The organism is Bizionia saleffrena, from assembly GCF_008086175.1.
In the GTDB taxonomy this organism is placed as follows: domain Bacteria; phylum Bacteroidota; class Bacteroidia; order Flavobacteriales; family Flavobacteriaceae; genus Bizionia; species Bizionia saleffrena.
In genome coordinates, this window is sequence record NZ_VSKM01000009.1 from 1 (window position 1) to 57,671 (window position 57,671).

Below are 57,671 nucleotides of genomic sequence, written 5' to 3' on the forward strand. Positions count from 1 at the left end.
TAGCCTATGCTTAAAATAGTAGGTAGCTTCAATTGGTGTAAAGAGCAATTGTTGAGATGAACGTTGAACCGCCGTATACGAGACCCGTACGTACGGTGGTGTGAGAGGCGCACTGGCAATCATTCGAGTGGAAATTGGCTTATTCTCGGTTTACTTGCGTTTCTACTATTTATGCCTGCTCTATTATTTTAAGTGACTCGAAACTTCCTAAAACTTCTGTTTTTATTAAATCCCTTTATTTTTTTACCTTTTTAAGGTTGGCTTAAAAAACTCTTTAAATTCTTCTTCGTCCGCCACGTTTTAAAAATCTGAAATCGTAATTATTTCGTCAGTTTTAGATTATAATAGCAGTCATTTCCGCAATCTAATTCCCGCGCAATTCTTATAATTATATTTTGAGTTAACCATAGAAACAACTATGTTTATCTTCTCTGATAATGTCGATAATATTATCTAAATGTGTTGATTTAGGAAATGGTTCATAAAGCTCCCATTTTCCGCTTGCACGCATCCAATATAAATTCCATTCTTGTCTTGATTTATAAAATCTAATTTTTGCGAATTCAATATGTTGAATTTCTTTCGGGTTATTCCAAACAGGACGAATTTCATACAGCACAACGACTTTACCGTCATAAGAGTATCCAAAATCGAGTTTTGCACGAATTTCTGGATTTTCCGGTCGTAATGATTCCACGTACTTTTTTATAGTCGCTTCGTTTATATCAATTGTGGTATTTCTCATTCAGTTTCAATTTTTTTTGAGCTGGCGCAAATTTAATTATATCAGTTAAAATTGACCACTTAATTCCTATATTTAGAGCTATAGGAGTTGTTATTTTTTTATAGTTATTAAGGATGTCCTACAGCAATGTTGTTTATAAGCGTATCTTACTTAATAGCGCGTACAATATAGATAATACTTTTATCGTATGTTAAGGAAAACAGATCATTCTCAAAAGTTTTGTGTGAACTGAAATAAGATTAAGATTTTTATCACAAAAAAAACCTTGTAAACATAGAGTTTACAAGGTTTTTGCGGAGAATGAGGAACCAACCGCGCGTTTGTTTATTATTAGTAGATTAGGTGTTTTTAATAAGTAGGGTGAACCGAATAGTGAACCGATTACTTTGATTCTAAATGTATTTATTTACCATATCTTCCTCAATTCCAGCGTACTCTGAAAACTCTTTAATTGTAAGAACCTGATGATCCTTCTTGTCCAAATGTATTTTTATTTTTTTAAATAAAAGGCGACTAGAGCGCTCACTTCTTCCGGTGATGCGCATAATATCTTTTGGGTAAATACATAGTCTTTTGATGCTGCTCATACTTTATCCATACTTTATCTATAGTTGATAATGCTATCATCAATAGGTTTAAAATGGCAAAAAAGGCACTTTTCGGCATATGCGGAAAGCACTTTTGGGATTGCTTATTAAAGATACGGAGTTTTGATAAAACTAAAAAACTTAGAATTATGGCTAGACAAGTTGGTATTATCAAATTAAAGGGAACTCTGGATGATATTTCCTTTTACAAGTCAAGTGATGGACATTTGGCGCGTACTAAAGGGGGGATTGACGCCAATCGTATTGCTAATGACCCTGCGTTTCAAAGAACGCGTGAAAATGGCTCTGAATTTGGTCGCGCTGGCAAGGCCGGCAAACTAATTAGAAACTCCATTCGTGTGTTGTTGCAAAACGCCAAAGACAAACGAGTGGTTAGCAGATTGACCAAAGATCTGGTGGCTATTACTAAAACGGACCTTGTGAATGCAAGAGGTGAGCGTACGGTGGAGGATGGGAATTTTAATAGCCTTTTAGGCTTTGAATTCAACCTCAACGGGAAACTAGGTTCTACCTTGTTTGCACCTCTTACTGTAGCTTTCGATCGTGTGTCAGGGAATGCCGATGTTACTCTTGCGGCTTTTAGTCCGGCGGTGCGTATTGCGGCTCCTTCAGGAACTACTCATTTCAATATTGTAATGGGTGCTGCAGAAGAGGACTTCGTTAATGAGACGTTTGTTTTTGAAACGACGAGCTCAGGGATTCTTCCTTACACGGCTCCAGATACGGCTCCTATCGCATTGAATGTCGTGCTTACTGCTAACTCGGTATTACCAGTTATTGAGGTGGTGGGCATTGAGTTCTATCAGGAAGTTAATGGGCAAATGTATCCGTTGAAAAACGGTGCATTCAACGCGCTTTCTGTAGCACTTGTAGGCACGTTGTAAGATGGATTTATTACTCCAACGACACTATTTTAAAGAGGGTACTAATAGTGCCCTCTTTATTAATGGGCATTTTATCTGTTTTATGATTGAATTGCCCTGGCTGAATAATAAACGGCAAGTGTCCTGTATTCCGGAAGGTGTTTATGAAGTGAAACCTCGTTTTTCCAGTCGGTTTAGGGATCATTTGCAGGTTTTGGATGTGAGCCAGCGAAATTTGATACTGATTCATCCTGCGAATGATGCTTCTAAAGAACTGGAAGGTTGTTTGGCTCCGGTAAGTCAGTTGGCAGGGATAGGAGTAGGCTGGTCTTCACGATTGGCTATGCAAAAGGTACTTTCACTTTGTCATCAAGCTTTTGAGCGCAAAGAATTTATTTCATTAACCATTAACCATTAACCATTAAATCTTAAGATTATGAATTTAGTAGAACGTTATAAAAAACCAACACCGAAGTTTTTCAAATTATTACGAAACATCGGGATTGCACTAGCTACTGCAGGCGGTGCTATTATTGCTGCTCCGGTTAGTGTGCCAGCTATTGTTATTACCATTGCCACTTATATGACCGTGGCCGGAACTGTGGCTACAGCTGTAAGTCAGGCGGTAGTTATGGATGATGAACCAAAGCTGTCATCTCGTAAAAATAACTTATAGAAATCGTATAGATTAGGATGTCTCAAAGCGTATCACATATTAGGTTTTCAATTTTGGGTGGCACTGCTTCTTCGGTTTGGATGCGGATCTCTTCCGAAGACCTCATTAAAACAGCTATTATGGCCGCTTTTGGGGCTGTTGTTAGTTACCTTGTTTCGCTATTGGTAAAATGCATTCATAAGCGATTAAAACGTCTCAAATTAAAAGATTAACCGTATTTATTAAGAGCTTCCTATGGGAGCTCTTTTTTAATTTAAATACTCTTACTTATGGACATTTCTTTAGACATTATTGATAAACGTTTTCCGCACATAGCATCGCTTTTAGAGCCCTTAATTCAGGTTCCAATACAGAAAAGGCTTCATACACAGACCCTATTGAAATACTGTCAATTACCCAACGTGCCGCCTATCTTGACGCGCGTAAATCCTCTATTTATAAATTGACATCACGTTGCAACATTCCTTTTATAAAAATAGATCAGCCATTGTCTTTTCAACAGGCAGATATCGACGCCTGGTTACGGGAAGGAAAACGAATAAGTACTAAAAATATCGAGAATACAGCCCCGAAACATTATTATAAGAACTGTAGAGGCTATTCGTTTGCTTAGAGCCCTTCCTATTATTTTTAGAACGTAAAAAAAAGAAAACGCGTTTTTTGGTGGCGTGGTGATGCTGTCACGCTTTTTGTAAAAAATGGTGCTTATGGTATGCCGTTTGTAAAAAATAGAGCTGCCTTATGGGGCACTATTTTTTTCAAAACCTTTGGCTTGAGCTTTACAGCATTTTAGCGTTGGCCGATGGAAGCCAACTCTATTTGTGCCCTTTTTTATATCTTAAATTCTGTCCAAAGTGGATAGTGATCTGATATCAACCAGGATAAGCTATTATTGGTTAGCAAACGGTTTTTTAAAGCCACGTTTACAAAGTCATAATTACCTCCATTTACAAACTCCATAGATAATTTAGGTCCTTTATCATCACTATTAAACCAAGCAATTTGATCATAGTACTTTGTTTTATTGAAAATAGACCGCGTTACCTTGTCGTTTTGTAATTGCGCTGGCACATATAACCCCTCAGATAAAAATGTTTGATCTAATAAGTCGCCACGCTTATCAATATTGAAATCTCCTAACGCAATAAAGTCTTGATGATATGCATTTACATTATCTGCCCAATCCCTAAGCCACTTTGCAATGCCACGTAATTCTGGAATACGACTTTTCTTATTTTTACCGTAGAGAATGTGAAGCGTCACTAAAATAAATGTACGCTTGCCTGATTTGAAGCTTACCGCATAAGGTGATCTGACAAATTGATTTGACAATGCATTATCTTTAATTGAATCTTCCCATTCTTCAGGTACTACTAATTCACCTGCCAATCCTGAAAGTTGTACACGGCGCGTATCAAATATATATGCCATTCGTTCACCATTCCCAACTTTACCTTTGTTTACATCGGTTAGGATTAATGACCAATTTGCCCCTAATACTTTCAAAGTATCTCTTAAAGCACGTAGGTTATCTTTTACTTCTTGTACTGCTATAACATCAAAACGTTTTATGATTTCTGCAATACATAGAATTGAATGTAAATCTCTTTTAGGTGAATCGTCATCATCGGAATCCCATTTTCGTGTTAGGTTTCCAAATGCTCTTATGTTCCAGGTTGCAATTAGAAGGTTTCTATCTAATTGTTTAGTTGGTATTTTATTATCTAAGTCCGCTTTTAGAAGTTCTAGATTCTCTTTTACTTCTGCAGGCGGTTGTTTTAGGATTGAATTCATACCTCAATATAATACTATTTGTATGTATTTACAATTGTTTGTTAAGCAGGTAATCTAAAAGGCGCGAGCCGCCTGCGAGATGAACAAGGGTGTTGTGAGTGATAGTGTGAGGTACGAGCGCTCTCGCGACAATGTTTTACACTAGGTGGCGCTTTTTTTGATTGTTTATTGGGGAGTTTATTGGTTACGTTTTTAGGTAAGGGCTGTGTGTGAGAGGCGTGTTTGACTACTGGGAAACGTGGATGGAATACACAGCTCTTACATACATAGGAGGGAAGCGGTACCCTTTTTTCTATGGTACTGCTGGAGGACTTTTTAAGTTATGATACGGTTGCTTATTACGACTTCAAAAAACGTGACACCGTTAGACCTAAAACCTAAAGCAACGGTTGCTGCTTCTAAGCAAAACGTTTCGACTTGAAATGCGCTCTTATATCACTATATATTTGGTGAATTATGTAGGTCATTACTATTGATTGATTTCTGTTTTGATTTATCGACTTTATTGATTGCTTTGGGTTTTGGGTTGAGCCCGAAGTGACCCGCAGGCTCGCATCATATTAAATAGCAGTTTTACCCTAAACGATTAACATTGCGCTTTTAGCGCTTTCCTTATTGGGGTTTGGAGTAAAAAAGTAGCTATGGGTGAGAAAGGAGTGTAGTGTGTGCAGTAGTGCAAATACATACGACCGCGAGGACGTGTCGCCGCAGTGGTTGTATTTATGGTGTATGCAAGGCTTTAAGTTAGTAATGGATTGTAAAAGCCCTAAAGGTTGATTGTATGTTATTAGTTACTTGTAATGGTAATTTGGCTTGCAGATATGCGCTATGAAACTAAATGGAGGGACTGCCGAACACCTTATTACCTGCCACTAGAGTTTAAATTACCACTGAGTTTTCTATGGATACATGATTGTTACTATTTTTTGTTTTACCCTCTCTATTCAGTTTATAGTACTAAAAGGAAAGATCAAAAAACTAACGTTGATAAAGTGCTATAATAATCTACTAAAACAAGCTTTTGCCCATGCTAAACCAGAATTAATATAATAGGATATTTACAGAAGTGCTTTAGTGAAAAGTTAATGGGCTTTTACTTGTTTTTTTGCCACAGTACTTTGGTGGCAGTAGTGGTTTTATTTTTTTAGATACAATTTTATTCTTTTCCAAATCATTGACAAAATCTGAATGAAGGCTAAAAACAATGCAATAATGGCAAGGATGTAGCTTTGATTTGATTTGTCTAAATATTCCTCTATCGTACTATTTTTATTATTTAACTCTTCAGATATATTTAATAAATTTTCACTTATTAGATGGTACGAGTCGCCTGCATTTTCTCGTAAGGTTATAAAAAGTTCTTTTTGCGATTCATCTAACTTGTCGAAAGGGTGTTTGTCTTTGCTTTCTAGTAAATAATATTTAAGTTCAGTAACGTATAATGAATCCTTTTTGTTTGAGGTGTAATAGTCAGATTACATATCTTCTAAAACAAATGACAGGTCTGCATTAAAATCATAAAGGTCTTGATTTTTTATTGTATTATTTCTTATATCTAGTCTCTCCTTTTTGTCAAATATTAGTTTTAAATCAGAATAGTCGCCATCCAGTTTTATAGCTTTCTTTAAATCATATTTTATGTTTTTAGACAACCTCAATTTCGGTGTTGAAAATGATATTATGACTAGTTTAATCATAATTGTCATTGCAAAAATTAATAGTGGCATTATAATAAATGCCAATCTATTCATAAAAGCTAAATGTTCTTTATTGGAAAGTGTACTATCTATTTCTTTGGGAAAATATTTGTTGTTAAATTTGTCGAAATTTTTTTTAATCCCATTTATTTATTTCATAGATATTCTATTCTTGATTTAGAGTGCTGTTTGTCTTCATTACAGCCAAAGTTTTGTATAAGAATAGTTGCGGGTTTGAAGGCGAGCATTTTCTGAAGGAAAACCGGGTGTGGCAAATACGTATCTACCTTTGTTTGGGTGCTAAGTCTTAATTATTTTTATACGGTATTGGTAGTTGTTTATTTTACAATTTGTTCTATTTTCGTTCGAATGTCATCGTTATTCATATTATAATTTGATTCAAATAGAACTTTAAAGTTTTCATCAAGTATTATGATTTTTGATAGCCCTATGTATTTAGGGTTAAATTTTGTTCCTAATATATCAACTAAGAATTTATCGTATTTTTTAAATCGTCTAGACGATTCTTTGCTTTCAAGATTAAAAACGGGTAATTGGTAGTTTTTGTTCTTAAAAAAATCTAAATATACTGCTTGTCTTTTTGTTTTTGTTTCTATACCATAAACATAAATATTTGTATTACTCAATTTCTTTTGTAAGTTAATTATTGTTGGAATAAATTCAACACAAGGAGAACACCATGTTGCAAATGAATAAAGTATTTTGTATTTACCATTATTATGTTCGTACTTATGTAATAAATCTGTGTTTAAATCGTAAATTTTATTAATACTTAATTCCTCGTATTTTTTTATGTTTAAATATTCTTTATCCTGTGAAAATAGAAGTGTAGGAAAGAATATAAATATTATCAATACTTTCATATTTTTATTGTTATAATTTTAAGGTGTATTATGGGTTTAAGGCATAATACACCTTGAATTATTATTAGTTTAAATTAACTGGGATTTTATACAAGATATTATTGAGGTTTAACTGAATCATCTTTAATTAAATTTATGTATTTAATTGCTTTTGACCATTGACTATTTTCTCTCTCTGTAAGCCAAGTTATAGTTTTTTCACTTAAATCTATTGCTAAATTTGATTCATAATTATCATAATACATATGAGTTTTATTTTCTTCATCATAATGAGAATAGGTCCATTTTGCGTATATAAAGAGTAGCGCTGAAAATAAGCGATAACTATTTGGGTAAAACACAAGCCGAATTTTTAAATTTTACTATTTATTTTGTTTTTGGGAAATCGTCAAATTTAAAAATTTGGCGACTTCGCAAAAATGCCCGAACCTTTGTGTTAGCAACGACTCGCGCTATTTTTTATATACGTTATTAGTCAAGGTTATTTCTTCAGTTTCTTGATCTCGGGAACAATATATTCATTTAACAAAACTGTTGTTTGGTTATGAGAATTCATTCCGCCATTATAGAACGTGCTTGTCAAAACAACAACTAAATTTAATTCTGGGAAAATGGCAATTTTATTTCCGCCTGTTCCAGACATAAAACTTGCTTTTACCTTTTCTTCTTTTCCAAATTCCGATAACCACCATAAATATCCATATTCATAATCGAACATTCCAACTTCAGAATGTGGCTTGGTCGATTTAGAAACAAAATCAGCTGTAATTATTTGCTCATTATTCCATTTTCCATCGTTTAAGTATAACTGACCAATTTTAAGTAAATCCCTACTTCTTAATCCCAATCCGCCACCAGTCATTGGTAATCCTGTTGGTGTAATTTGCCAATGATAATCTGTAATTCCCAATTTAGAAAAAAGTGCTTTGTCAGCATAATTTTTTAATGAACCTGAAATGTTGTTGATTACATCGCCCAATACAACAACACCTGCTGTACAATAACTAAAACTTCGACCGTATTTTGTGTCTTTAGGTTTCGTTATCCATTCGGGAAACCCTTTAATTGGTAAATCCCAATAGAATTTAACCCAATCTTCGATTATATACATTTTTTCTTCTTGACCACGTGAATTTTGGTCCCAATCGTTACATTCCAAAATTGAAGACATCGTTAATAAATCTTCAATCGTTATATCATCTTTTCTACTATCTGGATTTTGTAAATTTTTGACCTTGGAATATTTGGATGCTTTTTCATCGACTGATTTTAATGAACCATCTTGAATTAAACTGCCAATAAGTGTTCCTGTTATAGTTTTGGTTGCAGAACGAGTATTATGTTTCGTGTCTATATTGTTATCGTTGTAATAATTTTCAAAGATGACCTTTCCGTTATGGGCAATTACAACGCTGGAAATTTCCTTAAAATCGCCTTTCGTTATTAGGCTGTCCATTTCTTGGATTTTTGAGCTGTTTTTCAAATGGTTTTCTGTTTTCCAGCCATCGTTGTTTTGGGTTGGCGTAAATTGATTATTCTGTGCGTTTAAATTGAAACAGATAAGCGCAATTAATCCGAGAAGTTTAATTTTTTTCATTTGTTGATTTGATTGATGAATTTATCTATCTGACGACAATGTTCAATTTTTGTTACGATTTTTTTTAATTGTGGCTAACGTCTCCGTATATGAAACGTAGCGTGTAAAAAGACGCTATCGTTTCGGATTATACACGAGCCGAATTTTTAAATTTTTCTTTTTATCTTTATTTTACTAAAAGCCAAATTTAAAAATTTGGCGGTCTTCGAAAATACACACAAACCTTTCGGAAAGCCTATATTAGCTATGTTTTATATACATTGTGTGTGCCCAGTATGGGCATCTTTAACTTACAGCAAAGTAAGTAATTAATCTATAGGGTGCAAGTCCCTTATGCGCTGGGGTAACGCCTAGAAGCATTAGTAAGTCGCAAGGGTGGTAACTGCAAAGTTACATCTGAAGAAAGCGAGACTACAAAACTCGGTACTGACGAACAGAAACCGTATACAGAGGCCTATTTATTCGGGTAAGCAACCACATCATTGCAACGCCCAAAGAGTATCAAAAGGGTAAGTAGGTAGATACGGCAGGGATTGAGTGAAAGAAGATGTCAATACCTGGGGAGATCTCCAAAGTTACGAGTTGGCCTATTGGAGAAGTCAGCAGAAGTCATAGTACTTAAGGGAAACGAGGTGGGAGAAAAAGCCCATAGGACTCACAATTAAGGAAGGACGGAACAACGTTCTCTATTAAATTCGCATAGGAGCAAATTTTTGTAGCCTATGCTTAAAATAGTAGGTAGCTTCAATTGGTGTAAAGAGCAATTGTTGAGATGAACGTTGAACCGCCGTATACGAGACCCGTACGTACGGTGGTGTGAGAGGCGCACTGGCAATCATTCGATTGTCAGCCGTCTACTCGATTGTGCAACGTACTTTTCGCGATTATTTTATTCTATCCGTATATTTTTTCATTACCCAACCAGTTTCTTGCAAGTTGTCATTCGGATTTAGGTAGCTTACGTAAATCCATTTGTGATTAACATTAAGAACCACAAATTCAAATCCTTCGTCAAAATTCGCAATAACATTAGATTTTGATTTTGGCTTTAAAAATACTTTACACTTTCGATTAGTAATTCTATATTCCTTTTGTTCTTTTAATTTATTCTCAAAATTTGAAATATGCTTGGTTAAAGTATTTTCTATATCTTCTTTAGTTGCATATTCTGGTTTTGGCGTCCAGTTTCTTATTTCAGCTGTTATTGCTAAAATTAGACCGACCAAAGTCATTAATTTCCAAAATATCACAGCAAATCCCTTATCCTGATTGTCAATTTTGATTTCAATCCGATTTAGAAAATTATTTAAAGTTTGAAAATTTTCATTAGATAAACCTTCTTCTTCAATTATTCTATCATTAATGGAAACAACCTCTTCTGTAATTTCATCGAAATCATCTATTAAATCCCATTTTTTATGATATGATGCTAATTCAGCCATCTGCGTCGAAAGTGAGTTCATAGCTTTACTCAAATTAGAAACGTGCGCTGAATTCCAAAGTTGACTTGAGAGTGCGATAGAACTATTTAATTGCTCAAATATTTGTTGATTTTGATTAGTAATTGATTTTATTGCATCAAAAGCTGTATTCGGAATTTGAAATTGATTTCTTGCAATTGCCATATTAGAAATGGCTTGAACTGAATTAAGTAAGTTTGAATTTTGTACAGCTCCTTTTAAAAGTGCTTGTGTCATATTCATAGCTGAACTTCGTGTAGCCCAATCGTATGATTTCATAATATTAGCAACTGAATTATACGCATCAAATTGCTTATTTATTTTATCAGCAAAATTTGCGGTTTTTAATATTTCATTCAGTCCATTCATAGTTCATTTTTGATGTTTTCGATGTTTTTCTCGTATGTTGCACAACTTAGTTTTATGAGCATAAAACCAATGTGTTACCTTCTTCATTGGTTTGATATCTGCTAGTTCATAACCCAAAAAGGCTATTACCAATACATCTTAAATGCGCACAATAAGTGGCAACTATGCTTCTTTATTAGCGCACGTAATATAGAAATAACTTCTTCTTTATTGTTGTGAAAAATCGGAAATGAGAGGTAGGGGAGCATTTTTTTTGAAACAGTATGTTATCTGTTAAAATATATGTTGATACTTAGCGGTAGATTGTTTGTTATTTTTATCTACCATTACTATTTCATTATACTTTTGAGTTTTTATGGCTTTTGACAAAAGTAGGTTTAGCTAATTCGTTGGCATTATTTATAATTTCTTTGTTAGTTAAAAATAATTCAATCAATAGAGGTATTTGGTTAAAAAACATTGATAAATCATTATTGGTTTCACCTTTTAAAAATGGCGCTTTAAATTTATGCTGATTGGTATCTGTTACGAGATCGCTTTTTAATTCAAATGTGTTTGGAATTTTTGCTTGGTTATATTTGAAGGAGTTTAAATACGTACTCTTCGTTGTTTAGAGAAGAATTGAGTAATAACTCTATTGTTCGGGGATTAATATGTGAAGTAAACTAATAAAGATTAGTACACAGTTTATAGATATTACTTATTCTTTATTATTGTAAAAATCGTAAATGAAGAGTAGGGGAATATTTATCCTTAATGACAGATTCTAAGCTTTGGAAATTAAATGAGTGAAGCTTTTTGCGAAACAAAGGAATGGGTAAGTGCTGGAAGTGTGGAAACTATAATTGTTGATATAACCTCCAGCACATTGTTTTTCTATACTTTAGACCACTTCATATTTAACGCCCATTTAGTATGTTGCCCAATGTCATATTTTTTATTCTTATTAATAGAATCATGACCTAATGAATCTATTAGATTTGAACTTGCCCATTTTATTTTTGCTGAATCACCTTTCTTAAATAACACCTTTAATTCTTGTCTTTGTTCTGGTGTTGGAACTAAATCTAAGATATCATATTGCAAAATTTCATAACAATCGTCCCATCCTGGGGTTCTTTTAATAGGTGTTAAAACTTTTCCTCTGTAATTATAATTAACATATGGAAAATTTTCTAGTGATAGAAAACTCTCTCCATCACCGACTATTAGTTCTTCATAAAACTCTCTCCAATGACTAACTTCTCTATCTATGCCTTTATTAAACCAGTTTAAAAATTTTATTGCATTTTTAGCAGGTATGAATAACGCAAAATCATCTTTCATAATACCACTATTTGGCAGCTTTGGATCATCCATCGCTCCAAAGTCTGTTTTTAATTTTGATCTTGTATCTTCCAGTATTTTATACTTACCACCTACTAATTGAAAATGTCCATAATTGTTATTTTTAACTAATAAATATTTACCTTCAACTTCAATTCTATATAAATAAGACATTGAAAATCTTATTTTTTTACCCCGTAGAGCCAAATATTTGCTAAAAATAGACACCCTTAACCTTTTTCTATTAGTATAGATGAATTCTAGTAGAAGTCCAATCAAGGTAAGTAAACCTGCTATACCGTACCATATTACTTCTTTCTGAAAAATTGCCCCTTCAAGTTTGGTATAGCCAATTATTATAAATCCTATAGCAATTAATGCTTGTATAATTTTTCTAATCATATTATTTCTGGGCTTGGTTGAACATTATTAATAACTTCTTTTAAAATTGAAAACGATATTGGTTTGTCTGGATAAGCAATAGCTACAGCTTCTGGAAGCACCTTTAATCTAACATCAGAAAAAGAATATCCTAACTTACCGTCTTTAAGAGATAGTTTCGCAAGTTCACTTAATTCTTCATCTGTTAAATCTAGACCTTTTAGGCTCTGAGTATATAATTCCTTATACTCTTCTTCGGTAGGGCGTTTAAACTCTAGAATGATAGCCGCTCTTCTTAATATAGCTTCATCAATGAAATGAAGTCTATTTGTAGACATAAAAATTATCGCTCTGCCTTCCATTTCTCTAACCTCATCAATTTTCTGAATCAGTGTATTTACAGCAGCTTTTTCTTCTTGATGCATTTGACCTGTAGCTCTTGTTGTAGCAATAGCATCAGCTTCATCTATTAATAAAAAAGCTAAACGACGTTTACCTGCTTGAGCTTTTAATTCTGAAAAAGCATCATTTACTAGTTTACCCATTTCACCGTGCATACCTTCACCACGTACACGAGTACTTAGTTTTAAAAAGTACCCTTCTTTACCTAATTCTCTCGTCATTTTATCTGCAATGCTAGTTGCGGATATCGTTTTTCCTGTACCAGCATCGCCTGCTAAAATTATCAATGGATACTTGTCTTTTAACTGAGCAATGATAGGTAAATCTACTTTATGATATTTCTTACTCCAATCAGACAAACTTCCTTGATCTAGTAAAAGTTTTAAATTATTATAAATTCTATCAAATTTTGTTTGAAACCCTACTAGACTCTCTGTTTGTTTTTGTACTTCCACACTAGGAAGTGTAATAATATTATCGAATATATCTGCCATTATTTAAAATTTGTTTTTTGTACTTCGTATGTTTTACTTCCATATAATTGTGCATTATCTGAACTTAAATGTGAAAACGACAAATCTTCTGATGTACTTGTCCATTTTATTTCAAAATCAGCAGAAAGTTTACTTTTCTGATCGGTTGACAAATTATGCCAAGAATCTGTATAACTTAAGATAACTGACAAGTAAGTGTCTGCGTCTGCAGGCCAATCATAATTTTTACCTGCTCTATCACCTTCATTTGTATTACCATTATCATTAACCTTGAATTTTGCAGCCCGCAGTTGATAATCGGTGTTATTCCTTTTTAGAATTATGGTAACACAAGACAGGTATTTGTTTTCTGCAAGTTTAAGTATGTCTTTGCCTAACCTGTCAACATAATCTATATCCCATTTGCCAGTTCTTCTAGCAATCATTCTTATATCGGCTATACAGTTTTCGAATGTCTTGCGAATATCAGTAACTGTATATGTACTGGTTCTTGTAGTCGTGTTATAACTCATATTATTTTATATTAAATATTGGACCGAATACAGATTTCCATTCATTAATGGTGTCACCTTCATTGTTTCTGTCTTGGGCTAGATTTAGAGTGTCAAATGCTTCCGCAGCTTTTTCTTTAATTTCATTCCATTTTAAATTGTTTATTTTCTTTCCCGCATTATTTTCATTATTGGTATCGTCAGCGATATAAATAGCAGTGTCGTAGTAAGGAATCTTATTTATGGAGTGCGAGAAGCTTATGTTTGGAAAGGTTGATTCGCTTATGAATTGGAAAAATCTAATTATTCCCTCCTCTATATTAGTTTCAACTCCTTTATTAGTATCTAAATAGCCTACTATTAATTCAATTGCATAAGATGAAATTCCTCCTTCATTTTCGAAAGGCTTTAATTCTTTATAATTCTTCCACCACTTTAATGCTCTTACAATTGATGTATAACTTGGATTAGCTTGTCTTAGACTTAATGAAAAATGAAGATGTTTTTCTACACTTGTTATATATTTACCACCACCTCCACGCTGCGGTTGCCAAACATATTTTTCTGGACTACTTAGAGGAACGACTGGAACAATATCGACCTCTAAACCAGATCCACTAAATCTTATTGTAATTGATTTTGTGTTTCCTTCAGCATCAACATCGTTATTTATATCTTTAGTAGGATATATTTCTTCAAGATATTTAACGATATAATCATGAACTTTTTTAAGATCATTCTGTAAATTGTTATCGCCTGTAACGAAAAGCACTAAATCTATATCTATTGGATTGTCGCCTGTAGCTTTTAAAATTGTTCGTTTTTTCCAAGAACCGGCAAGTAAATATTTAGATACTTTTATACCTGTACTTTCGTCATTTTTAATTTTGTCTTCTAATTTGGCTTTCAAGTTATTAATCTGATCACGGTATTTTGACATATTTTCATTCTGTAGTTTTATTTTATCTACAAAATGACCTAATTCGGTGTTATTTAACTTCATTTATAAGTTAGTTAGTTATTATACAGCATTTACAGCAGCTGATAGCACTACGAAAGAAAATAAGGATATTTTGTAGGGTGGAAGTAAGACACTATATTTGCGCCACAAAATATGAAGTAGTATTCTTTACATTTTACTACTCACTTACAATTTAAAAGCCCTTCCGGTCGAATGTTGGGGCTTTTTTTTATGCTTTGTTAAGAGCAATTATTATTCCGAAATAGTTAAAGGTTTCTTAATTTGACAAGGTGACGTTTTTGATAACTTATAAGTTATAAGTAGCAGATGAAAGGTTTTTTAATTCGTCGAATTACGTTTTGATATTTTGTGTCATACTGACATAATAGCATATATTTTGTTCAACCTTGTTGCTAGCAATGTAACTATCTATGTTTTTTTATAATTTCATAGATTTATTTCTGTGAAGAGCTACTAACTGAGTTAATTGTTTTTTAAGTAAATTCCTGAAAAAGAACAATTAAGACCGTGATGAGCGAAGCAATCATTTTCAATTATTTCAACACTAATATTTTCTGAAAAAATAAATTTTATGCTTTGACAATCCTCTCCACTATAAATTGCTATTTTGTCTGATATTAATTTGGCGGTACCAGAAAGTGAACCTGAACAGGGTCTATTGATATTCCAAGTTGTAATGTTGAATTTAAATAATTTAGTTTGAACTAATTCAATTGTTAAATTACCGGCGTTTTTATCTTGATACTGCCCCCCGTATTTTCTCTTAATTATATTATTATCAGATTTCTCAGATTTCTCAGTTTTATCTACACTTGGAATATTTTTCCTAGGCTCTGTTAAACACGATGTTAAAAGAATAAATAATACTAAACTACTTAAGTTTTTCATTTTATAAAATTTTAATTTTTACTTAATAAATATAAATCAGATGTAGATCTAGTATGAAAACTAACTCCTTAATTTACTCATTTTTTTTATTTTAATATATATTCTTTTATTTTTACTCTTAAAGCTTCGCCTCTAAGGTCTTTAGCTAAAATGTTTCCTGCTTTATCTAATAATAAATTACTTGGAATATGGCGTATGTTAAATGATTTTGCTATTGGTTCTTTCCATGACATTAAATTTGAAATATTATTCAATTCCATATTATCTGTTATAATAGCTCTTTTTCAATCGCTTTTTTCATCATCCAAAAAAAATACTTATTATACTAAATCCTGTATTTTTAAAATCTTTAAAGATACCTTCTAAATTTGAGTTATCAACACAAGAGGGTAGCCTTCAAGATGCTCAAAAATGTTTTAAGGTTACTCTATTTTTAACATCATATAAAGAAACTCTTTTGCCGTATGGGTTTAATGCTTCAAAATTTTCAATAGTAAATACTTTTGATTTCACTATTTATTTTTTACATAAGTTTTCTTTTTATAGCCACTTTTATTTTGGGTATTTTAAATAAAACATAGCTGTAATTATAAAAGTTTTATTTTGAAGTTTAAAAAAAATAAAATTACCAAAAACACCATTAAAGAAATATATAGGCCATATACATAGTCTTTAATTGTGGCTTGAGTATAATAGAAACTTTTACTGGGGTATTTTTTGAAAACCGAATATTCTGAATGCATATCACCAACAGTAAAGCCATTACCATTAGTGCGGATTTTTTTACCAAAATATGACTCGTAATAGATACTAGTTACGGGGTCTGAGAAACTTACAACGCCTGTCATACGTGACTTGCTACTTCCATTAAAGTTGCTGGATTCCGAACTTGCTAAATAACTGAAATTACCGAAATGTTCTAATCCATACAATATAACAAACCCAATTAGAAATGATAAAAAAAAGGTTGAAATATATTTTTTTCTAATTTTTATTTCTTTTTTCATAATTTAATTTTCAGGTAAGGGAGAAATTGCATAAAACTAATTTAAATAGACTTAAGCATATAAATTGGAATCTGCATTGATGGAATCTCTTATGGTTTTATATTTAAAAGTGTATTAAACAAACCCACCGTAAAAAAACGTTTAATTAATTAGCACACGTAATATAGAAATAACTTAGCCTTTATTATTGTAAAAAAACATAAATGTGGTGTAGGATCGTTTTTATTTTTTTTGAACAATACTCTTATGATTGGTGGTAGGTTACTTTCAATTTATATTGACCTTGTTTTATATAATTGAGTGAACGCTTTAAGCCAATAACACCTCCAGTTTATTTTTCCATTTCTTCCATTCTGGGAACTCTTTTTGTTGTAGGTCGAAAAAAGCTTTCGTATGGTCTCTATGTACTAGATGACAGAGTTCGTGTATGATTACATACTCTATACACGCTTTGGGTGCTTTGATTAGTTCTGGGTTTAATAAAATTCTTCCATTTGTAGAACAAGAACCCCAACGATGTGGCATTTTTCTTATTTCTAGTTTATTAGGCTCTACTTGATATTTTTTAAAATGTTCTATTAGAGGTTTTGCAATAGTATGAAACCAAGCTCTTGACTTCTCTAAGTACCAGGATTCTAATAATTTCTCTATTTTGCTCGTATCACTTGTTCTTATTTCAATATTTCGCCCAGTATGCTTTACGATTTCTTCATTGCTTTTTATTACTAAGAGTTGGTATTGTCGGCCTAGATATAAATGAGATTCTCCTGAAACATATTTGCGTACTGTATTCCTAGGCTCGAAGGATAGAAAATGGTCTTGTTGTTTTAATATCCAAGCCGCCCTTTTTCTGATTTTTTGTTCAATTTTTTCAATACTACTTCCTTCTGGAGCATTAACTTCCGTAGAGCGATCAGGATGCACAGTAATACCCAATGTTTTTCTTTTACGAAAGTTCAAGGTATATACTATTTCTTCAGAACCATATGTAAGTGAACGAAGCATTATTTATATCTAATTTTTGCAACTTCCACAATACGTTCTGCAATTTTGTCAATATCTTGGAAACTTAATTTGAGGTTATATTTATCTCGAATATGATCTATAATGTAATCACCTATAAGGAAAATCATTTTCTTTTGAATATCTGTACCGCTTTTACCAGACCAGTCTACTCGACGTAAATTTATAATAATATCATCTGCCTTGAGAGCCAGTTCTTCGGCTATTTTGAGAACCATAGCATTATCATTTGATAGACTGCTGAATTCTTCAATACCTATTCCAAAAAATGCTCTAGCGACTTCCTTGTCTTCCAATGATTCAGGTATACTAGAATCTGTTCTACTCAATACAGCGTCTTTAGCGTCTTTAATCCGTTGTAAATACACTGTTTCATCAATTCTCCCTTGTAGATAGTCTTCAATAGTTTCTTTAATTAATTGCGAAAAACGTTTATAGAATGCTGGATCTTCATCCATTTTTTCAGAGATATGCTTTGCTGTTCTAGATGCTATCATATCTGCCTTAGCAGCTTGTCCTGTTACTTTTTCAATTTCTTCTTCAAAAGCTTCTCTATCAAAAATATTTACTAATTCTGTAAGCGTTACTACATCTGACGTAGGTATATGGGTATCAATTAATTTCTGAATTTGTCCTTCATATTTTTTATAGTCTATCTTATCTGCGTATCTTGATGCTACAGCAGTTCGCAATTTCATAAAAAAGGATAAGTCCTCCTTGTATTTTGCAATGCGTTTTTCTTCCGTTTCTTTATGAAATACTATGGATGATAAGGCTAATTTTAATATGCGTGCATATTTTGCAAGTTGATCATAGAACTTATTACGCAATGCTTCGTCTCTTAATAATTGTTGATATCCTTCAGCATCTTTTTTATTTGATAGAGAAGAAAATATTTGCCAAAGGTCACTGTGTATTTGTGGTAGTTGTTCTGTTTCTTCACTAATATTGGTAAGTGCACCTTGTAGTTGCGCTTCATCAAAATCATCGAAAGTTGAGTATGTTTTTAGAGCTGAGTCCAATTCTTCAAGAACGCCATAATAATCTATAATATAGCCATAATCTTTATCTGGACTAACACGATTTACACGTGCTATAGCTTGTAAAAGCGTGTGGCCTAATAGTTTTCGTGTTAAGTACAGAGCTATGTTATTTGGTGCATCAAAGCCGGTAAGTAATTTATCTACTACAATGATTAGTTCTGGTTCATTATCGTTTTTAAAACGGTTTACTATATTTTTTTGGTATTTTTTTGGAGAACCGTGTTCGTCCATCATTTTATGCCAAAAGGTTTTTACTAAATCATTCGTTTTACCATAAGCGGTGTCTTCGCCCTCACGTTCATCTGGTGGCGAAATAACAAGAGCTGAAGTTACTTTTCCTATTTCATCTAAATAGTTTTTGTATTTAACTGCTGCTGCTTTAGACTGACATACAATTTGGCCTTTGAATTTTGTTTTTTGAAAATTCTTTACATAATGATTCGTGATATCCCAGGCTATTGCATAGATTTTTTGATCTGCTATATTGAGTTGATCTGCTCTTGAAAATTTCTTTTTAAGATCTGCTTTTTCATAATCATTTAATGGTTCTGATACCATATTAAAGAAATTATCTAAAGGTGCTGCATTTACATCTTGTATTGCGTGACGTCCTTCGTACAGTAAAGGTACTACTGCTTTATCTTTTACAGCTTGATCTACCGTGTAGCTATCTATTAATGTACCAAATTTAGACAAAGTGCTTTTGTCCTTTTTGAATAATGGTGTTCCTGTAAACGCAATGAAACAAGCGTTAGGTAAAGTTTTTTGCATTTCAATATTAAACGTACCGTGTTGAGTACGGTGTCCTTCATCTACCAATACAAATATATTATTGCTAGGCAATGGTGTTTTAATTTTCTTTACTGCAGTCTCAAATTTATTGATGATGGTCGTTACTACTGCATCACTTTCTGTATGTAGTAATTCTATTAGTTGTGAACCAGTTTTTGCATTATCTACATCCATTCCACATTTTCTAAACGTTCCTGTGATTTGTGTATCTAGATCTGTTCTGTCTGTAACAAGAATGATTTTAGGATTTAAAACGCTGGACTCCATTGCTATAGCTTGGGCAAGCATTACCATTGTAAGTGACTTTCCGCTTCCTTGTGTATGCCAAACTACACCACCAGTACGCTGACCATTATTCAATTTTTTAATTTGCTTCATTGCCTTTTTAATGGCAAAAAACTGTTGATAACGTGCTACTTTCTTAGATCCATTATCAAACAACGTAAAATTATATATGAGATCTAATAAGCGTTCTTTACTACATAGGCTATATAAATACTCATCTTGTGGTGTTGCTTTTATTTCTTCTTTTTCTAATGCGTCAAAATATTTGCGTACGTAATAGAAACGTTCCGTAAATAAGCGTTGCTTTACTGTATCTGGAATAGATGTGTTTTTTAATTTATAGATACTTTCACGAAAACGCGTTTCTTTTTCTATATTAATACCTCCATTTGGATTTTTAAAATCTTCTTGCCATTGTGCCCAAAATTTTTCTGGTGTCCCTGTGGTGGCATAACTACCTTCATTTACAGTTACAGCCATTATTAACTGCGCCATTGCATAGAGTGGACGTATACCATCTTCTTTTTGATTACGTAGATTTTGTGATATTGCTTGTGTTAAGGGCTCTTTTATATCTGGCCTTTTACATTCTATAACACATAGAGGAATACCGTTTACAAACAGCACTATATCTGGTCTGTAATGATCTTTTAATCCTGAACGAAGCACACTAAACTCTTCCGTAACGTGAAATATGTTTTTTTCTGGATATTCCCAATCTATATAGTGTAAATCAAAACTTTTACGATCTCCTTCAATGCTCTGGTCTAGGGATACACCTAAAGTAAGTAGCTCGTATATTTTCTCACTAGTAGACATATAACCATCGACCATAGGAATATCTCTTAATGCTATGATTGCATTTTCGATATTATTATCTGTAAATGGAACTGCTTTATTTGAAGATACACGCGCCTTATTAATATTATGTAATTGTTTACGCAAAATATCCTCTAATAAAATACTAGATGTTTTATTTCCTCTTGCTTTTAAGGCTTCTTCTTGGTTGAGGTAGTTGTAGCCCATATTAATTAATAACTGCAACGCAGGTATTTGCGAAATATGATCTTCTTTAAATGAAGGTGTTTCCATAATTTTACTTTTAAACTACTATTTTTTCCCGAGTAGTCATATGTATTAATTTTTGTAATTGTATAACGCAAATATTCCAGCCACAGGAATAGTGATGTAAGCAGCTACTGTAATCCAAACAGCTATTGTAAACAAGCTATACTTTCTTGTAGCCACATTTGCAAGTGAATGAATTTGAACAGCTATATCTTCATCAATTTCTGAAAATTCTCTTTTTACACCTTTACTTTTTAAAGACTCTAAAATCTTCCTAGGTGTACTTTTTCCTAAATGTTCAAAAAAGAAAATATTTTTTTTATCCTTAGAGTTAGAAATACTTATGAGAATAAACTTAAGACGTGGTACAAACGAAATTAAACACACAACTGCTGATGCTATTAATAAAATCATCACGATTGAAAAATAGACGCTTAAATAACTTGTGTCTTCAGTTTTATCTAGAAAAGGTAATTTAGCTACTCCATAAATTGAAGCAGCGTTAAACGCTATAAGCATTGCATTTTTAGCTTCTCCAAACTTTAGCCAATCTTTTACGTTACTATGTATTTCTAATAATTCTTTATTCATCTCTATTATTTTATTACCCAAGTTAAATTAGAACCATAAACATCATCCGTTACATCCTTCACTTTATAGGTTTGGCTTTCCCAATATTTGTAGGTTATATCATTTTCACCGGCATTTTCTTTTTTATAACCTGTGTAAACTGTTTTTGAAATTAAAATAGCAGGATAATCTGTTTTTCTAGTTTTCTTTTCAAAGCTTATAAATTTTCCGCCAGATATATAAACACTGCCTGTAGGGTTGGTTTTTACGGAGTCTGCAAATTTTTCTGGCGACATTTCTACTGTTTCTATCTTATCTAGATAGGTTGGTAAATCTGCACTACTTAGTGGTATTCCTCCAAATATATTTGCAAGTCCTGAACCAAAACCCCAGAATTTGGCGTAATTATAAGGATTTTGTTTTACCACATAATAATCCTCTTCAACCACCTTATTAGCAGTGTCTGTAAGTCTAGAAGCTAGATTTGCAGGATACCCAGTCCAAACAAGCCCTCTGTTTTCATTTGCTTCTTTCCCTTGCTTTGGAGTACCTACTTTAATCACTTTTAATTCCCCATAATCTACACCAATACCACATTTAAAATCCATACCGGAAAATTGAGTATCAATGATTTTAGTACATAAATGATTAATGGTAATAGCACAATGGACTGCATTTTTATAACAGTTAAATGAAGGGAAAACCACCATTACACGGTCTCCAATAATATTTCTTACATAACCACTATGATGATGTGCGGCTTTTAATACAGCTTTAGAAAAAGCAGAATATAGCCTTCCCATAGTTTTAGTGTGATGCTTTTTAGTTAATGCTACTGAGCCTCTAATATCTACAAAAAGCACACAGGTGTTTATTACTTTTGCTTTCTTTTCTTCAGCGTTACCAAAGGTTAATGTGTTATCATCGAGGTTGGGCACAGACGTAGTGTTCGTATATGAAAACTCAGTGCTTAAGATGTCTTTAATATCTGCATCAATTTCTTCTATAATTTTATTCACAGCCATTATACTTTCAATCTTTTTTTACCTGTAAGCAATTGCTGCATCAACCCTTTTTTTTGCAATTTTAATTGGTTTCGTTGGTTAATTAATAGGTTTATTTCTTGATCTGCGGTGTTAAGGACTTGGGCTATGGTTGTTTGTTCTTTTTTACTAGGAAAAGGTAATTTCAATTTAAAAAAATCTTTTTTACTTACATTTAAAAGTCCATCACCACGAGCCCCAGAAGAAATTATCATTTTAAGTTGACGATCTAAACCGTGATCTATAAAATAATGCTTGTAAAAATGTGAATCTACCTTATCAGTAGGTCTAAAACTTATAAAAACGAAAGGCACTAATGCTGTATCATAAGTTTCAAGTAGATAAATACAACCCATTTTATAAGACTTAGAATTTCCTTTATTATATGAAAAATCTCCTTTTTTTAATTGTATATATTTTGATAGACTTGTACCAGCAATCACTCTGTCAAATTTTTCTCTTTGAGACCTGAAACCTTTACCTGCCGAAATTGATAAAGGCTCGTGTTCGCCTCCATCATTTTTATCATTAATTTCATCAAATAACTCAATAATTCTCTTTTCTTCCCACTCCCCACTAAACCCAGCCAAGCGTTTTTTACCACTTAACAATTGTTGCATTAGGGCTTTTTTAAGCTGTTGTTTTGCTTTTATTAAAGCATTCTGTTTGGTAATGGCGGTGTCCCAGGTTGTTAGGCAATTTGCTATTGCTTTTTGTTCTTGAAGTGGGGGAATAATAATTCCAAATTTTTGAAAATTATATTTTGAAATACCATAAACCTTTGAGCCAGTAGCTATTCTTCTCAGTTCATTTTTCACTTTTTCATTTGACAGAATATTATTTCGAAAACCAATAACTGTTTTTGATGTATTATCTCTTAATGCAAAAGTATGAAGTCCTGCCACGATTTTAAGATTTCCTATATTTACCAATTCAATTATACTTCCTACTCCTTCATAGTCTTCTGAAGCATCAGCTATTACAATATCTCCATTTTGCAGTCTATCATAATTATCACCTACTTTAATTTCATTTTTCACTTTTGGTATTATTCTAAAATCTTCGCAATTTAAAATTCCTGTAGTATATGTAGTATGAATATCACCATAATGAATATTTCTAATTCCATCTGATTCAGTAGAATATTCTAAATTACTTCTCGAATAAGAGTTTGATCTCAAAAATTTAAAAACCTCATTTATTCTACAAACCTCCCAATCCTCAGGAATCCATCCCAATTTGGTTTCTTTAAAGCCTTTTTTATGTGCTGTTGCTTGTAATGCCATTATTGTTTTTTATTTTTAATTTGTGCTGCAAGCATTTTTAGGTCTTCTAAGTCTTGTCTGTCTGCTGCTTGCGCGGCTTCCTTTTTACGGAGTTTATCGTAAGCTATATAATGTGCTGTTACCTTTTTCTCCATAATGGTTTTACTAATTTTTCCAGCCGTTTTAAGCACAGGAAATTCATTAAAAGCAATAAGCTTATCTAAGTTGCCTTGCCAATAACTCATAGTAAGGTCTTGTTGGTTTTTAACACGTAATTCTGCTTGTTCTAAAAAGATAACTACTAGTCTGTTTAAGCTGTCAAGTTCATCTGCGGTGAGGTAATTTTTGGCTATGGTAATATCTTGTTTGCGTACTACGCTGCCTTTCCAGTTGGTGAGGCCCATATTTAATTTTCTGGCATCGGCTCTTGCTACAATCATTTCGGCAGCCGTTTTTCGTGTTACGGCAAATAGTAGTTTGTTTTGTGCTTCGGCAAAGTACATTTGGGTTGCTTTATCGGTAGCGTCATAATCGCTACTTAAACTAAATAGGTCGCGTACTTTTTGGTAGAAACGTTTTTCAGAGCTACGAATATCTCTAATACGTTCCAGTAATTCATCAAAATAATCGGCACGGCCGTCAGGATTTTTAAGGCGTTCATCGTCCATAATAAACCCTTTACGCATATAGCTTGCTAAGTTTCTGGTTGCCCATTGCCTAAATTGTACACCACGTTTACTACGTACACGGTAACCGATGGCAAGGATCATTTCTAAGGTGTAAAATGTAATACTATATTCTTTACCATCTGCGGCAGTTGTTAAGTAATCCTTAACAACTGAATTAGCGCTTAACTCTTTGTCTTCCAGTATACTTTTAATGTGCATACTTATATTAGGTACAGAGGTGTCAAAAATTTCAGCAAGTTGTTTTTGGTTCAACCAAACAGTTCCCTCTCTTTCAAATAATGCTACCGATGCTTTGCCATCATCTGCTGTGTAAATAATGATATTATTTTGCTCTTCCATAGTTTACAGGCTTAACTCTTTAAGGTATTCCTTCATTTTTTGTTGTACACTTTTTAGCTCATTTTCTAGCTTGCTAATTTCAGTTTGTACTTTTGTAATATCAATTTCTGCTTCTTCTTCAAAAGTGTCTACATAACGAGGTATGTTTAAGTTGTACTCGTTTTCATCCATTTCTTTAAGTGGAGCAACATAGCTGTATTTGTCTTCTAAAACTCCTAGTTCTGTATTGTTTTCACGAAACTTTGTATAGGTTTCTACAATATGGTCTAGGTGTTTATTAGACATTACATTTTGATTTTTTCCGCTATCATATTCCGTACTTGCATCAATAAACAAAGTTTCTGTTCGTTTATCTTTCGCTTTATTAAAAATAAGGATGGCAGCAGGAATTCCTGTTCCAAAAAATAAGTTAGCAGGTAAACCAATAACCGCATCTAGTAAATTATCTTCTATAACACGTTTACGTATGCGCCCTTCGGAACTGCCTCTAAACAATACACCGTGTGGCACTACTACTCCTACCATACCTGTATCTTCGTAAGCACTCTCTATCATGTGGCTTATAAATGCCCAGTCGCCTTTACTTTTAGGTGGCACGCCACGATTAAAGCGGTTGTATTTGTCATCTTCTGCCTCGTCGTGTCCCCATTTATCTAAAGAAAAAGGAGGATTTGCCACAACGGTATCAAACTTCATAAGGTTATCACCTTCGGTATGTTTAGGATTTCTTAATGTATCCCCCCAACGTATGGAAGCATTATCAAAACCGTGTAAAAACATATTCATCATTGCCAGTGCCCATGTACTTCCGTTAGCTTCTTGCCCATATAATGAAAAGTTAGCATCGTCTACTTGTTGTCCTGCTTTGATTAGTAAAGAAGCAGAGCCACAGGTAGGATCGTAAATACGTGCTCCAGACTTAGACTTTGTTAAGCGTGCAAGTAGTGTAGAGACTTCTTTAGGCGTGTAAAATTCCCCCGCCTTTTTACCAGCATCACTCGCAAAGTTGGAGATTAGGAACTCATAAGTATCACCTAATACATCCTGACCATCTAATGATGATGGTCTTACATCTAATTTATTAAAGTCTGTGAGTAGATTTTTAAGCCTTGAGTTTTTGTCTTTTTTGTCACCAAGGTTGCTACTATTAAAACTGATGTTTCTAAAGATTCCTGCGCCATCACTACTGGTTAACTTTTCGCGATTGGCATCTTCTAAGTCAGCTAATGCAATATCGATAAGCTCTCCAATATTAGGTTCGTTGCGTTTGTTATATAATGAATTGAAATGACTGTGTTCTGGAACTATAAACCGTTCCGAAGCCATAGCACGTTCAGCTCGCCCTATATCTCCATCATATTTTTTAAGATGTACTTCGTACTTTTCAGTATAGGTGTCAGATACATATTTTAAAAACAACATCACTAGGATGTAGTCTTTATACTGGCTTGGATCTATAACACCTCTAAACGTATCACAGGCTTGCCAAATAATTCTATTGATGTCTTCAGATTTAATTTTATTGCTCATTATGCTTTTATTTTATTTTTAAGTAAAAGTTCTAATTGTGTTGTTTTTAAATGATCTAATTGTGTTGTTAAATATGATTCTTGTTTTTTAAGGTCGTCTATTGCTACAATGTTTTTTTGAATAATTAATGATGGAATTTTTATATCTAAATCACCAAGTATTGTTCTGTTGATGGCAGGTAATGCTGTGCCACGACTATAACCACGTAATTCTTTTTGAGTGCTTTCTAAATTTATGTACCAGGCAATATATTGTGGTGTTACAGAAGCAACTGTATTTCGTAGTACCATAAAAACAGAAGAAGCGACCATAGGTTTTACAACATTCTTTATAGCGTGTGCAGCAAACCCATTATGTCCTTTTGCTAAAACCACTATATCATCTTTTATTAAAAAATGTTTTTCTAACTTTGATGATGGCATTAGGCTAGGTTCAATAAGCGGATTAATTGTATGATCTGCTATAAAATCACTAGCACCCAAGTAGTAGATAGTCCCTTGTGGATTTCTACGCTCGTTTATGCCTGAGGATATTGAGGTGATTTCTTTAAGTTTCATTTTGTTTATTGTTATCTGTGTACAAAGATAAGTTGATTAATTCTATTTTCCTAATTAATTTTATTGTTATTTGTGTACAATTATAATTAAATTGCTGTTAATGCCTAATTATGCCAGTTTCTATGCGGGATATTTTTGAAAAAAAATTATGAAAATTCTATTTGTATGCTCAGCTAATAAACAGCGGTCAAAGACTGCTGAAGATTATTTTTCATCAAAATATGATACACACGAATTTTTAAGTGCTGGTACCAATATTAAAATTTGCAGAAAAGAAGGAACAACTGAGCTTACTGAGAATTTATTAGAATGGGCTGAGGTAGTCTATGTAATGGAAAAAAGACATCTTGAGCAAATACAGAAGCATACAGGTTCTAGGTATTATTCGAAAATTATAATATTAGATATAGCAGATATTTATAAATATTATGATGGTGATTTGATTGCGTTGCTAGAGGAGAAGGTGGTGTTTTAGAATTAATATTGGTTATGATTGGAATGTATGATGGTTCTGTGTTCAATATATAGTGCTGTATAGTGGTTCGCTATAAACTAGTTTATAAAATTATTTGAAATGTCTTAAAATTAATCCCTTCGACACCAATTGTTAAAAATAGCAATATATATCGGTTTGGCATTATGGTTTTCCGTAATTGCTACTTAAAGTTGTGTAAATAATAGTAACTGTTATTAATACATAAGGCTGGGATTGCATAGGCGTTGCGAACTTGTTTTATTTATTGCGAGTTATTTTAGGGGCTTTTATCTACACTATTTGCATTAAAACTAACTAGATTAAACATAGAGCGCACGAGGGATCTCACACGGTTTTTGTAGCGCTCTTCTAATTCGGTTGTCTTTTTATGTAATGGAATAAAGGCACTTTAAAACTTAGTGTGCGCGTAATTAAGTCAAGCAAAATGTAGCGAAACCACCAACCTGAAAAATAAGAAAGCCCTTAAAAAGGGCTTAAATAAGGTTGTTTTTTTGTGAAATTGTGGTGTTGTGCAACGGTTACGGTTTTTGTGTGTAATACTTCGTTCACTTTTCTTTATACTTCTATATTATTTTTAGTTCATCTTCTGTTTTGAATATATGCTGCTGTAATTTTAATATTAAAATGCTGAGCGAAATAGAATAAACCATTTGCGCTATTCGTTAAAACATCTTTAGTTATTTGTAAAAATAGTAATGAAATCTTTATTTTATAAGTAATTAGGTTTTTTACATACCTCTCCAAATAGTCGCTCTATATGAATCATTAAATTTTAATATTGAAAACCAGGGATTTGAAGGCCATTGAGCTCTATTTTTATCATACCTATAACTATTGTAATCTGCATAAATTTTAAAAAAATCATCTAAATCATCTTTTTCCAAAAAATTTATTTCGATAGGATTTGGTTTTTCTGTATCCGTGAAAAATTCAATTAGAGAATTACCATAATTGAATGAGAGCATTTCTCGCTTCTTGCCACTGAAATTAACTTTTTTTGTTTCAATGCTTGAACAATTTTTATTTTTCTTAAGACTTTTGATCAGGTCTTTAGTCGATAATATATTTTGATTATCTACCAACTCCACTGGAATGAATTTTATTAGTTCACTTTCATCTATCCCGTTATGGTCAATTAGTTTTTTATTGTCAATATAAATATAGTCAAGAGCATCCTCTAAATAGTTTTTTTCGACCGATTGTTTAATAATAAGGTTATCATATTCGAATTGATTTAGACCTTGAACAACAAAACCTATTTTATTGAAATTTGAGATAGCCCAATTGCTGGAATATAATTTTTCATCGTTTAAGAAGAAAATCAATCTCGCTTTACCTTCGATATCTTCGGAATTATTTAAAATTATTTTCACAGAATTATTTTTTTCCAATCCAGTAGTGTTAAATGAATTTCCTAATACATAACCGTCATTAGGGTAAGACCAATTTTCTTTGTCAAAATAAGTTATATCTTCTCTTATAAGCAAACGGACTCTTTTAAATTCTTTACTGTTTCTGTCATTAATGAAAACGATACCCGCTCCGCCATATTCGGAAATCGGACTTTTTATTTGAAAGTCAAATGTTATCTCAGTATACGCTTTATTTTCAAGGTTTTTAAGATTTTTGGAATGAAAATAGCACCAATTATTTTTAACTTTATTTTCAATAACTAGTTTTCCGTTTTCTATTTTACAGAGCCATTTATTAGTGTCTGTAATTCCCCAATCATTTTTATTATTATCAAATCTATCAATTTGGATAATTTGAGATTCTTGGCATATTCCCTTAAAACAAAATAAAATAATAAGAATTGTGAATTTTTTAATCATCGCATTTAATTTTTAAATATCTACAAGCTAATTCTACTCCGTTTTCGCAAGAGGTTTTAAATTCTAAACAAGCAGATTTATTATTCTTTATTTCTAAATAACATTTTCCTAAATGAAAATTGGCATAAGGGTCTTTATTGGTTTTGAGATATGATTGAAAATTTTTAATTGCTTTTTTAGTTTTGCCAGTTTCTTCTTGCAATCTAGCTGTGATGTAAAGAATATTAGAGTTTACTATATTTTGTTTTAATTCTAAATCCTCCCATAATGCAAGAGTTTCTTCTAAAAGCGAATATTCTTTGGAACCTAATAAGGCCATAGAGTAAGTGAAATAGCAAGCTTTAAGTATTGTGTTTACTTGTTTGTTCTCTTTAAGCTCAGTAGAGTTTATTAGATCTATTGCTGTTTTTGAGTTTTTAGCAGATGTCTCAAATTCACTTTTGCTATTTAAGAAGTATGCATAATTACTATAAAAATGAATTAATTCAAATTTGTTTTTATCGTTTTCTTCGCTTTCTTGAATACCATCGTATAGAGCGTTGAAAATATTTTCTGCAAGCTCTGGTTTGTATGTGTCCAGGTAATATTTAGCTAAAATTGTCTTGAATATTAAGCCTTCTAAATCTGTGTTTTCGATTGTTTCTATTGCACTTATTATTTCTTTAGGTACTGTTTTTTTTAAGCTATGATAATTTTCCCAAAGTAAAAGAACTGTATAATTGTTACGTTCTTCAATTTCGTTTAATATCTGTATTGATTCCTTGACTTCCTCGTTTAACTTGTATAAATAAGACAGCTCAATATAAGGTGCGTTTCTGAATTGCTTTTTATTAATTAATTCTTCGTAGTACCTTCTAGAAGAATTGAAATAGTCCATATTTCCGGTCACTACGAACTTGGAGTAAAACGACCTTGCTAAGTTCAAAGAATTTATTCTATTTGACTCATAGACTTTTGCCGTGATTGAGCTTTCAAATCTCTGTAGTATTTTCTGTTCTTTTAAGACGGCATCCTCAAATCCTTTATTGGCACTTAAAATTCTATTTTTTAGGATTGGATGAGTGCCTGTATTCTTACTTGGATGTGGTATATCATTTAGTGTACTTGTTATGTCTTGAATTGGACTATTTAATTTTTTTAATACAAAACCTGCAAAATAATCAGCCTCTAATTCCTGTTTTCTCGATGTCGTATTGTCGCTATATTTTAAAGTATGCCCATTTAGGTGATGCCCAATTTCGTGAGCAAGTATAAAAAGATAAAATGATTTATTAGTAGAGTTATTTAATTTGGATAAATAATGTTCGTCAATTAAAAGCTCTCTTTCTCCATCGATAATTACTGCAACAGCGTTATTGATTGAATTACAAGTTTTTATAGTGAAATTACTTTGTGACAGTCCAATTTCTGAGACTATGTCACTTAATCCTAAAGTCAAATACGCGGAAGATTCAACTGATGTATAGTCGTTCATACACAAGTATAAATCTATTTCTTGCGAAGTTAATTTACAAACAGATTGGGAATAACTGTAAGTAGAAATAAGCAGAATAAATAATATTATAATTTTTCTCATATGTTGAATAGTCGGTAGGCACGATGTTTTTTTAAATGTATCACTACTATTACAATGAATATAAATATAAAACCAATGCTTTGCTCTGTCTATTGGTTGTGTATCTATTTATTTTTATTAAAAGAGTATTACTCTTGTATATTGAATACATACACGAAATATGTAACACGTTTTATTAATAGCGCTCACAATATAGAACTTACTTATTCTAAATTATTGTAAAAATTCGTAAATGTGGGGTAGATTTTTCGAGATAGACACTTTTATGTGAATGTGGTGTTGGACGTCTGTTTAAAGTTATTGTCGTTTATCTCTACTATTAGCATTAAAACTAACTAGATTAAACAAAGAACACATACGGGATCGCAGACGGTTACCGTAGCGCTCTTCTAATTCGGTTTAGGTGAGGGTGCTGATGACATTTTGCGCATGTGTAAGCATCTGTACTGGTAAATAAAAACCGAATAGAAAACCCGTAAGATCCGGGCGCAGGGATCTTACGGGTGTGATTTTTGTAGGTAGGCCTGAAATAAAAAATAATTGTAAACGGCTTAAGTTAGCATTTTAATAAAAACACCTATAATTATAATAATTTCTATAAATAATAATTAATTACAACGTGCTTTTTAAAACTTCTCAAAACCTAATAATTATTGCTTTATAAGAAGTGATTCTGAAAGTTCACCTAAGGGGTCATTAGTTAGCTCTATAATATTATCAGATTTTTTTTCAAAATAATAACTTATTGTATTGCTTCTCACTGTAATATCAATTTTATACTCATTTTCATTTATTGTTTCATTAACATTTGTGTTTACATCAGCATTATTTGTGAATTTTATTTGCTCTTTCCATGAAGTCTCTGTGTTTATAACAATTGTAATAAAATCATCTGGTGTGAATTTAAAACCACTTTGGGTGTTGGTGGAACCACTCCAAGTACCATGAATCCAGTTAGGGGGATTAATTGAGTCAGCATTAGTGTTACTTGAATCGTCATCAGATGAGCAGCTTACACATAATATAGTTGTAATTAAAATGTAAAATAGGTTCGTTTTTTTCATATTATTTAGTTTTAAATGTTTAAGATTTGGTCTCGGCTATGAGTAGTTGGGTAGTTTAGCGATTAACCTTGCATTTACGTACCAAACTGAAAAACCTCTTGGATTTTTAGCAGTAGGTGAGAACGAGCAATTACTTATAGTCAATGTTGTAGGTAGTACTATTTTAAAAATTTATCTAATAAAAAATCAAATATTTTCCAATAAGCAATCAAAACAAATATGACTTTAACTGTATAGAAAACCACGCAGGATAGTTCAAATATTCAGGTAATCGTAATTTCTTGGTTTCACTTTTAATCTTTCTATTGGTGTTATATCTGATACTATTTATCTTAAAAGGATTATGTTACTGCATTTCCATTGCTGCCGTATTCATTTTATTGACGATTTTCATTAATCGAGACATTTGTTTTGCTGAAAATTCGTTTTTCATATCATCCATTTTTTGTTGCATATCAGTTGCTTTTTGCATCATTGCTGGATATTCAGCCATTGCAGAATTATCTCCTTTTTGGGCTTTCTTTAAAAACTTAGTGTATGAGTCAATATATTCTTCATAACTGTCTAAAGCTTCGTCAATTTTGTCATTACTTTCTGATGTTGAAGCGACTTCCTCTTTAGGTTCTTCCTCGACTTCATCATTACGGTTGGACTCCCTTATGAGTTCTTCGTTGGTTCTAACTAAATCATCTTTTATTTCGGTATTAGTAATTTCAAAATTATTTGTTTCCTTCATAATTTTTGCCATTTTTTCTCTATCCGAAAAATAATCCCATTCAAAGCTTATAGTTGTAGTTGCACCAACATCACTTGCTAATAAATCCTCCACTTTACTCCAATCGCTCATAGTGGCAGGTGAGAAAGAATATCCAACATCTCTAACAGCAACATTTGAAGCATCTAAAGGACTTAAACCTAAATTACCCATTTGAGGATTATTACCATCATACTTTTTTATAAGTTCAAATTTGAATGGAATGTAAATTTTGTCATTCTCTACTTTTAATTTGTAATCCCCATCCAAAACTTTGATATATTCTTTACCTGGTCCAATAATCGAAATATCCGTAGCCGAAATTGATTTTTCGGGAATAACTTCAACTGTTTTCTTACACGATAGAATTGACATTGATGCAAAAAGAAAGAATGCAACATTAGTAAAATTAATTTTCATTTTAATTAGTTTAATTTTTTGCCTACTTCAGATTTTCATTGGCTTTTCGGCTTATTCCCAATTTCTTTATAGTAATTTATAAAATTGTAAAAATTAATATCTCTATTGGGATTTCTCCCGAAATTGTATATAAAACTGTGTTGAATTTTCCTTTTCCTTGACGTATATATTTACCGTCTATTGTATATAATACAGTTTCATAATCTCCTTTTCCTTGTCTCAAATATTTTCCGTCCCAAGTGTAAAGTACATTGTTATAGTCTCCTTTTCCTTGTCTTAAATATTTTCCGTCCCAAGTCGCCAAAACTGTGTTGTAATCCCCTTTTCCTTGAAGAATATATTTTTCGGTCGATGTGTATAAAACAGTTTCATAATTTCCTTTTCCCTGTCTTAAATATTTTCCATCCCAAGTATATAAAACATTGTTATAATCTCCTTTTCCTTCCCTAATATAGTTTTGAGCTGTTAAAATAAATGAAGAAAAAAATAAAGAAGTAAAAAGCAAAAATTTCATAAATTGGATTTCTTTCAAATTTTACAAAGTAATATATCTGTCAACGATTTACCTTACGGTTTTCCGCATTCTATTGATGTTTTTTAAGTTTTTTTTGTAAGTTATTGGAAATGAGAATTGTTTTTTAGAAAAAAATTTTGTTCTAGACCGAAATTTTGTTCAAATTGCCCACAATATCTTTATATAGAAAGAGAGGAGAACTATAACGTGTTTTAGACTAGTGATCTATGACACGTACGTATATGATTAGTGGCGTGTATAAATAACTAATTTAGCAAATAAAAACCAAATAGAAAATTCGGAAGAATTTTCGTAAGCAAGCACTAAACCGTAATTATTTTTATACGGTGTTGGGCGAAGTGCTTTCTATTTGATAGTGTTATTTGTATTCGACGCTGTTATATCTATTAAAAGCCATATCTAACACCAATATTAAAACCTCCATTTACATCAAAATCAGGAATGACTGTAAATTCAGGTTGATAATTTACAAAGATTATTAAGGGAAAATTGAAATTATATTCCAAACCTAAACTTAAAATAGCTGAACCATATGTCCCGTTTATATCCTCATAGTAGGTTATAGGTTTCTCTCCATCGACTTTTTTTAAACCTACTCCCAAGCCAACATAATAATTCGTATGACCAAGTAAATTTTCAATCCATTGATAAATTGCATTAAATTTATACGTTTTATAGGGTTCTTCATTTTTATAACCTAATTCAAATTCTAAACGTGCCTTTTCTTTTGTGCGTATCTGATAAATAACAGCATAATCTTTATCGAAACCATATTGAAATCCGATTGTATTTTTATAAAGTTCAACTTCACGCTTTTTACCTATTAAAACATAATTTTCAAATCTTTTTCTATTATAATTTTGAATATATTCGTCAACTTGTCTTTTTTGTTTTAGTGTAAGATTACCGTATATTTTTTGAAGTCTGTCATATTGATTTTGTTTATAAGATAGAGCTAACATCGCTAAATTACTATCAAATGTCGATTGTGGTTCGCCATAATCGTGTACAATATATTGGCCTGAACTTTCGATAGAATTATTTTGATTCAAATCTACTTGTTGTGTTTCGCCAGTTAGTGAATTATATTTATCGTAACCAGTTAGTTGATTATTTGAATTATAATATTCCCATCTCTCTTGTAATGAATTGTATTTTGCATAACCTACTATTTGACGACTTGAATTATAAAACTCATATCTTTCCATCAAATCATTATATTTTCTTGTAACATTCTGAGAATAAATTAGAGTAGTAAATAAAAATAGAATTAGACTAAAAAGTAATTTATTTTTCATAATTATTAATTGTTTTTCAGGTTAGTTTTTTTTGCATTGCACCCAACTTAGTTATATGAGTATAAAACCAATACTAAAATTTATGGTCCACATTTTTAACTGGAATGTCATCAATCATATATTCCTTTAGGATATATTCTTGAATATGATTTTTGGTTGTGCGATAGCGTTCTGCAGTACCAGGAGCAAAGTCTTTACCTATTAAGCTATCTACTTCGTTATTATGTGCTTGGAATATTACCAACAGCATTTTAGTCGGCTGATCTTTTCCGATATATCGATTTTTAATAGCCATTGCAGTGAATGGCCTTTCAAGATCTAAAAGACGTTCGTGGATTTTGTTTAGCTTATATCTAACGTCGTCAATATACTTATTGATGGCGCGCGCTTCTGCGGAATTCCCTAAAACTTTACCATTAGTACTATCCCATTTTTCGATTAATATTTTGCGCTGGATACTAATAAGTGATCTTTTTCCATTTACTGTGATACGTGCGTAAATAGGTGCCTTTCCATCTGGAGTGGCTTTTGTTTTATGTAGTAAAAAAAGAATGCTGTACGTAGAAGTCATCGGTTACCTATATTATAAGTACTAAATCTAACTAAATATACAAAATTTAAATTAAAAATTTGACTGTAATGGTTTTATTAACAGGTGTTTATGTCTAATTCGGTTACCTGTTGGTAAATTTCAATTAGGTAACCGAATAGGTAACCTATGGGATGCTATTATATGTTATATTTTGAAATATGTAGAAAAGCAAAAACCCTATAAACATAGTGTTTATAGGGTTTTGTTGGAATTTATGCTATTCCTAGCGGAGAATGAGGGATTCGAACCCCCGGAGGTGTGACCCTCAACAGTTTTCAAGACTGCCGCATTCGACCACTCTGCCAATTCTCCAAGTGTCTCATCAAGTATGCCCTGATTGCGGGTGCAAATATAGAATCCTTTTTAGTATATTTCAAATAAATCTACGCCTTTTTTTATTTTATTTTATTTTTAATCATTATCTCCTTATTAATAAGTTAGTTATCGATTATTTTTCTAAAAACATTATCTTTTAAAATAATCAAATAGTACTTTTGCAGACTAAATTAAAGAGTAATGGAAATAATAAAGCAGTTAAATTGGCGTTATGCCACGAAAAAATTCGATAAGAATAAACAGCTTTCCGCTCAGGATATACAACAATTAAAAGAGGCGTTTAATTTAACCGCGACTTCTTACGGCTTACAGCCTATTAAATTAGTTATCCTTAGTAATAAAACACTGCAAAAGGAATTGGTCGCGCATACATTCAATCAGCCGCAAGTAGAACAAGCTTCTCATGTATTAGTGTTTTGTATTGAAACAATTATCGATACTAAATATATAGAAAATTATTTTAAGAGACTCAAGGCTGTCCGAAACACGCCAGAGGCGATTACCAATCCATTTAAACAGTTTTTGATTGAAGATTTTAATAAAAAATCTAAAAAAGATATTGAAGCCTGGGCTGTAAAACAAGCCTATTTGGCAATGGGTAACTTATTAACTGTTTGTGCACTTCGAAAAATTGATGCTAGTCCGATGGAAGGGTTTATTAGCGACAAATTTGATGAAGTATTAAAATTAAAATCAAAGAAATTAAAATCAGTGTTAATTATGCCTATTGGTTATAGAGCCGAAGACGATATGTTTGCCGATTTTAAAAAAGTTAGAAAACCACTCTCCGATGTAATTATTGAATTGTAGAAGTAAAACTTTTTATCATAAAAAATATTTTTAAAAAACCGCTACAAACTTATTGATGGGCGGTTTTTTTTATTAACGAATTTCAATTAATTTTGAGTTCACCTTAAAAGAAGAAAAATGCCAGGATTTGAACGCTTTGGAGAACAAGAACGCAAGCAAGTGCAAGATGTATTAGATAACGGTGTATTAATGCGCTATGGTTTTGATGGAATGCGAAACGGACATTGGAAAGCCAAAGAACTGGAACGTGAATTAGAACGCACGTTCAAAACACAACACGCTCAACTGGTATCTAGTGGTACGGCAGCAGTAACCGTTGCTTTGGCGTCGGCTGGTGTTGGAGCGGGAGATGAGGTGATTATGCCCACGTTTACGTTCGTAGCGAGTTTTGAAGCGATAATGATGCTTGGGGCAGTTCCTGTTTTGGTAGATATAGACGATACCTTAGCTATAGACCCGAAAGCTGTTGAAGCGGCCATTACACCAAAAACAAAGGCCGTTATGGTTGTGCAGATGTGCGGAAGTATGGGGCGAATGAATGAACTTGAAGCCATCTGTAAAGCGAATAATCTCTTACTAATTGAGGATGCTTGCCAAGCTATTGGAGGAACATTTAACAACAAACCTTTAGGAAGTATTGGAGATTTGGGCTGTTTTTCTTTCGATTTTGTAAAAACGATTACGAGTGGCGAAGGTGGCGCGGTCATTACAAATAATGACGCTTATTATTCACATTCCGATCAGTATAGCGACCACGGTCACGATCATATAGGAAGCGATAGAGGTGCCGAAACACATCCGCATTTAGGTTATAATTTCAGGATTTCAGAATTGCACGCGGCGGTGGGCTTGGCTCAAATAAAACGTTTACCAGAGTTTTTAGAGGTACAAAAAAATAATTTTACAGTATTACGTGAAGCTTTAGCTGAAATACCAGAAGTAACCTTTAGAACAGTTCCGGAAGGAGGGGAGGAAAGCTATGCCTTTTTAAACTTCTTTTTACCAGATTTAGAGAGTGCTAGAAAAGCGTCGAAAGCATTAAAAGAAAGTGGTGTAGATGGTTGTTTCCATTATTATGATAACAATTGGCATTACATAAGAGAATGGAGTCATCTTAAAAATATAAAATCGTTATATCCCATTTCTGCGGAAGTCAAAAACGGATTGAAATATTTAGAAACCAAAACCTTCGAACAGTCTAATCACTATATCGCAAGAAACATTTCGTGTTTAATTAAGTTATCGTGGTCGCAAGAAGATGTAAATCGTAGAGCACAATTAATGTTGGATGCTATTAAAGCGTCTGTTTAAAAGGTTCTAATTAATTTAACTAATAGGCAAAAAAAAGCGCAAATTAACTAAAGTTGATTTGCGCTTTTTTGTATTTATATTTCAAACAAAATCTGGCGTCTTGTTTCTATATTTTCTCTCTCTTCTTTCTCCTTTCAAACTAACTAGTAATTCACGTATTCTAAGATTTCTAAACCATAACCAATCATCCCTACCCGTTTTGTTTGTTGTGAGTTAGAAATTAATTGCAATTTATGAATATTCAAATCGTGTAAAATCTGTGCTCCAATACCAAAATCTTTTGCATCCATTTTTATTGCAGGAGCTTTTACCAAAGTCTTTTCTTGTTGCGTTTCTTTCAACACATTTAAACGCTTCAGTAAGTTTAGGGACTGTGCTTCTTGGTTTATAAATAAAATAGCGCCTTTACCAGCGTCGTTTATCACTTTAAACATACCGTCAAGCTTTTGGTCGGCATTATTAGTCAGCGTTCCTAAGATGTCATTATTTACTAATGTGGAATTCACGCGGGTTAACACAGGTTCATTGGTCGTCCACTCTCCCTTGGTTAACGCAATATGCACTTGATTATTAGTTGTTTGTTGGTAGGCTCTTAATCGGAATGTTCCGAAGCGCGTTTCTAAATTAAAATCTTCTTTTTTATCAATTAAAGAATCGTGATCCATTCTATACGCCACTAAATCTTCAATAGAAACAATTTTTAAATCGAACTTTTTCGCGACCTCAAAAAGCTGCGGTAAACGCGCCATCGTTCCGTCTTCATTCATTATTTCAACTATAACACCTGCAGGATTTAGTCCCGCTAAACGTGCAAAATCTATTGCCGCTTCGGTATGTCCGGTACGACGTAATACACCACCTTCTTTTGCTACTAAAGGAAAAATATGTCCTGGTCGTGCTAAATCGAATGGTTTTGTCTTTGGGTCTACTAAAGCCTTTACTGTTAGCGCTCGATCTCCGGCCGAAATTCCTGTGGTAACCCCTTGCCCTTTTAAATCTACCGAAACGGTAAATGCTGTTTCCATAGGATCGGTATTATTCGTAACCATCATATGTAAACCTAAATCTTTACAGTGGTGCTCGGTAAGCGGTGCACAAATTAAGCCCCGTCCGTGAGTCGCCATAAAGTTTATCATTTCTGGAGTTACTAACTCGGCAGCAGCAATAAAATCACCTTCATTTTCTCTGTCTTCATCATCGACAACAATAATAACCTTACCGGTCTTTATGTCGTTAATCGCTTCTTGAATGGTATTTAATTTAAATTGTGTTTTAGCTTCTGTTGTTGTCATTACAATGCCGTTTTAATGTTATAAAGATAGTGCTAATCGGTATGTTTTAAGCAATATCTAATTTGAATTTTCTGCGTCTATTGAAATAAATGATGGGAAATAATATAAATCCGATAAGTAATATAGCAGGTGATTTTTTATGTCTATTAAAGTGTAAAGTCGTGGTGTAAGCGCGGTAACTAATATATGCTTTTAAGAAATGAATCGCGTAAACCACCGCCGAAATAGCGCTTAAATACAGTGCTGAGATCGCAATTTGAGGTAGTTTATTATTTTTTAATATAAAAAATGAGATAAAAAGAACAATGGCAATGCTGTACGCCGCCAGTGCTATTCTTGAAACTACTCTATAATTTAAGAGCGTACTGCTCGCAATCGCTCTGTTTTTGTCTGAAATAGCAACTGGTGTTATATCAGTACGAGTAACTTTCAAACCGTCGAGAGTTTCTGTTTCCTCTTCAGCTTTATTTAATTTGTTGTTTGGGAACTTCTTTTGAAACCATTTTTTTATAGGTTGGGTAATATGATCAAATTCAAATAAACCACGGTCGGCAGTTGCTCTTCGCGTTAAATAAATACTTAAGGGCAACATAATTAAAGTAGAAAACCAAGTGGCTATCACCGGACTAAAGCTACTGTCTTTTGCGCTGTTTTTGGCGAAAATACCTATAAAATGATAACTTAAAAAGAGTACAATGGCTATTATCATAGGTAAACCTAAACCTCCTTTTCTAATTAATGCGCCTAAAGGTGCGCCAACAAAAAACAGAATAACACAAGCGAATGCTAAGGCAAATTTTTCGTGAAAGGCAATAATATGTTTATTTAATGTAGTGGTCTTAGCTTTTAAGTCGGCTTTTTTAGAAGTGATAATATTAGTGGTACTGCTTATTGAGTTTATAGCGTATTCAATAAGTTGAACTTGGCGTTTTGCACTGAATAAATCTAGGACATCTCCAGTAAATTCCAAATCTTTTGTGGTGTCTACGGTAAGATTTAGGGTTTCAATATTTGTGCGTTTGTATAAGGTTGTAGAAAAATCCGTATAGGTGGTTTGTCTGGCTTGAGCTAAGGAATCTGTAGTTTTCGATAAATCCCTAATGTTAAGCATAGTGTACTTATCGTCGTATGCTTTATCATCGAGATCGACTTCATTCAATTTCGATAAATCAATATTCATCGTGTATTTTTCGAACTCACTTTTTAGAAAAGGCTCTTTTCTTCGTTCTTGAATATCTTTTGGTGGCGTATCATTATAATAATACCCATCAAATAAAATCAATTTAAGAACATTGGAATCTATTTCGCTAACTAATTCTCCGTTTTTCGCAATAATAGTAGTATAATTTCCAATTTTATTAACTTCAGATTGGTGAATAACAACCTGTTCTAAATATTGTCCACGATCACCAGTTTTCTTTGAAACTTTAATATTAAAATTGTCTCCAATTTGATTAAACTGCCCTTCGGCTATAGCCATAGCGGGTTTAACCTTAGCAATGTTTTTACGTAAATTGTAACTGTTATACTCCGCCCAAGGAATTACGTTATTACTAAAAAAGAAAGTGGTTATGGCGAGTCCAACAATAAAAACACTTAAACCAGACATTGCGCGTTGTAGCGATATTCCGGTAGATTTCATTGCGGCAAACTCATAGTTTTCGGCAAAATTTCCAAAGACCATTATAGAAGATAATAAAATGGTTAAAGGTAAAATAAGCGGAATTAGAGTAGGGGTGATGTAAAATAAAAATTTGGCAACCGTAATTAAATCAAGATCTTTTCCTGCCAACTCCTTAATGTATAGCCAGATGGCTTGTAATACAAAAATCAGCATGAGTATAACAAACACGCTGATAAAAGTTTTTAGATAAGAGCTTAATATATATCTATCTAGTATTTTCAAGGGTAGCCTAGTCTAAGTTATTAATATAGTAGTCACTATACTTACTTTTGTCAAAAGTAAACAAGGTTTTCGAAATAGGCTCGTTTGTTTTAAAAGAATTAACAGTGAGTGTTGTGCTCGTACTGTTTTTACCTGTTTCTATTAAATTATAGATATGTTTGGTTTGGACATCGATACCCAAAAGAATAAATTTTATCTCTGAGTTTGAATCGATAGGAATTAGTTTTACATATTGAATTTTTCGCCCTTTTACATTCTGAATGATATCCATTTTGTAGCTGAAACCATCCTCGTAAAACGATAACATTTTGCTAGGGGTAATGCTACCTTCACCTTGTGCGTTTTCTGAAGAAATAGTAACTTCTTCATCTTCAGGGCTAATCGTATATAATGTTTTACCATCGAATATTCTTGTAATGCCCAAAATATTCAATTTGTATTTCTCACCTAACATAGTAACATCTCCGCGTGTTTCTTGCTGAATGTTTTCGGCCGAATTGTTTAAAGCATATTTAAAATCGATAGCAATATTATCGTAGCTTTTTACTTTTTGCGACACTTCGCTTAAAAGTGCTTTGGCATCGTTAGCGTTCTGACTAAAAACTGATGAACTGATAAGCAATAAGAGTAATACTAATTTTTTCATTTTAAAATCGTTTCGTTTAATTTATTGACCTTCGTTTTCTAATAGGGAATCTAAAGAAGCTAAATCGGTTACTAATACCTGTCGCGCTTTACTACCTTCAAAGCCACCAACAATTCCTGCGGCTTCTAATTGATCGATAATACGACCAGCACGGTTATAACCCAATTTTAATTTACGTTGTAATAACGATGCCGAACCTTGTTGTGCGATAACTAAAATTTCTGCGGCTTCTCTAAAGAGTTTGTCTCTTTCCGCGATATCTATATCAAGATTTGTGCCACCTTCTTCACCTACATACTCTGGAAGTAAATAAGCATCGGGATACGCTTTTTGCGATCCTATAAAATCGGTAATTCTTTCCACTTCGGGGGTGTCTACAAAGGCACATTGTATACGTATTAAATCGTTTCCTTGCGTATATAACATATCTCCACGGCCAATAAGTTGGTCGGCTCCAGAGCTGTCTAAAATAGTTCTAGAATCTATTTTACTAGTTACTCTAAAGGCTATTCTCGCCGGGAAATTGGCTTTAATAATACCGGTAATTACATTTACCGACGGACGTTGAGTTGCAACGATTAAGTGAATACCAATAGCACGTGCTAATTGTGCTAAACGCGCAATTGGGGTTTCTACTTCTTTTCCAGCCGTCATAATTAAATCGGCAAACTCATCGACCACTAAAACGATATATGGTAAGTAAGCATGGCCGTCGTTAGGGTTTAATTTACGCGCTTTAAATTTTACGTTATACTCGGCAATATTTCTACAAAAGGCATTTTTAAGCATTTCATAACGATTGTCCATTTCAATACACAGCGAGTTTAAGGTGTTTATTACCTTGGTGTTATCGGTAATAATCGCTTCGGCGCTGTCGGGAAGTTTCGCTAAATAATGTCGTTCTATCTTATTAAAGAGCGTTAATTCTACCTTTTTAGGGTCGACTAACACAAACTTAACCTCTGCAGGGTGTTTTTTGTATAATAATGAGGTAAGTACCGCATTTAACCCAACCGATTTACCTTGACCTGTTGCACCTGCCATTAATAAGTGAGGCATTTTAGCTAAATCGACAACAAAGGTTTCGTTGCTAATGGTTTTTCCTAAGGCGATAGGTAATTCCATTTCCGATTTCTGAAACTTTTGCGATGCTATAACCGAGCGCATAGAAACAATAGTCGAATTTCTATTGGGTACCTCTATACCAATCGTTCCTTTTCCAGGAATAGGAGCAATAATACGAATCCCTAAAGCGGCAAGAGATAAGGCGATATCGTCTTCTAAGTTTTTAATTTTAGAAATACGCACGCCAGCATCTGGTACAATTTCGTAAAGCGTTACTGTAGGCCCAATTGTTGCTTTTATAGACTGAATACCAATTTTGTAGTTGTTTAAAGTTTCTACAATTCGGTTTTTCTTGTCTTCAAGTTCGGCTTGGTCAATTTTTATGCCTTCAATGTTATATTTTTTTAATAAATCTAAAGGCGGAAATTTAAAGTTTCCTAATTCTAACGTTGGATCGAATAATCCAAAGTCTGCTACTAATTTATCTGACAAATTATCGGTTTCCGATTGTTCTTCAACAATTTCACCAACTTCCATTTCTAATTCCTCTTCCTCGTCAACCTCTTCCTCCTTCGGGATTTCAATTTCTAAAGCGGTTTCAACTGACGGTTCTTGGGGTGGTACAGCTTTTGGTTCTTCCGCTTCAACTTCTGGAGCCTTTTGTAATGTAGGCTCTAAATCTTCACTCTCTAAATCGAAAGATGATTTCATATCTTCGGCTTCAGCACTTAAATTATTATCTACCGGCACCACATCATTTTTAGCGTCTTTAAAATCAGATTTAATTTCTTTTTTAGCTTTTTTAAACGCGTTACTGATACGTTCTGGCGTCACTTTAAAACGTATTGCTAAATAGGTGATTAACCCAAATAATAATAATAATACAGTCCCAATTATACCAATAAAATCTTGAATGAAGGTATTGAGCTCAAACCCAATAGTACCGCTTAAAATATCGTTTTTATGACCTGCAAACCCGAACAAAGTTGACATCCAAAGCGCTATTAATGTGCCCCAAAACCAATGCTGAATTAATTGTGCTTTTTTTAAATCTAATAAGGTAAAAACACCCGATAAAAAGACTAATCCGGCAAATATAAAGGCCGAAAGTCCGAACCCACGCTGAATAAAAAAGTCGCTTAACCACGCACCAGCTTGACTTGCCCAGTTTTCGGTTTCTACCGCTCGCGAAGGCAATTCGCTAAGAATACTTTGGTCTGCTTTTCCAGTAAATAAAAAAGACAAAAAAGCGATAAATAAAAGGATGCCTAAAAGCACCAAAAAACTACCAAAGATTAGCTTTTGCTGATTGTTTAAAACAAATAGAGGTTTCCTTACTCTTGGTTCTTTTGCTTTTTTTGCTTTAGGTTTTTTCTTCGCCATTATAGGTTTTTAGTGTGCAACAAAAATACAAATTACTAGGGTTTATCCTAACGGAGAATTACATTTTAAAATTGCTTTTTTATGAATTGATTTGGAGCTTTTTAAGTGTTTTTGTTATTTATATAGGGTTAGGTTAATGCTAATAGTTTAGGAATGTAAATAATACAGCCTGCAATTACTGCTGCGACAGCAAAAATAAATACAGCGCCTGCGGCTAAATCTTTAATTAAACCAATTTTAGGATGGTGTTCTGGGTGTATAAAGTCGGCGATGGCTTCAATAGCAGTATTAACGCCTTCTAACGCCATGATAGTTGCAATTACTAGTGTTTGTATAATCCATTCGGTGGTACTTATTTTAAAGTAAAATCCGGCAATCGTTACTAAAACACCGATCCCAAACTGCACTTTTATACTGGCTTCGGTAGTGAGTAATAAAAAAGCGCCCTTAAAAGCAAAACGCACACTTTTAACTCTATTTATAAAAAAAGAATCTTTTTCACCCATAAGATTATACTATATAAGACGCTTGAAAGTTATAAAAAATAACATTAGCAAGCGTCTTAATTCTTTAAATGACCTGTGTTTTAAAGTGTTTTATTTATTTAATATAGCGCTTAAAGAGGCTTTGTAATTTGGTTCGTCTACAATATCTGATACTTGTTCGGTATACGTAACCACACCGTTTTCGTCTAATACAATTACACAGCGCGATAATAGCGTTTCCAATGGACCTGAAGTCATATTTAATCCATAATCTTTTCCGAAGGTGTTACTTTTAAAAGCCGAAAGCATTTCGACATTTTTTATTCCTTCGGCACCACAGAAACGTGCTTGTGCAAAAGGTAAATCTTTAGAAATACAGAGCACTTTAGTGTTTTCTATTTCTGAAGCTTCCGTGTTAAATGAGCGAACCGACTGTGCGCAAGTACCTGTATCAATACTTGGAAAGATATTTAAAATCACTCGACTTCCTTTATAGTCGGCAAGTGTTTTAGAGCCCATTTCGGGAGTCGTTAATGTGAAATTTGGTGCTTTATCTCCAACGTTAGGAAGAGATCCAGAAGTTTCTATTGGGTTGCCTTTTAATTTTATTGTACTCAAAATAATATGTTTTAGGGTTAAAGTATAAATTTAAGACTATTAAAATAGTTTTAAGAATAAAGCACTGTTTTTTTTTAGAATGAAGAACCCAGTTTAAACAAGAGTTTAGCAGTGATTGTGTTTTTTATATCTGTTAATAAAAAGTTAAAACCTGAGTTTTTAAAAACCGTAGCCAAAGGGCTTTCGTTAATATGCCTGAAACATAAAAACAATTAATAAACTTAAACTTTAAACTATGAAAACTTCAAATGTATTTAAAATAGCCTTAGTTGCTGTATTATTCGTTTCATCTCAAAGCATTTTTGCTCAAGGTATGATGAAAGAATCAACAAAAATGGTTGGTGGAGCTGAAATGTATCCATCAAAAAACATTGTAGAAAATGCAGTAAATTCTAAAGACCACACAACACTGGTTGCAGCTGTAAAAGCCGCGGAGTTGGTGGAGGTATTATCTAGTACTGGTCCTTTTACTGTCTTTGCGCCAACAAATGCAGCGTTTAATAAATTACCAGAAGGTACGGTAGAGACGTTATTAATGCCAGAAAACAAAATGATGTTGCAAACTATTTTAAAGTACCACGTCGTTGCAGGGAAATGGAATGCTGCAGACGTTGTAAAAATGATAAAAAAAGGAAAAGGTAAAGCTGAAATTAAAACCGTAAGTGGTGGTTTGATTACTGCTTGGTTAAAAGGAAAGGATGTCTATATTACAGACGCAAATGGTAATTCGGCAAAGGTAACAATCGCCGATGTAAACCAATCTAACGGAGTAATACACGTTATCGATACCGTTTTATTGCCAAAATCGTAAGTACGATTGGTGCTACTTATTAAAACATCTATGAAAAAGAGAAAAACCACCTTGTAATGAGGTGGTTTTTTTAGGCCTAAAAATGAAGTGCTTATTTGTCTATAGAACCTAGAACACGCTTCATAAAGGTATTTAATGCTTCTTTTTGAGGGGTTCCCTCTTTAACCATTTTATGGACTTCGATAGCGCCGTACATATTAGAAATTAATTCCCCTATAACATCTAATTCTTCTTCTTTTAACGAAGGGACTTCTGTTAAGGCTTCAAGTGTTTCTATAGTTTCTACAACATAATCTTCGTCATTTTCGGCTATAAACTGTGTTAAATGTTTTATTACAGGTAATTTCATTTCTTTCTAAGTTATAATACTGGGTTAACTAATTCCTTTAAAACATCAAACTTATTAGTTTGAACTTGATTTAAAAATTCACCATCTTTAAATACGGCGAACGTTGGTAAATTATCAACAGTTGCCATTTTACGAGACTCCGGGAATTTTTCAGAATCCACAATAACAAAAGTTACATTTTCATTTTCTGAAGCTAATTTTTTAAATTTAGGCTTCATAATACGGCAGTTACCGCACCAAGTCGCAGAATACTGTACAATAACGGTATTGTTATTACTTACAACTTCTTTTAAATTATCTTGATCTAATTCTTGTATCATAATTTTTAGAGTTTAAATTAAACCACACGATTGGTACACAATCGTGTGGTTTTAAAATGAGTTTAGTGAGAAGCTAAATAAGCAGCAGTACCTTCTCTATTAGCCTGCATTCCTTCTTTTCCTTCTTCCCAGTTTGCTGGACAAACTTCACCATTTTTTTGTACGTGCGTATAGGCATCTATTAAACGTAAAAATTCGTTTACGTTTCTACCTAATGGCATATGGTTAATGCCTTCGTGAACAACCGTTCCTTCCTCATCGATAATGTAAGTTGCTCTATACGTAACATTGTCACCTTCTAGAATTACATTTCCTGTTTCTTCATCGTACTCTTCGTTAGTAATATCTAAAATACCCAAAGTAGAAGCTAAATTTCTATTAGTATCTGCTAAAATAGGATAAGTTACACCTTCAATACCACCATTGTCTTTAGGTGAGTTTAACCAAGCAAAATGAACTTCGGGAGTATCGCATGAAGCCCCGATAACGATTGTGTTACGTTTTTCAAATTCACCTAATGCTTCTTGAAAAGCGTGTAATTCTGTTGGGCAAACAAATGTGAAATCTTTAGGGTACCAAAAAAGTAAAACTTTTTTCTTGTTATTAATTGCTTCTTCAAGAACGTTCACTTTAAAAGTGTCGCCCATTTCGTTCATTGCGTCTACGTTTAAGTTTGGGAATTTTTTTCCTACAAATGCCATATTATATATATTTAATTGTTAATAATTTTATCTATTACAAAGATAGGTTAGAAAAGGCGTTTTAAACAAGAAATGAAATTCTTAATACTTATTGCGTAATAGATTTAAGTTATAGCGTTTTAATAAAACGATAAATTTATCTTATTTAGAAGTGAGCTCCTTAATTTTTATGTGGAAAGCGGCAAATAAAAGCGTTGTAAACGGACTCAGCCAATTAAATATGGCGTATATAAAATACTCGCCAACACCAACACCAAGAACGCCACTATGGTAAGCTCCACAAGTATTCCAAGGGATTAATGCCGAAGTTACCGTACCAGAATCTTCTAAGGTTCTACTTAAATTCTCGGGCGCTAAGTTTTTATCTTGATAGGCTTTTTTAAACATTTTACCAGGAATAACGATGGCTAGATACTGGTCTGAAGCGATTAAGTTTAGTCCTAAACAACTTACAACAGTGCTTGCAAAAAGTCCAAAAACACTAGACGCTAGTTTTAATAGTTCTTTGGTAATTCGCGATAATGCGCCAATACCATCCATAATACCACCAAATACCATTGCACAACATATTAAAAGGATAGTCCAAATCATTCCGCTCATTCCTCCAGAACTGAATAAATCGTTAAGTTTATCGTTTTCGGTTACAATCTGTACGTCGGATAAGATAGTGGTTACAATCGCTTCTGTTTTTGATGACGACAAACTATCTAAAATACCAGGTTGAAAAATAAAGGCAAATACAGCCGCTAATAAAACACCTACGGTAAGTGCTACTAATGGTTTTGTTTTAAAAAGTATCAGTGCTATAACGGCTACTGGAACTATAAATAACAAAGGCGTGATATTAAATGTGTTTTGTATGCTTCCTAAAAGCGACGTAACATCGGCTGTTCCTTTGGTTACAATAGTCGCACTCATTACACTAAAAACAATTAAAGTAATAATAAAAGTGGGTACCGTTGTTAGTGCCATATATCTAATATGAGTAAACAAATCGGTTCCTGCCATTGCTGGAGCAAGGTTTGTAGTATCACTTAGTGGCGACATCTTATCTCCAAAATAGCCTCCAGAAATTACCGCTCCGGCAATCATACCCGGATTAATACCCAAAGCACCACCAATACCTATTAATGCAATTCCTACGGTAGCAGAGGTGGTCCAAGAGCTTCCTGTGGCAATAGAGATTAACGCGCAAATAATAACAGAAGCTGGTAAAAAAATAGAGGGTTTTAAAACCTCTAAGCCGTAATATACCATCGCCGGAATAACGCCACTAACCAACCACGTTCCTGCCAAAGCGCCTACTAAAAATAAAATGAGTATCGGCACGAGAACACTTTTTAGATTCGACCAGATTTCTCGTATCATTAATGAAACGGTGACTTTATTAAATAAACCAACAACCGCCGAAACTGCGCCTCCTAATAATAATATAATCTGATTGGTATACGTGCCAAACCATTCTTGCCCGTCTACAAAAAAGATGTTATAAGCGAGTAAGCCCATAAGTATTACCACTGGAATTAATGCTTCAAATAGACTTAATTCTTTGTTATCTATAATAGTTTGGTCTTCTATTTCTATATTGGAAAGATTAGTATCGTCTTGCATTAAAGTTCGTTTTTAGGAGTGTAAGGTTACGATTTTCGATGTTGTTATGCAAATAAACAGAACTATCGAAGCCGATAAACTTTAGTTTTTAACATTACTGCAATAATTGTCTGTTTTGATTACGAATATTAAATAGTAAAAGAAGTGCTGCCAATAGGATATTCAATTAATGAGAAGTAGGCGTTAAAGAGTTTAGAGTCGGCGTTTATACGCTTTTTTTAAGTATTTTTTTGCTCTAACTGTCACCTTTTTATTATAATTCACTCTTGGCTAGTGTGATAATTAATGCAATATATTACGAAGAGTAAAATTCTATTAAAAAGAATAGTGTCGGGATAATCAATATATTCTACAAGTCCATTTCCTTCGCGATGACCAGAAAAAAAAAGGATAATAAAACGCGCTGCTAAACACTCTAAAACAGCAATGGAATTGGTTTTTTCATTTTGCCTAACTTGAGTTGATTGGCTAAAAACGCTCTGTTTATATTAGAAGCCCGATGATGTTAAGTGTCTTTTATTATTATCAATTTTATATTTTAAAAGAGTATTAGAAGAATCCTTCTCGTAAAATTAGTAAAACTATGAAAGGCGTAGGGGCTGAAAATAAATTGAGCCAGACTAAACAGCTGGCTCAATTAGAAGAGGTTAAAGAGACGCTTTAATCTCTTCTGTAGGTTTTAAAAACGAACGATTTAAATCACGTTTATTTCTTTCATACATGTTTTCATTATGTCGTAAGTCCGTTCAATATCGGCATCTAATCCAATAGAGAAACGAATTAAACCATCGCTTAATCCCATTTCTTTTTGTTCTTCTTCAGAAATTTCTGAAGATGTAGAACTTCCTGGTGCGCTAAATAACGTTTTGTAAAATCCTAAACTTACTGCTAAATAGCCTAAGTTTTTATCTTGCATTAATTCCATTAGTGCATTGGCTTTATCTAGCGATCCTACATCCACAGTTAGCATTCCGCCAAAACCGTATTGTTCGTTAATCATCTCTTTAAATATTTTATGAGAGGGGTGAGATTCTAAGCCCGGGTACACTGTTTTTAAACCTAAGTTTTCAAATTTTTCGGCTAAATACATAGCGTTTTTACTGTGCTGTTGTATTCTAAGGTGTAACGTTCTTAAGTTTTTTAAAACCGAAGCCGCGCGTAAACTATCCATAGTCGCTCCTAAAAGCATACAAGCTCCGTCATTAACACTTCTTAATTCGTTAATGAATTCTTGAGATCCGCAAACAACGCCACCAACAGTATCACTAGATCCGTTTATAAATTTTGTTAAACTGTGTATTACGATATCTGCGCCAAACTGAGTTGGCGAAATAGATAATGGCGAAAACGTATTATCTACAATCAATTGTAAGTTGTGTTTTTTTGCAATAGCAGCTAGGCCTTTAATATCGGCGACTTCTAATAACGGATTGCTTACCGATTCGCAATATAATACTTTTGTGTTTGGTGTGATTGCAGCCTCCACAACGTCTAATTTTGTGATGTCTACAAAAGAGGTTTTAATATTAAAACGGGGGGCAAAGTTTTTTAAGAACGCATACGTTCCACCATAAATAGTACGACTAGATACGATGTGATCTCCTGCACCACATAATTGCATTAAAACAGGAGTAATGGCGCCCATTCCAGAAGCGGTAACGTTTGCTGTTTCTGTACCTTCCATTGCCGCTAAAGCTTCACCTAAATATAAATTAGAAGGTGTTGTGTGGCGTGAGTATAAATGGCAACCGTCTGTGTTGCCTTCAAAAGTATCCATCATTGTTTTAGCCGATAAAAAAGTATAGGTTGAAGAGTCAGAAATTGATGGATTGACGCCTCCAAACTCACCAAAGTATTGCAAGTCCTGAATATTATTTGCGGGTTTAAATGACATAATTATTATATTTTATAGTGAATATGTTGTTTTATAATTACATCAAATGTGATAAATATTAGATAGAAAATCAATAGATAACTCATTAATTAGATTTATAATCTATAATAAGTTAATTTTATAGTTTAATTTTAATTTCAATCCGAATAAATAGCACTTCCGCTGAAAAATTTTCAAAATGACATTAGATACTATAGATAAAAAACTCTTAGGCTTACTCCAAAACGATAGTAAGCAAACCAATAAAGCTTTGTCGAATAAATTAAATTTATCGGTTACGGCCGTTTACGAACGGATTAAGAAACTGGAGAATCAGGGCGTAATTAATAAATACGTAGCGTTACTAGCTAAAGAAAAAGCCGATAAATCGTTCGTTGCTTTTTGCCACATAAAACTCACGCAACACACGCAAAATAATATTGTAGAATTTGAAAATGCTATAAATAATTTAAACGAAGTTTTAGAGTGTTTTCATATTAGTGGTGATTACGATTATTTACTTAAAGTAATTGTAAAAGATATGGAGGCGTTTAGAGAATTTATGGTCGAAAAACTAACCACTATTAACCATATAGGGAGTACACACAGTATGTTTATGATTAATGAGGTGAAATATACAACGGCAATTTCAGTGTAAAAAGAGTTTATAAACACTAATTTATATATACTTTGTATCTTGTTTTAAGTAAAAATAATTAGAGCTGTAAGTAAATAGGAGCATTATTTAACCGTAGTGTTTCCGTTGATAAAACAAATTAAAAATTCATCAGAAGTCATTGGCAAATCATCGTACAAAATTGTACTTTTGTCTAAATTTAATAGAGTACTATTTCAGCGAAGGCGAAATAATTTAAAAAATAATATACTTTTATGAGTAAATACGATGTAGCCGTTATCGGCTCAGGACCTGGAGGATATGTAGCGGCGATACGTTGCGCACAACTAGGAATGAAAACTGCAATTATCGAAAAATATTCAACACTTGGCGGTACGTGTCTTAACGTGGGGTGTATTCCAAGTAAAGCATTACTAGATTCTTCTCATCATTACGAAGATGCAGTAAAACATTTTGAAGAGCACGGTATCGAAATACCTGGCGAAATTAAAGTAAATTTAGAAAAAATGATTGCGCGCAAGCAATCGGTTGTAGACCAAACAACTGGTGGTATCGATTTTTTAATGAAGAAGAACAACATCGATGTTTATGAAGGTTTAGGTCGCTTTAAAGATGCTACTCATATTACTATAAAAGGAAAAGAAACTATAGAGATTGAAGCAAAAAACATCATTATTGCTACAGGATCAAAACCGGCGTCGTTACCATTTATTTCTATAGATAAGGAGCGCATTATAACATCAACTGAGGCTTTAAAACTTAAAGAAATCCCGAAACATTTAATTGTTATTGGTGGTGGAGTTATTGGTTTAGAGTTGGGGCAAGTTTACAAACGTTTAGGTTCTGAGGTGACGGTTGTAGAATATATGGATCGCATCGTGCCAACAATGGACAAAGGTGTTTCTAAAGAATTAAATAAGATTTTCAAAAAGCAAAAGCTAAAAATCAATACGTCTCACAAAGTAAAATCTGTAGAGCGTAAAGGGGATGAAGTTATTGTAAAAGCCGATAATAAAAAAGGCGAAGAAGTAGAAATTAAAGGAGATTACTGCTTGGTTTCTGTTGGTCGTCGTGCATTTACAGACGGTTTAAATGCTGAAGCTGCTGGCGTAAAACTTACAGATAGAGGGTTAGTAGATGTAAACGAACATTTACAAACTAGCGCCTCTAATATTTATGCGATTGGTGATGTTATCAAAGGAGCAATGTTAGCGCATAAAGCGGAAGAAGAAGGTGTTTTTGTTGCTGAAACGTTAGCGGGACAAAAACCACATATCGATTATAACCTAATTCCAGGTGTAGTTTACACGTGGCCAGAAGCGGCATCGGTTGGTAAAACCGAAGAGCAATTAAAAGAAGCAAAAATAGAATATAAAACAGGACAATTCCCAATGCGTGCTTTAGGTAGAAGTAGAGCGAGTATGGATTTAGATGGTTTTGTAAAAGTGCTAGCCGATAAAAATACAGATGAAATTTTAGGGGTACATATGGTGGGCGCTCGTGCTGCCGATATGATTGCGGAAGCAGTTGTAGCGATGGAATACAGAGCAAGTGCAGAAGACGTTTCTAGAATGTCTCACGCACACCCAACATTTACGGAAGCAATTAAAGAAGCGGCATTAGCAGCAACTGATGATAGAGCTTTACATATTTAAGTCACATTGAATAGAGGCTGATTACGACTATACATAGCAAAAAAGCGAACCCCACGGTTCGCTTTTTTCGTTGTAGTCCCGATATTAGTTATAAACACGAGGTTTAAGTTTTTTCATTACATATATATACGCTAAATTTGTTACAAACTACGATTAAATAAAACGGAGAAGAATGATTATAGAACCAAAAACACGCGGATTTATTTGCTTAACATCACACCCAGAGGGCTGTAAAAGCAATGTTTTAAGTCAGATAAATTATATAAAAGACCATCCCACAGCAAACGGACCAAAGCGCGTTTTGGTTATAGGGGCTTCAACAGGATTTGGTTTAGCATCACGAATTACTAGTGCTTATGGTTCTAACGCCTCAACTATTGGGGTGTATTTCGAAAAACCACCTACCGACGGGCGACCGGCATCTCCGGGATATTACAACTCGGCAGCCTTCGAGACGCAAGCACACAAAGACGGTTTGTATGCAAAAAGCATCAATGGCGATGCGTTTTCTAACGCAGTTAAAGCACAAACCATAAAACTGATTAAAGAAGATTTAGGGAAAATAGATTTACTAGTGTATAGTTTGGCTTCTCCTGTGAGACAACATCCTGATACGGGCGAAAAATTTAAATCGACTTTAAAGCCTATCGGACAAACATTTACTGATAAAACGGTAGATTTCCATACGGGTGAAGTTAAAGAAATTACGATTGAGCCGTGTAACGAACAAGAAATTAAAAATACAGTCGCGGTAATGGGCGGTGAAGATTGGCAGTTTTGGATTAATGCATTACAAGAAAATGATGCTTTAGCCGAAGATTTTAAAACTGTTGCTTATTCTTATATTGGTCCTTCATTAACGGAAGCGGTTTACAGAAAAGGAACAATCGGTCGTGCTAAAGACCATTTAGAAGCTACTGCTTTTAAAATTAAAGACCAATTAAAAGCTATAAATGGTGAAGCGTATGTTTCGGTAAATAAAGCTTTGGTAACACAAGCGAGTTCGGCGATTCCTGTAATTCCTTTATATATTTCGTTGCTGTACAAAGTAATGAAAGAAGAAGGCATTCACGAAGGCTGTATCGAGCAAATAGAACGTTTGTTTAATGAGCGTTTATATGCTGAAAATATGACCTTAGACAGTGAAGGTAGAATTCGCGTTGACGATTTAGAAATGCGTGAAGACATTCAAGCAAAAGTATTAGAGCTTTGGAAAATTGCAACTACTGAAACGTTGCCTGAAATTGGCGATTTAGAAGGGTATAATACTGATTTCTTTAATTTATTCGGATTTAAAGTTGATGGGATTGATTACGATAAAGATGTTAATGAAATGGTTACTGTTCCCGGATTACAGGAGTAATTATTACATTAATAGTAAAATTATATAAAAAAAAAGAGAACCATTTGGTTCTCTTTTTTTTATACTTTTAGTTTCCGAATAAACGCTTTAAAAAGCCTTTTTCCTTGCGTTTCTCTCTCTTTTTAGCTTTTTCTTGTTCTTTTTCGAAGGAACTTTCCTTGTCTTTAAACAGTTCGAAGAATTTTTCAACACCCGTTTTTTCTTTGAAATCTTCGCAGTCCAATTGGTTGCGTTCTTCTTCGGTAAGTGATACAAAAGAAGCTGTGAGCTCTTTTTTTAAGTCGGTATTTCGTTCTGCTTTTTGTAATGTTTTGGCAACTAAAGGCAAGGCCAGTGAACTTCCTGCTCCTAAACCATTATTAAAATGAATTTTTGGCGAATTACAACCTACGCGACTAACCACCACAATATTTGGGTTGTACCCCACAAACCAAGCATCGGTGTAATCTTGAGACGTTCCTGTTTTTCCAGCTAATGGTAATGATATGCCGTATTGGTTGCGTATGCGTTGTCCCGTTCCTCGAGCAATCGCATTTTGTAATATTTCGTTTATGTAAGCTGTGGTACGTTTAGAAAGCACTTCTTTTGGCTCTTGGTTTTTATGCGCGTAAAGTATGTCTCCCGAAGCGGTTTCAATTTTCACAATAGCGTAGGGTGTGGTCGTTTTTCCTGAATTTGCGAATACACTATACGCATTTGCAACTTCATAAATACTCGCGTTTGTGGTTCCTAAAGCTAAAGAAGGCACATTTTGTAATTTAGAACTAAAGTTTAAACGTGACCAAATTGTATCTAGCTTCGTGAAATTCGTTTCTAAATATAAATTTATTGTCGGAATATTTTTAGAATTTAATAAAGCACCTTGTAAGGAATATTTTCCTCCAAAAGTACGGTCGGCATTAGTGGGATTCCAATTTTTATAATCGCTCAGTTTAATAGAATCGTTATCTAAATAATAGCACGGTTGTTTGCCACTTTCGAAAGCGGTCGCGTATAAAATCGGTTTAAAAGTGGAGGCCAATTGACGTTGCGAAAAGATTTGGTCGTAAGCATAACGTTGGTTATCAATACCGCCAACATAGGCTTTTACTGCGCCTGTTTTTGGTGACATCGCTAATAATCCCGCGTGAAGAATTGTGTTTTCTAGTTTTAAACTATCTACAATACTAATAGAATCCGTTTCCAAACCTTTCCAATTAAATACCAATTGTCGGCTTCTTAGTTTGGCAGAATCGGGATGTATTTTCATCTGTTTTAATTGTGCTTCAACCAATGTGTTTAAGGCACGCTTTTGTGACGCATTACTATTGTACTGTGCTCTTATTTTTTCTTGCATCACACTTAAATGCGACTCGAAAGCGTCTGTAGCATACGTTTGTAAGTTTTCGTTTAAAGTGGTGGAGATAATTAAACCATCTTTTTCTAAATTGTATTTTGTTTTGCTGTTTTTATTGATGGAATCAATAATTTTTGAAGCTTCTCCTTTTACATAAGTCAAAAAATGGCCTGCGTTATTTTTTGATGTCAAATTATTGTAATTCAACTTTAACGGTATTTCACTCAATGAATCTGCCGTCTTTTTATCTAAATAATCGTAGCGCTGCATCTGACTTAACACCACATTTCTACGCATTACAGCGTTTTTAGGATTTTTCTTAGGATTATAGTACGTGTTGGCTTTTAAAATACCGACAAGCACCGCAGCTTCTTCAATGGTTAAATCGCTTACTTTTTTGTTGAAATAGCGTAAAGCGGCACTTTCAATACCATAAATATTTTCACCAAAAGAGACCGTATTAAAATAGAGAGTCAGAATATTTTCTTTGGAGTAGATAGATTCAATGCGTTTGGCTTGAATAATCTCCTTAACCTTATTTACAGGAAGACTCAAAAAACCGTGGCTACTTCTTCCCGACATATTTTTAGCCAGCTGTTGCGAAATGGTGCTTCCACCGCCAGAGCGTTTGTCGCCTGTAAGTATCGATTTAAAAATAACCCGTAATAAACTTCGGGTGTCTACACCATCGTGTTCAAAAAAACGCGCATCTTCAGTGGCAACTAAAGCATCTATTAAATGTTTCGGGAACTGCTCATAACTAGCGTTCGTTCGGTTTTTGTCGAAGTATTTTCCTAAAACCACACGATTTTCAGATAAAACTACCGATGCTGTTTCGTTTTTGTAGTTGATGAGTTCGTCTTCGGTATATATTTTACCGAAAACATTCCATTTTACAGCAAGAATAAAAAGGATAAGTATTAGGAATAAGCCAATTGCTATTTTTGCAATAAGGAGTAAAATGCGTTTCAAATATATTGAGGTTTTAAAAGCGGGAAATTATAATTTCTGAAGTTGCTAAGCAGTACACTTAACAAAAATTTATACCTTATTGAGATTCTATAAAAGGAATTATGTGTGGAGCAAGTCTCTAACTCGTAGTCGTTTGCCGTAGTCTAAATCGTTAACATCTCTAATAAAACAATGCACACTTACGTCTTTGTCTTTAGCCTTAGCCACAAGTTCTTTAGCGGTAAATGGTCCAAACTCTTTGAAGTTTTCGATGTAATAAAATTCGTGATCGTTAATGAGTGCTTTTGCTTTTTTATGATATTTCGATTTTAAGAAATGGGTAACGTCTTCTATAGAATTGATACCATCTTTAACCTTATCTTCATTAATAAATAAGGCATAATCGTCCTTATCTTGATGTTCTAAAACCAAGACATCCGTATCTTTAAAATAGGCTTTAACGGTTATATTTCCATCTTCAGTTTCAATCGAAAAAATATTCTTAAAATGTATCGACCAAGAGGTTTCACTCACAATATCGTTATCTTGAATAGTGAGAATATCTTCTTCTTTAAAGACGTAAGTGGCTTTTTTCTCTGAAATACCATTTACCAAAACCCAATTCTGATTGATAAATAAGGCATCATAATGAGTCTCGTAATTAAACGAAATAAGATTGGGAAGCAGTTCTAAAATTGGTGAAGGCATTAGTTTGGCGCATATGATTCAGAATAAAAATAACGAAAATAAATTACATTTATTTTAAATTTGTTGAGA

53 protein-coding genes, 1 tRNA gene and 1 pseudogene are annotated in these 57,671 nt (G+C 33.2%); 10 read left to right on the plus strand and 45 right to left on the minus strand.

The features are described from left to right. Positions 1 to 400: 400 nt before the first annotated feature. Positions 401 to 745 (minus strand): DUF3024 domain-containing protein, encoded by a 345-nt coding sequence (locus ES676_RS09615; RefSeq protein WP_148370113.1) that lies wholly within the window; start codon positions 743 to 745, stop codon positions 401 to 403. A gap of 392 nt (positions 746 to 1,137) precedes the next feature. Then, a complete protein-coding gene (locus tag ES676_RS09620) occupies positions 1,138 to 1,332 on the minus strand; it encodes a hypothetical protein (RefSeq protein WP_148370114.1) in 195 nt (64 codons plus the stop codon). Positions 1,333 to 1,481: 149 nt separating this feature from the next. Between ES676_RS09620 and ES676_RS09625 the strand changes: the two genes are divergently transcribed. From ES676_RS09625 to ES676_RS09635, 3 genes are read left to right on the plus strand one after another with little or no spacing between them, the layout of a single operon-like run. Further along, on the plus strand, positions 1,482 to 2,237 hold the full coding sequence (locus ES676_RS09625) for a hypothetical protein (RefSeq protein WP_148370258.1): 756 nt from the start codon (positions 1,482 to 1,484) through the stop codon (positions 2,235 to 2,237). Position 2,238: 1 nt separating this feature from the next. Further along, positions 2,239 to 2,634, plus strand: coding sequence for a DUF5675 family protein (locus tag ES676_RS09630; RefSeq protein ID WP_148370115.1), 396 nt, complete (start codon positions 2,239 to 2,241; stop codon positions 2,632 to 2,634). Between the two features lie 18 nt (positions 2,635 to 2,652). Continuing rightward, complete coding sequence (locus tag ES676_RS09635) at positions 2,653 to 2,892, plus strand: hypothetical protein (RefSeq protein ID WP_148370116.1); 240 nt, start codon at positions 2,653 to 2,655, stop codon at positions 2,890 to 2,892. A gap of 831 nt (positions 2,893 to 3,723) precedes the next feature. On the opposite strand, the gene ES676_RS09645 is transcribed toward ES676_RS09635, so the two are convergent. From ES676_RS09645 to ES676_RS09740, 21 genes are all read right to left on the minus strand, one after another. Next, the gene (locus ES676_RS09645) at positions 3,724 to 4,686 is read right to left on the minus strand and encodes an endonuclease/exonuclease/phosphatase family protein (RefSeq protein WP_148370118.1); all 963 of its coding nucleotides are present in this window, start codon (positions 4,684 to 4,686) and stop codon (positions 3,724 to 3,726) included. Positions 4,687 to 6,161: 1,475 nt separating this feature from the next. Then, positions 6,162 to 6,437 (minus strand): hypothetical protein, encoded by a 276-nt coding sequence (locus tag ES676_RS09650; RefSeq protein ID WP_148370119.1) that lies wholly within the window; start codon positions 6,435 to 6,437, stop codon positions 6,162 to 6,164. Between the two features lie 284 nt (positions 6,438 to 6,721). Next, positions 6,722 to 7,267 carry a TlpA disulfide reductase family protein gene (locus ES676_RS09655; protein ID WP_148370120.1) on the minus strand — a complete coding sequence of 182 codons (546 nt, stop codon included), beginning with the start codon at positions 7,265 to 7,267 and terminating at the stop codon, positions 6,722 to 6,724. Positions 7,268 to 7,365: 98 nt separating this feature from the next. Beyond that, complete coding sequence (locus ES676_RS09660; protein ID WP_148370121.1) at positions 7,366 to 7,608, minus strand: hypothetical protein; 243 nt, start codon at positions 7,606 to 7,608, stop codon at positions 7,366 to 7,368. A 140-nt stretch (positions 7,609 to 7,748) separates the two neighbouring features. Continuing rightward, positions 7,749 to 8,864: a serine hydrolase domain-containing protein gene (locus ES676_RS09665; RefSeq protein ID WP_148370122.1), complete on the minus strand. Its 1,116-nt coding sequence runs from the start codon at positions 8,862 to 8,864 to the stop codon at positions 7,749 to 7,751. Positions 8,865 to 9,748: 884 nt separating this feature from the next. Continuing rightward, entirely contained in the window at positions 9,749 to 10,693 is a 945-nt protein-coding gene (locus ES676_RS09670) for a hypothetical protein (protein ID WP_148370123.1), read from the minus strand. 876 nt (positions 10,694 to 11,569) lie between these two features. Continuing rightward, the gene (locus tag ES676_RS09675; protein WP_148370124.1) at positions 11,570 to 12,421 is read right to left on the minus strand and encodes an SMODS-associated NUDIX domain-containing protein; all 852 of its coding nucleotides are present in this window, start codon (positions 12,419 to 12,421) and stop codon (positions 11,570 to 11,572) included. Next, on the minus strand, positions 12,418 to 13,296 hold the full coding sequence (locus tag ES676_RS09680; protein WP_148370125.1) for an ATP-binding protein: 879 nt from the start codon (positions 13,294 to 13,296) through the stop codon (positions 12,418 to 12,420). Before ES676_RS09680 ends, ES676_RS09675 begins: the two co-directional genes overlap by 4 nt. Further along, positions 13,296 to 13,808 (minus strand): HORMA-1 domain-containing protein, encoded by a 513-nt coding sequence (locus tag ES676_RS09685; protein ID WP_148370126.1) that lies wholly within the window; start codon positions 13,806 to 13,808, stop codon positions 13,296 to 13,298. Before ES676_RS09685 ends, ES676_RS09680 begins: the two co-directional genes overlap by 1 nt. 1 nt (position 13,809) lies before the next feature. Continuing rightward, a complete protein-coding gene (locus ES676_RS09690) occupies positions 13,810 to 14,790 on the minus strand; it encodes a CBASS oligonucleotide cyclase (RefSeq protein ID WP_148370127.1) in 981 nt (326 codons plus the stop codon). A 441-nt stretch (positions 14,791 to 15,231) separates the two neighbouring features. Beyond that, the gene (locus tag ES676_RS09695) at positions 15,232 to 15,657 is read right to left on the minus strand and encodes a hypothetical protein (protein WP_148370128.1); all 426 of its coding nucleotides are present in this window, start codon (positions 15,655 to 15,657) and stop codon (positions 15,232 to 15,234) included. Between the two features lie 86 nt (positions 15,658 to 15,743). Next, positions 15,744 to 15,917 (minus strand): hypothetical protein, encoded by a 174-nt coding sequence (locus tag ES676_RS14715; protein ID WP_170234445.1) that lies wholly within the window; start codon positions 15,915 to 15,917, stop codon positions 15,744 to 15,746. A gap of 327 nt (positions 15,918 to 16,244) precedes the next feature. Continuing rightward, positions 16,245 to 16,664 (minus strand): hypothetical protein, encoded by a 420-nt coding sequence (locus ES676_RS09700; RefSeq protein ID WP_148370129.1) that lies wholly within the window; start codon positions 16,662 to 16,664, stop codon positions 16,245 to 16,247. 309 nt (positions 16,665 to 16,973) lie between these two features. Next, on the minus strand, positions 16,974 to 17,669 hold the full coding sequence (locus tag ES676_RS09705) for a M48 family metallopeptidase (RefSeq protein WP_148370130.1): 696 nt from the start codon (positions 17,667 to 17,669) through the stop codon (positions 16,974 to 16,976). Beyond that, entirely contained in the window at positions 17,669 to 20,899 is a 3,231-nt protein-coding gene (locus ES676_RS09710; RefSeq protein ID WP_148370131.1) for a type I restriction endonuclease subunit R, read from the minus strand. Before ES676_RS09710 ends, ES676_RS09705 begins: the two co-directional genes overlap by 1 nt. 45 nt (positions 20,900 to 20,944) lie before the next feature. Beyond that, the gene (locus ES676_RS09715; protein WP_148370132.1) at positions 20,945 to 21,466 is read right to left on the minus strand and encodes a Pycsar system effector family protein; all 522 of its coding nucleotides are present in this window, start codon (positions 21,464 to 21,466) and stop codon (positions 20,945 to 20,947) included. A 5-nt stretch (positions 21,467 to 21,471) separates the two neighbouring features. Continuing rightward, positions 21,472 to 22,470, minus strand: a complete 999-nt coding sequence (locus ES676_RS09720; RefSeq protein WP_148370133.1) for an adenylate/guanylate cyclase domain-containing protein — start codon at positions 22,468 to 22,470, stop codon at positions 21,472 to 21,474. Further along, complete coding sequence (locus ES676_RS09725; protein ID WP_148370134.1) at positions 22,470 to 23,774, minus strand: restriction endonuclease subunit S; 1,305 nt, start codon at positions 23,772 to 23,774, stop codon at positions 22,470 to 22,472. Before ES676_RS09725 ends, ES676_RS09720 begins: the two co-directional genes overlap by 1 nt. Continuing rightward, on the minus strand, positions 23,774 to 24,781 hold the full coding sequence (locus ES676_RS09730) for a virulence RhuM family protein (RefSeq protein ID WP_148370135.1): 1,008 nt from the start codon (positions 24,779 to 24,781) through the stop codon (positions 23,774 to 23,776). The genes ES676_RS09725 and ES676_RS09730 overlap by 1 nt, the downstream gene beginning before the upstream one ends. Before the next feature lie 3 nt (positions 24,782 to 24,784). Then, on the minus strand, positions 24,785 to 26,311 hold the full coding sequence (locus tag ES676_RS09735; protein ID WP_148370136.1) for a type I restriction-modification system subunit M: 1,527 nt from the start codon (positions 26,309 to 26,311) through the stop codon (positions 24,785 to 24,787). Beyond that, positions 26,311 to 26,868: a restriction endonuclease subunit S gene (locus ES676_RS09740; protein ID WP_148370137.1), complete on the minus strand. Its 558-nt coding sequence runs from the start codon at positions 26,866 to 26,868 to the stop codon at positions 26,311 to 26,313. The genes ES676_RS09735 and ES676_RS09740 overlap by 1 nt, the downstream gene beginning before the upstream one ends. A 148-nt stretch (positions 26,869 to 27,016) precedes the next feature. Here ES676_RS09740 and ES676_RS09745 point away from each other — a divergent pair, with 148 nt between their 5' ends. Beyond that, positions 27,017 to 27,343 carry a low molecular weight phosphatase family protein gene (locus ES676_RS09745; protein ID WP_148370138.1) on the plus strand — a complete coding sequence of 109 codons (327 nt, stop codon included), beginning with the start codon at positions 27,017 to 27,019 and terminating at the stop codon, positions 27,341 to 27,343. Positions 27,344 to 28,092: 749 nt separating this feature from the next. On the opposite strand, the gene ES676_RS09750 is transcribed toward ES676_RS09745, so the two are convergent. The 9 genes and pseudogenes from ES676_RS09750 to ES676_RS09790 all read right to left on the minus strand — a co-directional run bounded on the left by ES676_RS09750 (position 28,093) and on the right by ES676_RS09790 (position 35,747). Beyond that, positions 28,093 to 29,196, minus strand: coding sequence for a hypothetical protein (locus ES676_RS09750; protein WP_148370139.1), 1,104 nt, complete (start codon positions 29,194 to 29,196; stop codon positions 28,093 to 28,095). Beyond that, positions 29,189 to 30,670 (minus strand): ImmA/IrrE family metallo-endopeptidase, encoded by a 1,482-nt coding sequence (locus ES676_RS09755; protein WP_170234446.1) that lies wholly within the window; start codon positions 30,668 to 30,670, stop codon positions 29,189 to 29,191. Before ES676_RS09755 ends, ES676_RS09750 begins: the two co-directional genes overlap by 8 nt. A gap of 399 nt (positions 30,671 to 31,069) precedes the next feature. Further along, a pseudogene (locus tag ES676_RS15095) lies at positions 31,070 to 31,168 on the minus strand (ATPase); the annotation flags it as partial. A gap of 254 nt (positions 31,169 to 31,422) precedes the next feature. Further along, positions 31,423 to 31,836: a hypothetical protein gene (locus ES676_RS09765; protein WP_148370141.1), complete on the minus strand. Its 414-nt coding sequence runs from the start codon at positions 31,834 to 31,836 to the stop codon at positions 31,423 to 31,425. Positions 31,837 to 32,182: 346 nt separating this feature from the next. Continuing rightward, positions 32,183 to 32,965 (minus strand): DUF6591 domain-containing protein, encoded by a 783-nt coding sequence (locus ES676_RS09770; RefSeq protein ID WP_148370142.1) that lies wholly within the window; start codon positions 32,963 to 32,965, stop codon positions 32,183 to 32,185. 121 nt (positions 32,966 to 33,086) lie between these two features. Then, a complete protein-coding gene (locus tag ES676_RS09775; RefSeq protein ID WP_148370143.1) occupies positions 33,087 to 33,524 on the minus strand; it encodes a hypothetical protein in 438 nt (145 codons plus the stop codon). 407 nt (positions 33,525 to 33,931) lie between these two features. Next, on the minus strand, positions 33,932 to 34,843 hold the full coding sequence (locus ES676_RS09780; protein ID WP_148370144.1) for a hypothetical protein: 912 nt from the start codon (positions 34,841 to 34,843) through the stop codon (positions 33,932 to 33,934). A 73-nt stretch (positions 34,844 to 34,916) separates the two neighbouring features. Continuing rightward, complete coding sequence (locus ES676_RS09785; RefSeq protein WP_148370145.1) at positions 34,917 to 35,414, minus strand: Arm DNA-binding domain-containing protein; 498 nt, start codon at positions 35,412 to 35,414, stop codon at positions 34,917 to 34,919. Positions 35,415 to 35,662: 248 nt separating this feature from the next. Continuing rightward, positions 35,663 to 35,747, minus strand: a tRNA-Ser gene (locus tag ES676_RS09790). Between the two features lie 204 nt (positions 35,748 to 35,951). Between ES676_RS09790 and ES676_RS09795 the strand changes: the two genes are divergently transcribed. Both ES676_RS09795 and ES676_RS09800 read left to right on the plus strand, forming a co-directional pair. Then, complete coding sequence (locus ES676_RS09795; protein ID WP_148370146.1) at positions 35,952 to 36,581, plus strand: NAD(P)H-dependent oxidoreductase; 630 nt, start codon at positions 35,952 to 35,954, stop codon at positions 36,579 to 36,581. A 117-nt stretch (positions 36,582 to 36,698) separates the two neighbouring features. Next, a complete protein-coding gene (locus ES676_RS09800) occupies positions 36,699 to 37,892 on the plus strand; it encodes a DegT/DnrJ/EryC1/StrS family aminotransferase (RefSeq protein ID WP_148370147.1) in 1,194 nt (397 codons plus the stop codon). 143 nt (positions 37,893 to 38,035) lie between these two features. Here the strand turns inward: ES676_RS09800 and ribB are convergent, their stop codons facing one another. The 6 genes from ribB to tpx all read right to left on the minus strand — a co-directional run bounded on the left by ribB (position 38,036) and on the right by tpx (position 45,287). Beyond that, positions 38,036 to 39,184: a 3,4-dihydroxy-2-butanone-4-phosphate synthase gene (ribB, locus tag ES676_RS09805; protein ID WP_148370148.1), complete on the minus strand. Its 1,149-nt coding sequence runs from the start codon at positions 39,182 to 39,184 to the stop codon at positions 38,036 to 38,038. 46 nt (positions 39,185 to 39,230) lie between these two features. Further along, complete coding sequence (locus ES676_RS09810) at positions 39,231 to 41,021, minus strand: LptF/LptG family permease (RefSeq protein WP_246130345.1); 1,791 nt, start codon at positions 41,019 to 41,021, stop codon at positions 39,231 to 39,233. 76 nt (positions 41,022 to 41,097) lie between these two features. Further along, positions 41,098 to 41,736: a LolA family protein gene (locus ES676_RS09815; RefSeq protein ID WP_148370150.1), complete on the minus strand. Its 639-nt coding sequence runs from the start codon at positions 41,734 to 41,736 to the stop codon at positions 41,098 to 41,100. A 21-nt stretch (positions 41,737 to 41,757) separates the two neighbouring features. Beyond that, entirely contained in the window at positions 41,758 to 44,184 is a 2,427-nt protein-coding gene (locus ES676_RS09820) for a DNA translocase FtsK (RefSeq protein ID WP_148370151.1), read from the minus strand. 128 nt (positions 44,185 to 44,312) lie between these two features. Then, positions 44,313 to 44,690 (minus strand): diacylglycerol kinase family protein, encoded by a 378-nt coding sequence (locus ES676_RS09825; protein WP_148370152.1) that lies wholly within the window; start codon positions 44,688 to 44,690, stop codon positions 44,313 to 44,315. Between the two features lie 90 nt (positions 44,691 to 44,780). Further along, the gene (gene tpx / locus ES676_RS09830) at positions 44,781 to 45,287 is read right to left on the minus strand and encodes a thiol peroxidase (RefSeq protein ID WP_148370153.1); all 507 of its coding nucleotides are present in this window, start codon (positions 45,285 to 45,287) and stop codon (positions 44,781 to 44,783) included. Positions 45,288 to 45,522: 235 nt separating this feature from the next. Here tpx and ES676_RS09835 point away from each other — a divergent pair, with 235 nt between their 5' ends. Continuing rightward, positions 45,523 to 46,098 (plus strand): fasciclin domain-containing protein, encoded by a 576-nt coding sequence (locus ES676_RS09835; protein WP_148370154.1) that lies wholly within the window; start codon positions 45,523 to 45,525, stop codon positions 46,096 to 46,098. Positions 46,099 to 46,189: 91 nt separating this feature from the next. Here ES676_RS09835 and ES676_RS09840 read toward each other — a convergent pair whose 3' ends face one another. The 5 genes from ES676_RS09840 to ES676_RS09860 all read right to left on the minus strand — a co-directional run bounded on the left by ES676_RS09840 (position 46,190) and on the right by ES676_RS09860 (position 50,973). Continuing rightward, the gene (locus tag ES676_RS09840; protein ID WP_148370155.1) at positions 46,190 to 46,447 is read right to left on the minus strand and encodes a DUF6952 family protein; all 258 of its coding nucleotides are present in this window, start codon (positions 46,445 to 46,447) and stop codon (positions 46,190 to 46,192) included. A gap of 11 nt (positions 46,448 to 46,458) precedes the next feature. Then, positions 46,459 to 46,767, minus strand: coding sequence for a thioredoxin family protein (locus ES676_RS09845; RefSeq protein WP_148370156.1), 309 nt, complete (start codon positions 46,765 to 46,767; stop codon positions 46,459 to 46,461). 62 nt (positions 46,768 to 46,829) lie between these two features. After that, positions 46,830 to 47,468, minus strand: a complete 639-nt coding sequence (locus ES676_RS09850; RefSeq protein ID WP_148370157.1) for a peroxiredoxin — start codon at positions 47,466 to 47,468, stop codon at positions 46,830 to 46,832. Positions 47,469 to 47,609: 141 nt separating this feature from the next. Next, the gene (gene nhaC, locus ES676_RS09855; protein WP_148370158.1) at positions 47,610 to 49,079 is read right to left on the minus strand and encodes a Na+/H+ antiporter NhaC; all 1,470 of its coding nucleotides are present in this window, start codon (positions 49,077 to 49,079) and stop codon (positions 47,610 to 47,612) included. Positions 49,080 to 49,773: 694 nt separating this feature from the next. Next, entirely contained in the window at positions 49,774 to 50,973 is a 1,200-nt protein-coding gene (locus ES676_RS09860; RefSeq protein WP_148370159.1) for an aminotransferase class I/II-fold pyridoxal phosphate-dependent enzyme, read from the minus strand. Between the two features lie 178 nt (positions 50,974 to 51,151). Between ES676_RS09860 and ES676_RS09865 the strand changes: the two genes are divergently transcribed. The 3 genes from ES676_RS09865 to fabV all read left to right on the plus strand — a co-directional run bounded on the left by ES676_RS09865 (position 51,152) and on the right by fabV (position 54,607). Next, the gene (locus tag ES676_RS09865) at positions 51,152 to 51,610 is read left to right on the plus strand and encodes an Lrp/AsnC family transcriptional regulator (RefSeq protein ID WP_148370160.1); all 459 of its coding nucleotides are present in this window, start codon (positions 51,152 to 51,154) and stop codon (positions 51,608 to 51,610) included. A gap of 233 nt (positions 51,611 to 51,843) precedes the next feature. Then, complete coding sequence (gene lpdA, locus ES676_RS09870; protein WP_148370161.1) at positions 51,844 to 53,244, plus strand: dihydrolipoyl dehydrogenase; 1,401 nt, start codon at positions 51,844 to 51,846, stop codon at positions 53,242 to 53,244. A gap of 172 nt (positions 53,245 to 53,416) precedes the next feature. Further along, a complete protein-coding gene (gene fabV / locus ES676_RS09875; protein WP_148370162.1) occupies positions 53,417 to 54,607 on the plus strand; it encodes an enoyl-ACP reductase FabV in 1,191 nt (396 codons plus the stop codon). Between the two features lie 67 nt (positions 54,608 to 54,674). On the opposite strand, the gene ES676_RS09880 is transcribed toward fabV, so the two are convergent. Together ES676_RS09880 and ES676_RS09885 are read right to left on the minus strand one after the other, a co-directional pair. Further along, the gene (locus ES676_RS09880; RefSeq protein ID WP_148370163.1) at positions 54,675 to 56,915 is read right to left on the minus strand and encodes a transglycosylase domain-containing protein; all 2,241 of its coding nucleotides are present in this window, start codon (positions 56,913 to 56,915) and stop codon (positions 54,675 to 54,677) included. A gap of 99 nt (positions 56,916 to 57,014) precedes the next feature. Further along, a complete protein-coding gene (locus ES676_RS09885) occupies positions 57,015 to 57,602 on the minus strand; it encodes a hypothetical protein (RefSeq protein ID WP_148370164.1) in 588 nt (195 codons plus the stop codon). Positions 57,603 to 57,671 lie beyond the last annotated feature (69 nt).

Bases quoted from the DNA above. Each gene is read 5' to 3' on its own strand.
- ES676_RS09615 (WP_148370113.1), bottom strand. From the start codon at position 745: ATGAGAAATACCACAATTGATATAAACGAAGCGACTATAAAAAAGTAC.
- ES676_RS09620 (WP_148370114.1), bottom strand. From the start codon at position 1,332: ATGAGCAGCATCAAAAGACTATGTATTTACCCAAAAGATATTATGCGC.
- ES676_RS09625 (WP_148370258.1), top strand. From the start codon at position 1,482: ATGGCTAGACAAGTTGGTATTATCAAATTAAAGGGAACTCTGGATGAT.
- ES676_RS09630 (WP_148370115.1), top strand. From the start codon at position 2,239: ATGGATTTATTACTCCAACGACACTATTTTAAAGAGGGTACTAATAGT.
- ES676_RS09635 (WP_148370116.1), top strand. From the start codon at position 2,653: ATGAATTTAGTAGAACGTTATAAAAAACCAACACCGAAGTTTTTCAAA.
- ES676_RS09645 (WP_148370118.1), bottom strand. From the start codon at position 4,686: ATGAATTCAATCCTAAAACAACCGCCTGCAGAAGTAAAAGAGAATCTA.
- ES676_RS09650 (WP_148370119.1), bottom strand. From the start codon at position 6,437: ATGAATAGATTGGCATTTATTATAATGCCACTATTAATTTTTGCAATG.
- ES676_RS09655 (WP_148370120.1), bottom strand. From the start codon at position 7,267: ATGAAAGTATTGATAATATTTATATTCTTTCCTACACTTCTATTTTCA.
- ES676_RS09665 (WP_148370122.1), bottom strand. From the start codon at position 8,864: ATGAAAAAAATTAAACTTCTCGGATTAATTGCGCTTATCTGTTTCAAT.
- ES676_RS09670 (WP_148370123.1), bottom strand. From the start codon at position 10,693: ATGAATGGACTGAATGAAATATTAAAAACCGCAAATTTTGCTGATAAA.
- ES676_RS09675 (WP_148370124.1), bottom strand. From the start codon at position 12,421: ATGATTAGAAAAATTATACAAGCATTAATTGCTATAGGATTTATAATA.
- ES676_RS09680 (WP_148370125.1), bottom strand. From the start codon at position 13,296: ATGGCAGATATATTCGATAATATTATTACACTTCCTAGTGTGGAAGTA.
- ES676_RS09685 (WP_148370126.1), bottom strand. From the start codon at position 13,808: ATGAGTTATAACACGACTACAAGAACCAGTACATATACAGTTACTGAT.
- ES676_RS09690 (WP_148370127.1), bottom strand. From the start codon at position 14,790: ATGAAGTTAAATAACACCGAATTAGGTCATTTTGTAGATAAAATAAAA.
- ES676_RS09695 (WP_148370128.1), bottom strand. From the start codon at position 15,657: ATGAAAAACTTAAGTAGTTTAGTATTATTTATTCTTTTAACATCGTGT.
- ES676_RS14715 (WP_170234445.1), bottom strand. From the start codon at position 15,917: ATGGAATTGAATAATATTTCAAATTTAATGTCATGGAAAGAACCAATA.
- ES676_RS09700 (WP_148370129.1), bottom strand. From the start codon at position 16,664: ATGAAAAAAGAAATAAAAATTAGAAAAAAATATATTTCAACCTTTTTT.
- ES676_RS09705 (WP_148370130.1), bottom strand. From the start codon at position 17,669: ATGCTTCGTTCACTTACATATGGTTCTGAAGAAATAGTATATACCTTG.
- ES676_RS09710 (WP_148370131.1), bottom strand. From the start codon at position 20,899: ATGGAAACACCTTCATTTAAAGAAGATCATATTTCGCAAATACCTGCG.
- ES676_RS09715 (WP_148370132.1), bottom strand. From the start codon at position 21,466: ATGAATAAAGAATTATTAGAAATACATAGTAACGTAAAAGATTGGCTA.
- ES676_RS09720 (WP_148370133.1), bottom strand. From the start codon at position 22,470: ATGGCTGTGAATAAAATTATAGAAGAAATTGATGCAGATATTAAAGAC.
- ES676_RS09725 (WP_148370134.1), bottom strand. From the start codon at position 23,774: ATGGCATTACAAGCAACAGCACATAAAAAAGGCTTTAAAGAAACCAAA.
- ES676_RS09730 (WP_148370135.1), bottom strand. From the start codon at position 24,781: ATGGAAGAGCAAAATAATATCATTATTTACACAGCAGATGATGGCAAA.
- ES676_RS09735 (WP_148370136.1), bottom strand. From the start codon at position 26,311: ATGAGCAATAAAATTAAATCTGAAGACATCAATAGAATTATTTGGCAA.
- ES676_RS09740 (WP_148370137.1), bottom strand. From the start codon at position 26,868: ATGAAACTTAAAGAAATCACCTCAATATCCTCAGGCATAAACGAGCGT.
- ES676_RS09745 (WP_148370138.1), top strand. From the start codon at position 27,017: ATGAAAATTCTATTTGTATGCTCAGCTAATAAACAGCGGTCAAAGACT.
- ES676_RS09750 (WP_148370139.1), bottom strand. From the start codon at position 29,196: ATGATTAAAAAATTCACAATTCTTATTATTTTATTTTGTTTTAAGGGA.
- ES676_RS09755 (WP_170234446.1), bottom strand. From the start codon at position 30,670: ATGAACGACTATACATCAGTTGAATCTTCCGCGTATTTGACTTTAGGA.
- ES676_RS09765 (WP_148370141.1), bottom strand. From the start codon at position 31,836: ATGAAAAAAACGAACCTATTTTACATTTTAATTACAACTATATTATGT.
- ES676_RS09770 (WP_148370142.1), bottom strand. From the start codon at position 32,965: ATGTCAATTCTATCGTGTAAGAAAACAGTTGAAGTTATTCCCGAAAAA.
- ES676_RS09775 (WP_148370143.1), bottom strand. From the start codon at position 33,524: ATGAAATTTTTGCTTTTTACTTCTTTATTTTTTTCTTCATTTATTTTA.
- ES676_RS09780 (WP_148370144.1), bottom strand. From the start codon at position 34,843: ATGAAAAATAAATTACTTTTTAGTCTAATTCTATTTTTATTTACTACT.
- ES676_RS09785 (WP_148370145.1), bottom strand. From the start codon at position 35,414: ATGACTTCTACGTACAGCATTCTTTTTTTACTACATAAAACAAAAGCC.
- ES676_RS09795 (WP_148370146.1), top strand. From the start codon at position 35,952: ATGGAAATAATAAAGCAGTTAAATTGGCGTTATGCCACGAAAAAATTC.
- ES676_RS09800 (WP_148370147.1), top strand. From the start codon at position 36,699: ATGCCAGGATTTGAACGCTTTGGAGAACAAGAACGCAAGCAAGTGCAA.
- ribB (WP_148370148.1), bottom strand. From the start codon at position 39,184: ATGACAACAACAGAAGCTAAAACACAATTTAAATTAAATACCATTCAA.
- ES676_RS09810 (WP_246130345.1), bottom strand. From the start codon at position 41,021: ATGCTGATTTTTGTATTACAAGCCATCTGGCTATACATTAAGGAGTTG.
- ES676_RS09815 (WP_148370150.1), bottom strand. From the start codon at position 41,736: ATGAAAAAATTAGTATTACTCTTATTGCTTATCAGTTCATCAGTTTTT.
- ES676_RS09820 (WP_148370151.1), bottom strand. From the start codon at position 44,184: ATGGCGAAGAAAAAACCTAAAGCAAAAAAAGCAAAAGAACCAAGAGTA.
- ES676_RS09825 (WP_148370152.1), bottom strand. From the start codon at position 44,690: ATGGGTGAAAAAGATTCTTTTTTTATAAATAGAGTTAAAAGTGTGCGT.
- ES676_RS09835 (WP_148370154.1), top strand. From the start codon at position 45,523: ATGAAAACTTCAAATGTATTTAAAATAGCCTTAGTTGCTGTATTATTC.
- ES676_RS09840 (WP_148370155.1), bottom strand. From the start codon at position 46,447: ATGAAATTACCTGTAATAAAACATTTAACACAGTTTATAGCCGAAAAT.
- ES676_RS09845 (WP_148370156.1), bottom strand. From the start codon at position 46,767: ATGATACAAGAATTAGATCAAGATAATTTAAAAGAAGTTGTAAGTAAT.
- ES676_RS09850 (WP_148370157.1), bottom strand. From the start codon at position 47,468: ATGGCATTTGTAGGAAAAAAATTCCCAAACTTAAACGTAGACGCAATG.
- nhaC (WP_148370158.1), bottom strand. From the start codon at position 49,079: ATGCAAGACGATACTAATCTTTCCAATATAGAAATAGAAGACCAAACT.
- ES676_RS09860 (WP_148370159.1), bottom strand. From the start codon at position 50,973: ATGTCATTTAAACCCGCAAATAATATTCAGGACTTGCAATACTTTGGT.
- ES676_RS09865 (WP_148370160.1), top strand. From the start codon at position 51,152: ATGACATTAGATACTATAGATAAAAAACTCTTAGGCTTACTCCAAAAC.
- lpdA (WP_148370161.1), top strand. From the start codon at position 51,844: ATGAGTAAATACGATGTAGCCGTTATCGGCTCAGGACCTGGAGGATAT.
- fabV (WP_148370162.1), top strand. From the start codon at position 53,417: ATGATTATAGAACCAAAAACACGCGGATTTATTTGCTTAACATCACAC.
- ES676_RS09885 (WP_148370164.1), bottom strand. From the start codon at position 57,602: ATGCCTTCACCAATTTTAGAACTGCTTCCCAATCTTATTTCGTTTAAT.